Source organism: Pseudomonas sp. LTJR-52, assembly GCF_003691465.1.
GTDB lineage: Bacteria > Pseudomonadota > Gammaproteobacteria > Pseudomonadales > Pseudomonadaceae > Chryseomonas > Chryseomonas luteola.
In genome coordinates this window covers 2,850,453-2,908,123 of the sequence record NZ_CP033105.1, presented here as the reverse complement: position 1 = coordinate 2,908,123, position 57,671 = coordinate 2,850,453, and the positions used below count along the sequence as shown (strand labels likewise).

44 protein-coding genes and 1 pseudogene (1 of these 45 only partly in view) are annotated in these 57,671 nt (G+C 56.3%); 21 read left to right on the top strand and 24 right to left on the bottom strand.

Translation table 11 applies throughout. The features are described from left to right. Nucleotides 1-813, top strand: partial view of an aminopeptidase N gene (gene pepN / locus EAW52_RS13580; protein WP_122042850.1) — the end only. The gene continues 1,845 nt to the left of window position 1, outside the view; only the last 813 of its 2,658 coding nucleotides appear in the window; its start codon lies beyond the left edge, outside the window; the stop codon is at nt 811-813. Between the two features lie 454 nt (nt 814-1,267). Here pepN and EAW52_RS13575 read toward each other — a convergent pair whose 3' ends face one another. From EAW52_RS13575 to EAW52_RS13540, 8 genes are read right to left on the bottom strand one after another with little or no spacing between them, the layout of a single operon-like run. After that, nucleotides 1,268-4,933, bottom strand: a complete 3,666-nt coding sequence (locus EAW52_RS13575; RefSeq protein WP_122042848.1) for an AAA family ATPase — start codon at nt 4,931-4,933, stop codon at nt 1,268-1,270. After that, complete coding sequence (locus EAW52_RS13570) at nt 4,930-6,168, bottom strand: exonuclease SbcCD subunit D C-terminal domain-containing protein (RefSeq protein WP_122042846.1); 1,239 nt, start codon at nt 6,166-6,168, stop codon at nt 4,930-4,932. Before EAW52_RS13570 ends, EAW52_RS13575 begins: the two co-directional genes overlap by 4 nt. 45 nt (nt 6,169-6,213) lie before the next feature. After that, on the bottom strand, nt 6,214-7,854 hold the full coding sequence (locus tag EAW52_RS13565) for a BatD family protein (protein ID WP_122042844.1): 1,641 nt from the start codon (nt 7,852-7,854) through the stop codon (nt 6,214-6,216). Continuing rightward, nucleotides 7,851-9,581, bottom strand: coding sequence for a VWA domain-containing protein (locus EAW52_RS13560; protein ID WP_122044807.1), 1,731 nt, complete (start codon nt 9,579-9,581; stop codon nt 7,851-7,853). The genes EAW52_RS13565 and EAW52_RS13560 overlap by 4 nt, the downstream gene beginning before the upstream one ends. Continuing rightward, nucleotides 9,581-10,618 carry a VWA domain-containing protein gene (locus EAW52_RS13555; protein ID WP_122042842.1) on the bottom strand — a complete coding sequence of 346 codons (1,038 nt, stop codon included), beginning with the start codon at nt 10,616-10,618 and terminating at the stop codon, nt 9,581-9,583. The genes EAW52_RS13560 and EAW52_RS13555 overlap by 1 nt, the downstream gene beginning before the upstream one ends. Next, nucleotides 10,611-11,108, bottom strand: coding sequence for a DUF4381 domain-containing protein (locus EAW52_RS13550; RefSeq protein WP_122042840.1), 498 nt, complete (start codon nt 11,106-11,108; stop codon nt 10,611-10,613). The genes EAW52_RS13555 and EAW52_RS13550 overlap by 8 nt, the downstream gene beginning before the upstream one ends. Beyond that, nucleotides 11,105-12,043 carry a DUF58 domain-containing protein gene (locus EAW52_RS13545; RefSeq protein ID WP_122042839.1) on the bottom strand — a complete coding sequence of 313 codons (939 nt, stop codon included), beginning with the start codon at nt 12,041-12,043 and terminating at the stop codon, nt 11,105-11,107. The genes EAW52_RS13550 and EAW52_RS13545 overlap by 4 nt, the downstream gene beginning before the upstream one ends. Before the next feature lie 4 nt (nt 12,044-12,047). Then, nucleotides 12,048-13,007 (bottom strand): MoxR family ATPase, encoded by a 960-nt coding sequence (locus tag EAW52_RS13540; protein WP_122042837.1) that lies wholly within the window; start codon nt 13,005-13,007, stop codon nt 12,048-12,050. A 203-nt stretch (nt 13,008-13,210) separates the two neighbouring features. Between EAW52_RS13540 and EAW52_RS13535 the strand changes: the two genes are divergently transcribed. The 3 genes from EAW52_RS13535 to EAW52_RS13525 all read left to right on the top strand — a co-directional run bounded on the left by EAW52_RS13535 (nt 13,211) and on the right by EAW52_RS13525 (nt 21,317). Next, nucleotides 13,211-14,071, top strand: coding sequence for a hypothetical protein (locus tag EAW52_RS13535; protein WP_122042835.1), 861 nt, complete (start codon nt 13,211-13,213; stop codon nt 14,069-14,071). A 3-nt stretch (nt 14,072-14,074) separates the two neighbouring features. Then, nucleotides 14,075-16,183 (top strand): LTA synthase family protein, encoded by a 2,109-nt coding sequence (locus EAW52_RS13530; protein ID WP_122042834.1) that lies wholly within the window; start codon nt 14,075-14,077, stop codon nt 16,181-16,183. Between the two features lie 262 nt (nt 16,184-16,445). After that, the gene (locus EAW52_RS13525; RefSeq protein ID WP_122042832.1) at nt 16,446-21,317 is read left to right on the top strand and encodes an NAD-glutamate dehydrogenase; all 4,872 of its coding nucleotides are present in this window, start codon (nt 16,446-16,448) and stop codon (nt 21,315-21,317) included. 48 nt (nt 21,318-21,365) lie between these two features. Here EAW52_RS13525 and EAW52_RS13520 read toward each other — a convergent pair whose 3' ends face one another. Beyond that, nucleotides 21,366-22,370: an alpha/beta fold hydrolase gene (locus EAW52_RS13520; protein WP_122042830.1), complete on the bottom strand. Its 1,005-nt coding sequence runs from the start codon at nt 22,368-22,370 to the stop codon at nt 21,366-21,368. A 229-nt stretch (nt 22,371-22,599) separates the two neighbouring features. On the opposite strand from EAW52_RS13520, the gene EAW52_RS13515 reads away from it, so the two are divergent. The 4 genes from EAW52_RS13515 to EAW52_RS13500 all read left to right on the top strand — a co-directional run bounded on the left by EAW52_RS13515 (nt 22,600) and on the right by EAW52_RS13500 (nt 28,414). Then, nucleotides 22,600-24,858 (top strand): ATP-binding protein, encoded by a 2,259-nt coding sequence (locus EAW52_RS13515; RefSeq protein ID WP_122042828.1) that lies wholly within the window; start codon nt 22,600-22,602, stop codon nt 24,856-24,858. 10 nt (nt 24,859-24,868) lie between these two features. Further along, entirely contained in the window at nt 24,869-25,330 is a 462-nt protein-coding gene (locus tag EAW52_RS13510) for a response regulator (protein WP_122042827.1), read from the top strand. A gap of 88 nt (nt 25,331-25,418) precedes the next feature. Further along, nucleotides 25,419-27,836: a response regulator gene (locus EAW52_RS13505; protein WP_122042825.1), complete on the top strand. Its 2,418-nt coding sequence runs from the start codon at nt 25,419-25,421 to the stop codon at nt 27,834-27,836. Next, the gene (locus EAW52_RS13500) at nt 27,833-28,414 is read left to right on the top strand and encodes a biliverdin-producing heme oxygenase (RefSeq protein WP_122042823.1); all 582 of its coding nucleotides are present in this window, start codon (nt 27,833-27,835) and stop codon (nt 28,412-28,414) included. Before EAW52_RS13505 ends, EAW52_RS13500 begins: the two co-directional genes overlap by 4 nt. On the opposite strand, the gene EAW52_RS13495 is transcribed toward EAW52_RS13500, so the two are convergent. Then, nucleotides 28,400-29,335, bottom strand: coding sequence for a hypothetical protein (locus EAW52_RS13495; RefSeq protein WP_177411911.1), 936 nt, complete (start codon nt 29,333-29,335; stop codon nt 28,400-28,402). The two genes, EAW52_RS13500 and EAW52_RS13495, sit on opposite strands and share 15 nt — an antisense overlap. Before the next feature lie 395 nt (nt 29,336-29,730). Here EAW52_RS13495 and EAW52_RS13490 point away from each other — a divergent pair, with 395 nt between their 5' ends. Then, nucleotides 29,731-30,759, top strand: a complete 1,029-nt coding sequence (locus EAW52_RS13490) for a quinone-dependent dihydroorotate dehydrogenase (RefSeq protein ID WP_122042822.1) — start codon at nt 29,731-29,733, stop codon at nt 30,757-30,759. A gap of 94 nt (nt 30,760-30,853) precedes the next feature. On the opposite strand, the gene rmf is transcribed toward EAW52_RS13490, so the two are convergent. Next, nucleotides 30,854-31,069 carry a ribosome modulation factor gene (rmf, locus tag EAW52_RS13485; protein WP_010797981.1) on the bottom strand — a complete coding sequence of 72 codons (216 nt, stop codon included), beginning with the start codon at nt 31,067-31,069 and terminating at the stop codon, nt 30,854-30,856. Between the two features lie 312 nt (nt 31,070-31,381). Here rmf and rlmKL point away from each other — a divergent pair, with 312 nt between their 5' ends. Both rlmKL and EAW52_RS13475 read left to right on the top strand, forming a co-directional pair. Beyond that, the gene (gene rlmKL / locus EAW52_RS13480) at nt 31,382-33,574 is read left to right on the top strand and encodes a bifunctional 23S rRNA (guanine(2069)-N(7))-methyltransferase RlmK/23S rRNA (guanine(2445)-N(2))-methyltransferase RlmL (protein ID WP_122042820.1); all 2,193 of its coding nucleotides are present in this window, start codon (nt 31,382-31,384) and stop codon (nt 33,572-33,574) included. 211 nt (nt 33,575-33,785) lie between these two features. Beyond that, the gene (locus EAW52_RS13475; protein WP_010797983.1) at nt 33,786-34,826 is read left to right on the top strand and encodes an acyltransferase; all 1,041 of its coding nucleotides are present in this window, start codon (nt 33,786-33,788) and stop codon (nt 34,824-34,826) included. On the opposite strand, the gene EAW52_RS13470 is transcribed toward EAW52_RS13475, so the two are convergent. From EAW52_RS13470 to EAW52_RS13430, 9 genes are all read right to left on the bottom strand, one after another. Continuing rightward, a complete protein-coding gene (locus tag EAW52_RS13470) occupies nt 34,827-35,888 on the bottom strand; it encodes an oxidoreductase (protein WP_122042818.1) in 1,062 nt (353 codons plus the stop codon). A 110-nt stretch (nt 35,889-35,998) separates the two neighbouring features. Then, complete coding sequence (locus EAW52_RS13465) at nt 35,999-36,424, bottom strand: HPF/RaiA family ribosome-associated protein (RefSeq protein ID WP_010797985.1); 426 nt, start codon at nt 36,422-36,424, stop codon at nt 35,999-36,001. A 74-nt stretch (nt 36,425-36,498) separates the two neighbouring features. Further along, on the bottom strand, nt 36,499-38,004 hold the full coding sequence (xylB, locus tag EAW52_RS13460; protein ID WP_122042817.1) for a xylulokinase: 1,506 nt from the start codon (nt 38,002-38,004) through the stop codon (nt 36,499-36,501). 63 nt (nt 38,005-38,067) lie between these two features. Beyond that, nucleotides 38,068-39,549: a mannitol dehydrogenase family protein gene (locus EAW52_RS13455; protein ID WP_122042815.1), complete on the bottom strand. Its 1,482-nt coding sequence runs from the start codon at nt 39,547-39,549 to the stop codon at nt 38,068-38,070. Between the two features lie 48 nt (nt 39,550-39,597). Continuing rightward, entirely contained in the window at nt 39,598-40,695 is a 1,098-nt protein-coding gene (locus tag EAW52_RS13450) for an ABC transporter ATP-binding protein (RefSeq protein ID WP_122042813.1), read from the bottom strand. Nucleotides 40,696-40,712: 17 nt separating this feature from the next. Continuing rightward, nucleotides 40,713-41,546, bottom strand: coding sequence for a carbohydrate ABC transporter permease (locus tag EAW52_RS13445; RefSeq protein ID WP_122042811.1), 834 nt, complete (start codon nt 41,544-41,546; stop codon nt 40,713-40,715). A 10-nt stretch (nt 41,547-41,556) separates the two neighbouring features. Further along, entirely contained in the window at nt 41,557-42,492 is a 936-nt protein-coding gene (locus EAW52_RS13440; protein ID WP_019365100.1) for a carbohydrate ABC transporter permease, read from the bottom strand. A gap of 116 nt (nt 42,493-42,608) precedes the next feature. Beyond that, complete coding sequence (locus EAW52_RS13435; protein WP_122042810.1) at nt 42,609-43,916, bottom strand: sugar ABC transporter substrate-binding protein; 1,308 nt, start codon at nt 43,914-43,916, stop codon at nt 42,609-42,611. 290 nt (nt 43,917-44,206) lie between these two features. Further along, on the bottom strand, nt 44,207-45,109 hold the full coding sequence (locus EAW52_RS13430; protein ID WP_037030876.1) for an AraC family transcriptional regulator: 903 nt from the start codon (nt 45,107-45,109) through the stop codon (nt 44,207-44,209). A gap of 211 nt (nt 45,110-45,320) precedes the next feature. Between EAW52_RS13430 and EAW52_RS13425 the strand changes: the two genes are divergently transcribed. Together EAW52_RS13425 and EAW52_RS26655 are read left to right on the top strand one after the other, a co-directional pair. Further along, complete coding sequence (locus EAW52_RS13425; RefSeq protein WP_122042808.1) at nt 45,321-46,610, top strand: mechanosensitive ion channel family protein; 1,290 nt, start codon at nt 45,321-45,323, stop codon at nt 46,608-46,610. Nucleotides 46,611-46,664: 54 nt separating this feature from the next. After that, nucleotides 46,665-46,754: pseudogene (locus tag EAW52_RS26655) on the top strand (antibiotic acetyltransferase); the annotation flags it as partial. Between the two features lie 64 nt (nt 46,755-46,818). On the opposite strand, the gene EAW52_RS13415 reads toward EAW52_RS26655, so the two are convergent. Together EAW52_RS13415 and EAW52_RS13410 are read right to left on the bottom strand one after the other, a co-directional pair. Next, a complete protein-coding gene (locus EAW52_RS13415; protein ID WP_122042806.1) occupies nt 46,819-46,998 on the bottom strand; it encodes a hypothetical protein in 180 nt (59 codons plus the stop codon). A 102-nt stretch (nt 46,999-47,100) separates the two neighbouring features. Further along, complete coding sequence (locus EAW52_RS13410) at nt 47,101-48,219, bottom strand: GNAT family N-acetyltransferase/peptidase C39 family protein (protein WP_122042803.1); 1,119 nt, start codon at nt 48,217-48,219, stop codon at nt 47,101-47,103. 197 nt (nt 48,220-48,416) lie between these two features. Between EAW52_RS13410 and EAW52_RS13405 the strand changes: the two genes are divergently transcribed. After that, nucleotides 48,417-49,910 (top strand): RimK family protein, encoded by a 1,494-nt coding sequence (locus EAW52_RS13405; protein WP_122042801.1) that lies wholly within the window; start codon nt 48,417-48,419, stop codon nt 49,908-49,910. A 156-nt stretch (nt 49,911-50,066) separates the two neighbouring features. On the opposite strand, the gene EAW52_RS13400 is transcribed toward EAW52_RS13405, so the two are convergent. Together EAW52_RS13400 and EAW52_RS13395 are read right to left on the bottom strand one after the other, a co-directional pair. After that, nucleotides 50,067-50,873: a hypothetical protein gene (locus EAW52_RS13400; RefSeq protein WP_122042799.1), complete on the bottom strand. Its 807-nt coding sequence runs from the start codon at nt 50,871-50,873 to the stop codon at nt 50,067-50,069. 57 nt (nt 50,874-50,930) lie between these two features. Further along, a complete protein-coding gene (locus EAW52_RS13395) occupies nt 50,931-51,896 on the bottom strand; it encodes an alpha/beta hydrolase (protein WP_177411934.1) in 966 nt (321 codons plus the stop codon). A 175-nt stretch (nt 51,897-52,071) separates the two neighbouring features. Between EAW52_RS13395 and aroC the strand changes: the two genes are divergently transcribed. The 7 genes from aroC (at nt 52,072) to speE (ending at nt 57,550) form a co-directional block, all read left to right on the top strand. Further along, on the top strand, nt 52,072-53,163 hold the full coding sequence (gene aroC / locus EAW52_RS13390; RefSeq protein ID WP_122042795.1) for a chorismate synthase: 1,092 nt from the start codon (nt 52,072-52,074) through the stop codon (nt 53,161-53,163). A 127-nt stretch (nt 53,164-53,290) separates the two neighbouring features. Beyond that, complete coding sequence (locus EAW52_RS13385; RefSeq protein ID WP_122042793.1) at nt 53,291-54,472, top strand: MFS transporter; 1,182 nt, start codon at nt 53,291-53,293, stop codon at nt 54,470-54,472. Then, nucleotides 54,432-55,049 carry a methylthioribulose 1-phosphate dehydratase gene (locus EAW52_RS13380; RefSeq protein ID WP_010798002.1) on the top strand — a complete coding sequence of 206 codons (618 nt, stop codon included), beginning with the start codon at nt 54,432-54,434 and terminating at the stop codon, nt 55,047-55,049. The genes EAW52_RS13385 and EAW52_RS13380 overlap by 41 nt, the downstream gene beginning before the upstream one ends. After that, entirely contained in the window at nt 55,046-55,597 is a 552-nt protein-coding gene (locus EAW52_RS13375; RefSeq protein ID WP_122042791.1) for an acireductone dioxygenase, read from the top strand. The genes EAW52_RS13380 and EAW52_RS13375 overlap by 4 nt, the downstream gene beginning before the upstream one ends. Beyond that, nucleotides 55,594-56,277 (top strand): acireductone synthase, encoded by a 684-nt coding sequence (gene mtnC / locus EAW52_RS13370; RefSeq protein ID WP_122042790.1) that lies wholly within the window; start codon nt 55,594-55,596, stop codon nt 56,275-56,277. Before EAW52_RS13375 ends, mtnC begins: the two co-directional genes overlap by 4 nt. Nucleotides 56,278-56,371: 94 nt before the next feature. Continuing rightward, the gene (locus tag EAW52_RS13365; RefSeq protein ID WP_122042788.1) at nt 56,372-56,587 is read left to right on the top strand and encodes a PLD nuclease N-terminal domain-containing protein; all 216 of its coding nucleotides are present in this window, start codon (nt 56,372-56,374) and stop codon (nt 56,585-56,587) included. A gap of 102 nt (nt 56,588-56,689) precedes the next feature. Continuing rightward, the gene (gene speE, locus EAW52_RS13360) at nt 56,690-57,550 is read left to right on the top strand and encodes a polyamine aminopropyltransferase (RefSeq protein ID WP_122042786.1); all 861 of its coding nucleotides are present in this window, start codon (nt 56,690-56,692) and stop codon (nt 57,548-57,550) included. The last annotated feature ends 121 nt before the right edge of the window (nt 57,551-57,671 follow it).

Sequence of the window (57,671 nt, the reverse complement as noted above, 5' to 3'; positions counted from 1 at the left end):
GAGCGCCTGGATCAGGCTATGGTGGCAGAAATGCTGGCGCTTCCAACGGAGGCGTATCTGGTCGAGCTGTCTGAGGTCGCCGATATCGATGCTATCCATGCTGCCCGTGACTTCGCTCGTGATGAGTTGGTTAAGGCGTTGTATGAGCCGCTTTGGAAGCGCTATCAGGCGAACCGCGAAACCTCACGCAATACGCCGTATGTTGCCCAGGCGGATCATATTGCCCGCCGCAGTTTGCAGAACATCGCACTAGGCTATCTCATGCTGAGCCGCAAGCCGGAAGTGGTTGCAGCGGCTCTGGAGCAGTTCGACAACTGTGACAACATGACGGAACGCCTGGCGGCGCTGTCAGCCTTGGTAAACTCCGACTTCGAGGCAGAGAAGACCGAGGTTCTGGAGCGCTTTGCCGAGTGCTATAAGAATGATCCGCTGGTCATGGACTCCTGGTTCAGTGTGCAGGCGGCCAGTTACCGTCCGGGTGGTTTGGACCGTGTCAAGGCATTGATGGGGCATCCTGCCTTCACCTTGAAGAACCCCAACAAGGTTCGTGCACTTATCGGCGCCTTCGCCAACCAGAACCTGATTAATTTCCATCAAAAAGACGGCAGCGGTTATCGCTTCCTGGCTGATCAGATCATTACGCTCAATGCCTTGAATCCGCAGATTGCATCCCGCCTGCTAACGCCGTTGACCCGCTGGCGCAAGTACGATGAAACCCGCCAGCAACTCATGCGTGGGGAACTGGAGCGGATCATGGCAAGCGGTCAGCTCTCGAGTGATGTGTATGAAGTGGTAAGCAAGAGCTTGGCATAACGTAAATGCTTGGGTAGCAGGCCTGAAGGATGGGCCTGCTACTTCCGGCTGATGCCTATAGAGTGATGAGCAGGCGGGAGCTTGCCGTGACAGTTCAGGCGAGTTCGCTACCGCTTGCACGCTTCTGTCATGAGTGATGTTTGTTCTTTCCTGGCATTCTGGTCGCGCGGACTTTCCATGGTGTCGCTCCATAACGCTTGGGTATCGACATGAGATACCTTTGCGCCAATCGGCGTACAGCTGACCCGTCAGCGGGGCTGATTGCAATCTGTTCGAAACCGCAAAAACCTGTAGGACATACGTGTAAGAAACGCTTCCTAAAGGAATCGTGCTTCAGTCACTGCTCCCGGATGTGCGCCCAGCGGATAGCCAGACGTTTGAAAAAAATAAAATGATCACGAGTGGCGCTCGGTTCGTGTGAGCGCCACTGGACGGTAATGCCCGGCAGCATGGCTTAGTCAATAAAGCGAGGCGTCGGCCCCTGGATTTTTAACGTACTCAATCCGTTGCCCTGTTTGCATACCTGCACCTGGACAGGAATACGCTCATGCATTTCCTGGACATGGGAAATGACAGCAACCTTGCGGCCTTGAGCTTGAAGTCCGTCTAATGCGTCCATGGCAAGCTGTAGCGAATCAGGGTCAAGGCTGCCAAAGCCCTCATCAATAAACAGCGACTCGATCTTCAGGTTAGTCGACGCCATGGAGGCGAGACCCAGGGCCAGTGCCAGTGAAACGAGAAATGTTTCTCCACCGGACAGAGAATGTACCGAGCGCAGCTCATCGCCCATTTCGGTATCCATAACCAAGAGCCCTAGCGCACTGCCGCCTCGCTTGAGCCGATAGCGGCGGACCAGCTGCTGGAGTTGAGCATTGGCATGATGGATCAGCAGATCCAGATTGTAGCCTTGAGCAATCTTGCGGAAGGTATGACCATCGGCAGAGCCGATCAGCTCGTCCAGCCTGGCCCAGCGAAGATACTCCGCGCGGGCGCTCTCGATCGCGTTCAGCAACTCAGCGCTTTGTGTGCGCCGACGGTTGTCTTCAGCGATTTCAGCCCGTAGTTCGGCATGGCGTTCCTGAGAGGCCTGGTTGAGTTGGCTCAGCTCTGTCCAGCGCTGCTCCAGCGTCTCCGGCTCAGGAAGGTCGGCCCGCTCGGTCCGGTGGGCTGCCAGACGTTTTTCACGCTCTTGAACGACCACGTCAGCCTCATTGACAGCCCGTTCCAGGGTCTGCAACTGCTGGCGCAAGGCAGTGTGCTCACGGTCATCGATACCCAGCAGTCGAGTCAGCAGTGTCTCGTCAAGCGTACTGTGCTGGACCCGCCAGGCGTCAAGCTCGACGAGAAGTAGACGATGTGCGGAGTCCAGCTTTTGCGCTTCGCCTCGCTTGAGCTCAACAGTATGGCGTAATTGCTCATGGTTCAGATTGACCTCATTCCAGGCTTCCCTGGCTTGACTTTCTGCTTGGCGTGCCTGTTCAACGGATTGGTTCAATGCCTGTTGCCAGGCATGGGGGCTGGCATGTTCACCCAATGTTGTCTGAAGGCGCAGCTGACCGCTCGTCAATTGTTCTTCCAGTGTTGCCAGCAGACTGGAAAGCTTTTCGTGCTGCTGAAGTCTGGTCTGCTGTTGATAACGCTCACGCTCAAGGTCGAGCGTGCAGGTCGTCAACGTCTTTTCCAGCTCCTGTTTCCGTAGCAGGTGATGGTGTCGGGCTTCTATGAGCGCTTCCAAGCGCGTAAACGTAGGCTGGGGCTGCTGTTGCCAATGTTCCAGCCAGGGTGCAGGCAGTAGTGCAGTGAGCTCAGCCAGCTCCTGAGCGTGTCGAAGCTCATCCTGCTGGATGGCTTTCAGGTGTTCTTCCAACTCCCATGCGGCCTGCTGGCTACGCTCGCGGGCGGTTTGCCAGCGCTCCTGTAAGCCATCGATTTTTTGCTGGTGATTCAATAGGAACTGCAGGCGCGTTTCTTCGGTCTGGATGCGCTTGCTGAGTGCTGTCAATTGTTCGTTCAGCCAGAAAGAGCGATGCTCCTCAGGTTGGGCGAGAAGTGTCTTGCCTTCCGGGTGGCCTCGCAGCTGCTCATGTATTCCCAACTGCTGTGCGGTCAGCTGTTCTTCTTGCTGCTTGAGATCCTTGAGTCGTTCATTCAGACCGGCAACAGCGCTTCGTAGACCAATCAGGCGTTCGTACAGCTGTTGCACATGTAGTCGAGCCTGCTCTTCTTCCCGAGCTTCATGGGAGGCTATAGCCTTTGCCAGAACACTCTCCTGATGAAAAGGATGCTCCTGGCTGCCGCACACAGGGCAGGGCTCGCCTTCTACGAGTTGGGCACGCAGCTTTTCCACGCTTACGCTGCGCATCAGCCGTTGCCGCTCAAGTATGGCAAGGGTGACCTTGAGGTCGCGCTCGGCTTCGGCGTGCTCTGCAGCGGCGCGCTTACCCTCGGCTATGGTGTGGGCCCGCTCCTGCAAGAGCGCTGTCTGCTTTTCCTGATTACTGAGCCAATAGCCTTCGAGCTCTTCTCCTTGTTGCCAGAGATAGATGAGTCGTTCCAGTGAGCTGAGCAGGGGGCGGCTGGCCTGTTGCTGTTGCGTCAGCGCCTGGATTTGCTCGCTCAGGTTGCCTTCCGCGCCGGATTCCTGCTGGAGCGTCTGGATGGCTGTCTGATAAGTATCGGCCTCTTCCTGGGCTTTTTTTACAGCAGCCTGTAACTGGGGAATGCGCAGGCGGGACCCCGCCAAGCGCTCGCCGAGCTGCAGGTTCTGCTGAAGGCGAGGGCGGTAGGCTGACCAGGCATCACATAATGCTGACAGTGCCTCGCTTGCCTGAAGCTGTGTGGCTATCTGCTCCAGTGCCTGACGTTGCTCCACCTCGGTAGCCGCCAAGGCATTGATCCTTGCCAGGGACTCGCGTTGAAACGAGTCTTCTTGACGCCACGCCTCGCGGGTCTGCTGGACGTCGATCTTGAGGCGGCTGAGGTCGTTCTCTTCCTGAAAAGCCTGTTGCAGTGGATCGGCACTTTGATGCAGGGCTTCTTCCGCGGTTTGGCGACGGGTTTGAGCGTGCTGCTGGCGTTCTGTCAACTCGTCCAGGCGTTGTTCAAGCGCTTGTTTTTGCTGTTCAAGCTGTATGAGGTGGGCCGTCAGCTGGCCCATGTCATGCTCAAGCTGCGCCTTCTGCTGATAGCGATGACGCTGTGGTAGCAACTGATCTAGCCAATGAAGCGTCTGGCGCGCCTCTGTATGCTCATCGTGTTGCTGCTGCACTGTTGTACGCGTTGTCTGGGCCTGAGCAAGTTCCTGCTCCAATCGCTTCAAATCCCTTAACCAGCGCTGCTGCTGTTCCACCTCACCAAGCTCGACCTGAATGCGGGCCAAGGCTTCCAGCGTGCTCTGGCATTGGGTTTCGAGTGCTGTGCGGCCAGCGTCGTCCAGGGGGCGGACACCACCTGCTTGCTGTTCCAGTTGATCAAGGGATTGCCGAGCCTGTTTCGCCCGTTCGAAGGCGCGTCGGCCAAGCTGGCTATAGATCGCAGTATCGGTCAGTTTTTCCAAGAGTTCGCTGCGGCCGTTGTCGTCCGCTTTCAGAAAGGCGCTGAACTCGCTTTGCGCCAGTAGCACTGCGCGGGTGAACTGTTCAAAGGTAAGGCCCAGGCGCTGCTCAAGCTGGGTTTTGAATTCGGCTTTCTTGTCGGCTGCCAACAGCTGCTGCGTGTCCAGGTTCCGCAGGCTCTGGCGGCTGGGCTGAAGTTTTCCATCCGCTCTGTCTCGAGCGCGATTGGCTTCCCAGCGTGCACGGTAGCGATAACCGTCGATACCCAGGAAGTCCACTTCAGCATAGCCTGCACCGCTACCGCGGCGAAGAAGGGTACGTGGATCGCCTGTAGCAATTTCGTTGTCGCCGTCTGGCACCTTGGCTTCCTTGCGCACATTGCTAAGGCGTGGCACTTCACCAAACAGCCCTAGCGAAAGGGCATCCAGCAGTGTGCTCTTGCCTGAACCGGTTGGGCCGGTAATGGCAAACAGGCCGGTGCTGGCAAGGGGTTCAGCGGTGAAGTCCAGCTCATGCGGGCCGGCAAGAGAGGCGAGGTTTTTCAGGCGAACGGCCAGAATCTTCATGCCTGTTCTCCCAGTGCGATGTCTTCAAGCAACTGGGCAAAATCGTCCAGTGTGGACGATTCTGGCACTTGCCCATAGGTATCCTGCCAGGCACGGCTGAAAAGCTCTTGTGGCGTCAGTTGCTCCAGCGCCACCAGCTCCGGCGACTCGCTGGAAGTACTGACGGCTCCCGCGTATTGCACGCCGATCCGTACGAGGCGCAGCGATTTTCTTTCAAGAGCAGACTCCAGCCGCTGCCGTAGATCGGGTTGGGGTGCGTCGAGTATGACTCTGACTTCGAGCCAGGGAGCCAAGTGGCTTTCGGGGGTATTGAAGAGGTCGATTTCGGATTGGCTTTTGAGATGCTCAAGGATATCTGCCAGTGGTGCAGGGCCCAGGCGCACCATGTCCACGGCTCGCGGGATCCGAATGCTCTCGACAGTCTTGAGCGCTTCTCCTTCGAACTGAACATCAAGAATCTGGTGAGGATAGTCCACTTCCGCGAACGAGAGGGGAAGGGGAGATCCGCTGTACCGGATACGCTCCTGCTTGGCTACCTTTTGCGGCTTATGCAAATGACCCAATGCCACATAGGCAATGCTTGGGGGAAACAGAGAGGCAGGTTGAGCTTCGGCATTACCAACAATAATGTTGCGCTCTGAATCCTCCGATATCTGGCCTCCCGCCAGGTGTGCGTGGCTCATGGCGATAAGAGCCTGGCCTGGTGTGCGACGTGTTTCAGCGTGGGCAATCAGCTCTGCGTGTACCTTGGCGATACCCTCCATATAGGTACCGTCACTTCCCCCTGTTACTTCTGCCGGTCGTAAAAAAGGTAGGGCTAGGCACCAGGCTCTAATCGCGCCGTTTGCATCGGTAAGCGGAACCATTAGCCGCCTGGCATCCAGCGAGCCGTCATCCAGCCAAAGCACTCGGCCTAACGCATGGGTCCGCAGGCTGCGCATGAGCGGAGCGGGAAGTTCAATCCGGGCTCCGGAGTCATGGTTGCCTGCAATCATCACCACCGTTAGCGTAGGAAGCGCCAGGTGTGCCTGTACGATAAAGTCATAGAGGCGCTCCTGCGCCTTGACCGGCGGGTTGATCGTGTCGAAGACGTCGCCAGCGATGAGCAGGGCGTCGGGGCGGCGTGCCTTGAGTTGTGCCAACAGCCAATCGAGAAAACAGGCGTGTTCGAAGTCGCGATCCTGACCATGAAGGGTCTGGCCAAGATGCCAGTCGGAAGTATGAAGAATACGCATGGTGTTCCTGTTCAGGCGTGTGGTCGAGGCGTTGCGCCCGGACCATCAGCGCGGGTATAGCGGTGGCAGTGAGCCAGGCTCCTGTTGTACGGGCTGCGTAGAGGGTGGTAAAGCCTGGAACGCCTGCCACAGTGTCTCGCCTTGCCAATGCTGTCCACTTTCGCTGTAAAGCGCGCCGTTAAGGTCATCCAGAGCGACAGAAAGCGGATCGAAGCGGGCTGCCATTTCTGCCAGGGTTTCTGGCTGTTGTCGAGCCCAGGCATCGAGCGCCTGACGCGTGGCATGCGGATCGTTAGCCTGGCAGGCGCGTCGCAAATCATCGAGCAGCGTGCGTGGGCTCGGGCCGGCAGGAGCCATTTTAATAATGGCGGGCAGTTGGCGGGCTCGCCACCATAGCCCGAAACCCAACAGTGTGGTCAGAAGCAGAATAAAACTGGCCAGCTGCCATGGCCAGAGAGGTAGTCGCTTCCCGTTCACACTGGTAGAGGCCTGCCCTGGGGACGGTGGCATTAGGGCCGGGTCGGCAGCGACGGTAAGGGTATGGGTAGGTAGCTGTGTACGCTCAAGTTGGTCGGTCCGAGTATTCCACCAGACAACTTCCAGAGCAGGTAGAGTGATGTCGCCGCTCCGGTTGGGTACGAGCGCCTCCCGCTCCTCGCGACTGCCGACCAGGCTTTGATCCTGCATGTCGTTGGTCAGCTTGGCCTGGTCTGGATAGCGGCGAAGCCCGTCTACAATCGGCTGCGGCAGAGGCGGCAGCTGTGCACTGGACAGGCCTTCTGCCTTGAGAAGAAGGTGGCGTGTTAATACGGCGCCCTGGCGCGCTTCTTCCGGCTGGGGATTCCACGCTTCGCTCAGCTCGATATGACGTGCCGGTAGCCAGGGTGCGTCAGCAGGATAATCGGCAGGCTTGGCTTTGACCTGAATGGGAATCTCGCTGGTATCCACGCGTATTACCCGACCCGGCCTTGAGCTGAACGGAGACGACTGCTGACCACTGGTTGAGGTATCAACCGCCGTGGCACTGAACGACAGGCTGGGGATGCGTAATAGACCGCTTTGCTGCGGAAAAATGGCATAGCGAATCTCGATAACACCATGTCTCACGCCGCCAATGGTCTGCTCATACGTCCTGGGCTCTCCCAAAGGTTCGACGCGCGCTGATGGCATGCTCAGCGTACTGAGGTTACTGTCATCGTAAAGCGGTACGGAGTGGAGGATGCGTAGCGTCAGGACCAGCTGCGCCTGCACATAAACGGTTTCCTGATCTACCGTAGCATCGATAAAGACCGGCTCCAGGTTTTGGGCACTGGGGGTGAGTGTCGAAGTTTCGTTGACATGCAGCGTAATCGGCTGGCTTCGCACCCCACTAAGGATCAGCGGGGGAATCACTACGATTCCGCGCTGCCGCGGTTGAAGCGTTACGATCCAGCGGGTGATAGGCTCGCTTTGATCGGGACCCGTACTTAACTGGTTGATCTGGCGTGTGCCGAGAATATCGAACTGGGGCTCCAGAGGAGACAGATCCGGTTTGCCGAAAAGCGTCGGATCGCTTGATTCGAGGACAAGCTCGAAGGTCTCGCCAGGTACGAGTTGGGTATGGTCCACGCGAGCCGTAAAGTCTGCCCCCCAGCCAGGCAGACTGACCAACAGAAGCAGGGTGAGCGCAATACGGACTAGGCTCATGGTGTTCTATTTTCCTGTTTTTGTTGCTGATACCAGAACTTGCGGCGTAACAGCTCTGCGGGATCGTCTGGTATTTCCCTTAGCCATTGTTCCAGTGACTGCCTGCGTTCCTCGCTCAGTACGTTCGAGTGAGGCTGGGACAGAAGGTCGTCGTTCTCTTCCTCGGTCTCGACGGCCTCGCTATCGCTGGCTTCTCCTGGGGTTTGGCCAACGGGCTGCCCTGATTCGTCATGGTTCGACGCAGCCCTTGGCTCATCAGTGGCGTCACTGTTTTGCGGTGAGGGTTGGGCTTGGGTGTCGGACTGACTGTGCTGGTCGTCACTTCCTGCTTCATTGGGCGTGGCGTCCTGAGCGGTTGCCTGTTCCTGTTGCTGTTTGAGCAAGGCTTCTACCAGGGCTCTGTTATGGAGGGCCTCGGGAAAATTGCTTTGCAGCCTGAGTGCTTGGTCATAAGCGTCCAGCGCGCCAGTCAATTGACCGGCTTTGGCCAGGGCGTTAGCGCGGTTGTAGTGATCTACCGCACTGTTGCCCTGGGCAAAGGTTTTGGCAGCCTCTTCATATTGACCTGCTTCGTATTGGGCGACACCACGCCATTCACGATTCTCGAACCGTCGAGCGGCTTCGTCAGGACGTTGCGCTTCAAGCAAACGGGCGCCTTGCTGATCCTTGCGCAACCAGAGATCTTCGAACGCAAACGCGTGAGCGGGAGGTGGCATGACAAACAGCAAAAGCGGTATACACAAGAGCCAGCCTTTTCGCCCTGCGCATGCAGCCAGAATCAGCACGGGGATAAGCAGCCAGTAGCCTTGGTCGACCCAGGCATCGAGGCGTACCTGTTCCTGTCGCTCGGCTACGGTGTCCGGTGTGTCGAGCAGACCCAACGCGCGGAGGTCACGCTCATCAGGCTGTTGGCGCTGATACTGCGCACCCACCGATTGAGCGAAGCGGAGCAAGGTAGCCTCATCCAGGCGTGACAGCAGGATATTACCTTGATTGTCGGTCAGATAGCCGCCTTCTTCCCGCGCCATCGGCGCACCTTCAAGTGTCCCCATACCCAGCATAAGCAAGGGAACCCGATAGCTGGACAGCGCTTCACGTATGCCTTTCTGTTCCTGGGTGCTGAGCTGGCTGGTTATCAGTAAGACTCGTCCTCCTGTACCGCTGCCTTGCCGGAGTAGCTGCAGTGCCTGGCGTACCGCTAAATCCGCACGCTCGCCGGCTTCTGGCATGATCGCCGGACGCACGGCTTCCAGTAGGCTTTGTGCCGTATGCAGGTCGTTGGTCAGCGGGACCAGGACATGACTGCTGCCGGCATAGACGACAATGGCTGTTTCAGCATCCCGACGTGCCGCCAACAGGTCCAGAATGGTGTGCTGGGCCTGAATCAGGCGAGAAGGGGAAACGTCCGAAGCCAGCATGTCCGGCGTCATGTCGAGCACGATAACCAGCGGATCGGTACGTGTATAAGCCGGCTGCTCTGCGCGCTGCCAGCTGGGGCCGCTCAATGCCAGGATTGCCAGCGCAGCGCCAAGACCAAACAGTAACAACGGCAGGCGTTGGGTATCCCTGGACGGTGTGGTCAGCAGCCATTCGTGAAATGCCGTTGGCAAAAGCCGTTGCCAATGTCCTACGCGACGCGGACGATGCCACAGCTTCCAGAGTAGCCAGAGCAGCACAGGGAATGCCAGAAGCCAGAGAGGACGCGACAGGTGTGGAATCAGCGACATCATGTCTGTTTCCTCCCGCGCGCCTGTGCGTAGGCACGCAGCCGGGGAATACGCCGCCAGGGTTTCGGCCAGATATGCAAGGCAGCGGCGATCAGGCTGGTCAGAACGGCAAGACTCAGTGGCCAGTAAAAGAGCGCTTTGGCTGGACGTACACGGGTGGGCTGTTGTGCAATCGGCTCGAAGCTGTTGAGTTCATTCGAGATGGCAGACAGCTCTTCCTGCGAACGGGCACGGAAATAGCGGCCTCCGGTTTCCTTGGCAATGGCTTTGAGTGTGTCCTCATCCAGATCCAGGCTGCTGAAACCGAATAGGCTCGAGAGACTGGCCTGTTGTGGGTCGGCACCAATCCCGATGGCATAGATCCGTACATGCTCTTCGGCGGCCAGGCGAGCAGCGATCAGTGGATCGACGCGGCCACCGTTATTGGCGCCATCCGTAATCAAGACCATGACTCGACTATTTTCCGGACGCATCCTCAAATGCTTTACCGCCAAGCCAATGGCATCACCGATAGCGGTATTCTTGCCTGCAATACCTACCAGGGCCTCATCGAGCAGGGCATGGACCGTCCGGCGATCAAAGGTGAGCGGCGCCTGCACATAAGCTTGCGAACCAAAGAGGATAAGACCGATGCGATCACCCGTGCGGCCTTCGATAAAATCTCCGATCAGATGCTTTACCAGGGTGAGGCGGCTGATGTCTTCTCCCTTCCAGGTCATGTCGGGATAATCCATGGAGCCAGACACGTCAACGGCCAGCAAGATGTCTCGGCCACTGGTAGGAAGCGGAAGGGGTGAACCCACCCATTGAGGACGAGCTGTTGCTGCCAGAAGCAGCACCCAGATCAATATAAACGGCAACTGCCGCTTCAGGGCAGGCAGACGTGTATGGGCGCGGTGTCCTGCAAGGTGCTCAAGTTCTTTCAGAAAACTGACCTTGAGTGCTGACTCCTGGCTTTGCGCAGGCGGCAGTATCAGCCTGGCCACCCAGGGCAAGGGTGCCAGGAAAAATATCCACGGCCAGGCAAATTCAAACATGTTTGCGAATCCATATGCTGACCGCGGCGTAAAGGCCATCGATGGTCTTGTCGTCCAACCGGCAGTCCGGGCGATAAGCGCCTTCTACCAAGACCATCCAGCGTGTCAGGCCAGCTGCCGTACACCGGGTGTCGAGAAAGGCCAGCCAGGCGCGCCCGCTCAATGTCTGGCAGTGGCTGTCGGGATAGCGGGTCATGCACAGCCGTTTGAGCAGGGCATTGAGACTTTGCAGCCAGGGTCCGGCGGATTCGCCATAGGGACGGGGCATTTGTGCCAGCTCAAGCAGTGCCGCCCGGCGAGGCCCCTCCAGTTGCTCTTCTTCTGAAACAGGCTGCTCCACAGTCGTCTGGCGCCGATGCCGCCATACCATGAATGCTACAGCAGGTAACGCCACTAACATGACCAGCGCTATCCACCAGCCGGGTGCCAACGGCCAGAGCGAAACGGGCTCGGGCCTGACCAGAGGGGCCAATTGATCAAGCGGGTTCATTGCTGGTAGCCAGGCTGATGCTGGTGCAGATGCTTGCGCAGCTGCTCAATCAGGTCGTGGGAAGTAGAAAGCGGAAGCAGCGGGATACCCAGTCGCTGGCTTAGGCGTGTCCAGCGCTCCCGACGCTGCTTTGCCTGCTGCAGGTAGGCGTTCGACAGCGTGCCGTTCAGTGTGTCGATTTCAAGCTCGGTGTCGTGCTGGGCGAAGCGAAGAAATCCGGCTGCTGGCAAACGGTGGTCCAGCGGATCGGAGACCGGTAACAGAACCAGATCTGTATGGCGAGACGCCAGGGCCAGTTGCTGCTCCGCGGCCTCGCTCAGGCTACGCTCATCGCATAGGATCAATGCCATGCTGCCTGGACGCAGTACTTCACGTGCGCGCCGCAGCACCAATGAAAAGGCGTCGCTCGGAAGTTTGGGTTCGGTCTGGTCCATAAGACTGTGATTGGCCTTGATCAGATGATCGAACAACCTCAGCAGGTTTTGCTTGCTGCGCCGGGGACGCACGTCGTGAAAACCGTCATCACCAAAAACCATGCCGCCAATGCGGTCGCTGTGACCCAGTACGGACCAGCCAATTAGGGCAGCTGCCTGTGCCACCAATACCGATTTGAACACGCGCTCCGAGCCAAAGAACAAGCGCTGGCTCTGTTCAATCAGCAGATAGACAGGGCGCTCACGCTCCTCGTGAAACAGCTTGGTATGTGGCTCGCGGCTTCTGGCGGTCACACGCCAGTCGATGGTGCGGACGTCGTCGCCTGGTTGATAGACTCGTACCTGATCGAAGTCCACGCCGCGACCCCGCAGGCGTGAGTGGTGAACGCCAATGAGCGGGCTGCGTCGCCCGGCGGCCGCGAACAGTTTGACCTCTGGAACGCGGTGTCTCATGTCGATCAGCTCGGTCAGGCTGATACTGACGCTGCGCGGCGTGCCCATGGTGCTATGCAACGGCCACAACGTCGAGAATACGTTGCACTACGCGATCATGGTCGACGCCGGCCGCTTCGGCCTCGAAGGAGAGGATTATGCGGTGTCGCAGAACGTCAAACAGTACCGCCTGGATGTCTTCCGGACTGACGAAATCCCGTCCCGCAAGCCAGGCATGTGCGCGTGAGCAACGATCCAGCGCGATGGAGCCCCGCGGACTCGACCCATAGCTGAGCCACTGTGCCAGTTCGGTATCGAAGCGTGCCGGTGTCCGTGTCGCCATTATGAGCTGGACAAGATACTCCTCGACCGCGTCGGCCATATACAGCGAAACAACCTCCCGTCTGGCCGCAAAGATGGCCTCCTGCGTCACCTGATTAGGCGCCTTCGTTTCCCCATGTAATGCCTCGCCTCGTGCCTGCGCCAGGATCCGTCGTTCAACGCTGGCATCCGGGTAACCAATCTTGACATGCATGAGGAACCGGTCGAGCTGGGCCTCCGGCAGCGGGTAGGTTCCTTCCTGTTCGATAGGATTTTGTGTAGCCATGACCAGGAACAACGGCGGTAGGTCATAGGTGGTGCGGCCAATACTGACCTGGCGCTCCGCCATGGCTTCCAGCAGGGCGGACTGTACCTTGGCCGGTGCTCGGTTGATCTCGTCTGCCAACACGAGATGGTGAAAGATAGGGCCGCGCTGGAATTCGAAGTTACCGCTGTCGGCTCGATAGATCTCAGTACCGGTAATGTCGGCCGGTAATAGGTCCGGAGTGAATTGGATACGATGAAACTCGGCTTCCAGTCCGTCGGCGAGATCCTTGATTGCCTTGGTTTTCGCAAGTCCGGGAGCGCCTTCTACAAGAAGATGCCCGTCGGCGAGCAGTGCGATCAACAAACGCTCGATAAGCTTTTCCTGGCCCAGGATCTGGCTGGATAGGTAATTGCGTAGCAAGATCAGCGCTTCACGGTGTTCCATTAATACTTCCTGGAAAAATGGCAAGGATGAAAGCCTCGGCAGGGCGTTACTTTAATCCATTCCCATGCACTACACCTAACCTCTAGCGGCGTTTGGCTAGTACACGGAAGATCAATGGTCTTGCAAAGGCTGCAGGCGGTATTTTGACGAAATTTTGATTCCTGATCCGGCATTCTTACGCTTTTTGAACAGGCTGCGTATCAATGACGCTGAATAGGCGCGCCGGAAAGCTGGCTGCTATTGCAGGTATTGCGCTGATTGCAGCGGCCTGCGTTCCACTTTGGAAACACTTCTTCCCTGTCCAGGCCGCTAATGGCTGGGAGTACTCAATCTATCGCCAGGATATTCCTAACGTCAGTGCGCTGATCAGGGATGAGGCAGGCACTCTGTATGTAACGGAAGAGTTCCAGGATGGAAAGGGAAGAGTCATGACGCTTTCTCCCGATGGGACGCTAAATCCTTATGTCGAAGGTCTTTCCAAGCCTGATGGCCTGACGTTCTTTCAAGGGGGTGTGGTGTATAGCCAGGAGGCTGACCGACATCCCGTCATCTGGCAAAAGGGCGATCAAAGACGCGAGCTGTTCATGGGAAACGATGTCGAGGAAGTCTCAACCGACGGACACTACCTCTACGGTATCGAAGATTTGCATGGCAACGGGCGATTGCTGCGCTATGACCCAAGCACCCAGGCGGTGACCATTCTGCGGCAGGGCCTTGATCAGGCAGAAGCCGTCGCACCTTGCCCGGACGGTTCGCTGTTCTATCTCGAAAAGCAGAAGGGTGAAATCCACCAATGGCAAGCCGATGGCCAGGACCCTATAGTGCTCACCGGTTTGAATGCGCCTGGCTTCATGGTGTGTACCACAGAGGGTGTTTGGATTACGGAAGACGCTACGCACATGGCCCGGCTGCTGCTACTCGATCGGCAGGGCAGGGAGCATGTAATCCTGAGTCATCTTCGCTCTGCCCAGACCCTTCTGCCATCACCTGACGGCAGTTTTCTGCTATCCGAGCAGGGACGCAACCGCATCCTGAAACTCCAACGCACCAAAGAAGGCGCTTAGACAATGCAACAACCGGACGCCAAACGGCCCGCTAATCCAGGGCACAGGCCTATACAGCCATCCATTGCCAGTCATCTGGCCTTTACGCTGGGGAGTGCGCTGGCCTTGCTGGTCATGTTCGCCCTGCTGCGGCTGGCCTTGCTGGCTTACAATCATGAATCCATTGGCGATACGCCTGCTGGCGAGTTCATCGAGGCGTTTATTAACGGTGCTCGCTTCGACCTGCGCCTGATTGCATACATCTGTGTGCCGCTACTGCTTTCACTGCTCAGCGTGCGTGCCATGGCGGCTCGCCGACTGCACTGCGTCTGGCTCACGGTCGCTGCAAGCCTTTGCCTGTTCCTGGGTGTGGTGGAGCTGAACTTCTATCGGGAATTTCATCAGCGCCTGAACGGCTTGGTGTTCCAGTATATGCAGGAAGACCTCAAGACCGTATTTAGTATGATCTGGTACGGCTTTCCTGTTGTGCGCCTTCTACTGGCCTGGTTGGTAGCGGCGTTGCTGCTGGGATGGATGTTTCATCGTATCGAGCGGGCGACGCGGCCGAAGGTTGTCGCTTCGGACAGCACAGAAGCCCGCCCGGTTGCTTCACCTGCCTGGTATGCGCGGGGCGCGGTATTCGTGGTCTGTCTGCTGGTGGCGGTCATTGCCGTACGTGGCACGCTGCGCCATGGCCCACCGCTGCGTTGGGGGGATGCCTATACAACGGAGTCGATGTTTGCCAATCATCTAGGGCTCAATGGCACTCTGACGCTTATCAACGCGGCAGAGCACTCCTTCTCTGACCATCGGGACAACACCTGGAAAGCGACCCTGCCTGAGGATGAGGCGCTGAAGACCGTACGCAGCCTGTTGCTCACACCTCTTGATCAGCTGGTGGATGCCGATACCGCTGCCATTCGTCGCGTCTATACACCGGCGCCCGAAACCAGGCTGCCGGGTGTACGCAATGTTGTCGTCATACTGATGGAGAGCATGGCGGGCCGGTACATTGGTGCGCTGGGCAGTACGGATAACATCACGCCCAATTTCGATGCGCTAAGCAAGGACGGCCTGCTGTTTACCCGTTTCTTTTCCAACGGCACTCACACCCACCAGGGGATGTTTGCCACCATGGCCTGCTTCCCGAACCTGCCGGCTTTCGAATACCTCATGCGGATGCCAGAGGGCAGTAACAAGTTTTCAGGACTGCCGCAGATGCTCAGCCCGCGCGGCTATAATGATGTCTATGTCTACAACGGAAGTTTCGCCTGGGACAATCAGTCTGGCTTCTTTAGCAACCAGGGCATGACCTCTTTCGTAGGGCGTGACGACTTTGTCAATCCGGTCTTTATCGATCCAACCTGGGGTGTCTCTGACCAGGACATGTTTGCCCGCTCGGCTGAAGAACTCAGCAACCTCGAAAAGCAGGGCAAGCCGTTTTATGCCCTGCTGCAAACTCTTTCCAATCACACCCCTTATGCGTTGCCCAAAGACCTGCCGGTTGAACGTGTAACCGGACACGGTTCGCTGGATGAGCATCTGACAGCGATGCGCTACGCGGACTGGTCGCTGGGCCAGTTCTTTGCCGAGGCGCGCAAGCAGCCCTATTTCAAGGACACCCTGTTTGTCATTGTGGGCGACCACGGTTTCGGTGCACCGGAACAGTTGACGGAAATGGATCTTTTCCGCTTCAACGTACCGCTGCTGCTGATTGGGCCTGGCGTACAGGAAACCTTTGGCAGCCGCCGCGATACGGTCGGTAGCCAGATCGACATAGTGCCCACCATCCTCGGGCGTTTGGGCGAACCGGCCCGCCATCAATGCTGGGGTCGGGATTTGCTGGACCTGCCCGCAGGTGATCCTGGCGTTGCGGTTATCAAACCGTCAGGTGGCGAACAGACCGTAGCCATCGTGTCGGGTGACAACATTCTGGTGAAGCCCAAGGACCTGAACGCACGCCTGTACCGATACGAATTGGGTGCTACCCATCACGCGGAAGTGCTTAATGATTCAGACAAGGCCTCTGCCATGCAGCACAAGCTGGATGCCTTCCTGCAAACCGCAACCGACAGCCTTTTGAATAACACGACCGGTGTGACGCCGGCGACCCAGATTCCCTCCTCGAAATAATCGTTCTGGCGCAGCGGCAAACGCTGCGCCATTCCTTTCCCAAACCCCATCTGCAACAGGTATGAACGAAGATGTCGCGGCACCGAATGCAGCGGCGGCAGCTTCGTTTTAAGCTTTTACCCGGCTGAAGTCGCTGCTGCCAAAAATGTCAGGGGCTTCAGTTGCAATAAAGTTGAACTCGAGCTGAACACCCTGGGTCCTCGTCCTTGTATGTAGGCACCAGGCGTGCAAAAAACGAATAAAGCCCAGATGGAGTACAACCATGGCGTTTTTTACCGCTGCCAGCAAAGCGGACTTTCAACACCAGTTACACCTTGCTCTTGCTCAGCATGTGGACGAGCCGACGCTCTCCAGGCTGACACCCTTCGCTGACCAGTTCTTCGGAATTGTCGCGTTGGAAGAACTGACCCAGCGCCGTCTTTCGGACCTTGTTGGTTGTGTACTCTCGGCCTGGCGCTTGTTGGAGCGTTTCAATCCGGCTCAGCCGCAGGTCAATGTATTCAACCCTGAATACGAGCGGCATGGTTGGCAGTCTGCCCACACGGCGGTAGAGGTCCTGCATGCCGATATCCCGTTCCTGGTTGACTCGGTCCGCATGCAGATCAATCGATCCGGACACAGCGTACATACCCTGCAGAACAGTGTGCTGAGCGTACGCCGTGATGAGACAGGCCGTCTGCTGGAGGTACTGCCCAAAGGTACCCAGGGAGAGGGAGTTAGCCAGGAATCAGTCATTTTCCTTGAGATCGATCGCTGTGCTTCAGCCAGCGACATGAAGGTGCTTGAATCAGCCCTGCTTGAAGTGCTGGGCGAGGTACGCCTGGCCGTGAACGATTTCAACCCCATGAAACAGCGTGTAGCGCATCTGCTTGATCAGCTGGATACCATGGCGGGGCCAAATGTGGCAGCAGAAGAGCTGGACGAGGTGAAGACCTTCCTGGCCTGGCTCAACGATAACCACTTCACGTTCCTGGGATATGAAGAATTTACCGTCGAGAACGAGGGTGAAGGTGGTCGTATTTTCTATGACGAGTCCTCTCTGCTGGGGCTTTCGCGGCAGCTGCGCATAGGCCTTACTGCCGAAGACGCTCATATCCAGACCGAGTCGCTGCAGTATTTCCGCGAGCCTTTGCTGCTCTCGTTTGCCAAAGCTGCGTTGCCAAGCCGTGTACATCGTCCGGCCTATCCCGATTTTGTCTCTATCCGTCAGTGCGACGAACAGGGGCATGTCATTCGTGAACACCGGTTTATGGGGTTATATACCTCCAATGTCTATAACCAGAGCGTCGAAGCCATTCCCTTTATCCGGCGCAAGGCGGCGGAAGTCAGACGTCGGGCCGATTTCGGTGCCAGTGCGCACTTGGGCAAGGAACTGGCGCAGGTGCTTGAAGCACTGCCCCGTGATGATCTCTTCCAAACACCGGTAGATGATCTTTTCGCCACGGCGATGTCCATTGTGCAGATCCAGGAGCGCAACAAGGTTCGCGTCTTCCTGCGCCGCGATCCCTACGGACGCTTCTATTACTGCCTGGCCTATGTACCGCGCGACATCTATTCCACCGAGGTCCGTCAGCGTATGCAGCAGATCCTTATGGAGCGCTTGCATGGCACCGACTGCGAGTTCTGGACCTATTTCTCCGAATCCGTTCTGGCGCGTGTTCAGTTCATCCTGCGTATCGATCCGGGCCAGAAGCCGGAAATTGATCCTTCGCGTATCGAAAAGGAAATGGTGCAGGCGTGCCGGTCCTGGAAGGACGACTATGCGAGTCTGATCATCGATACCTTGGGCGAGGCGCAGGGTACAGCTGTACTGGCCGATTTCCCTCAGGGTTTCCCGGCCGGTTATCGTGAGCGTTTCGCGCCGCATCTGGCGGTGGTGGACATGCGGCATCTGCTGAACCTGTCGGAAAGCCGCCCACTGATCATGAGCTTCTATCAGCCGCTCGGTTACAGCGGCGGCGACAATGTCCTGCATTGCAAGCTCTATCATGCGGATACGCCGCTGGCCTTGTCGGATGTGCTGCCAATCCTTGAGAACCTTGGTCTGCGCGTATTGGGGGAGTTTCCTTATCACCTGCGCAAGAAAGATGGGCGCGAATACTGGATCCACGATTTTGCCTTTACCACGGTGGCAGGGTTGCATGTAGACCTGCAGCAGCTCAACGACACGTTCCAGGATGCGTTCATTCATATCGTCAATGGCAGCGCCGAGAATGACTCCTTTAACCGGCTGGTCCTGACGGCCGGGCTGCCCTGGCGTGATGTGGCCCTGCTGCGTGCCTACGCGCGTTACCTCAAGCAGATTCGCATTGGGTTCGACGTTGGCTACATTGCCAGTACGCTGAACAATCATGTGGACATTGCACGCGAGCTGACACGCCTGTTCCGTATGCGCTTCTATCTGGCGCGCCGCATGAGTCCGGAAGATCTGGAAGACAAGCAACAGCGTTTGGAGCAGGCAATCCTTGCAGCGCTGGATAACGTGGCAGTGCTCAACGAAGACCGTATCCTGCGTCGTTACCTGGATCTGATCAAGGCAACGCTGCGAACCAACTTCTACCAGCCAGACGAAAATGGCCAGCCCAAGGGCTATTTCAGCTTCAAGTTCAATCCGCGTGCAATTCCCGAACTGCCCAAGCCTGTACCGCGATTTGAGATTTTCGTTTACTCGCCACGTGTGGAAGGCGTCCACCTGCGAGGCGGCAAGGTTGCTCGTGGCGGTCTGCGTTGGTCGGATCGGGAAGAGGATTACCGTACAGAGGTGCTGGGCCTGGTAAAGGCGCAGCAGGTCAAGAACTCGGTAATCGTACCGGTAGGGGCAAAAGGTGGATTCGTACCGCGGCGTCTGCCTGTAGGCGGTAGCCGGGATGAGATCCTGGCCGAGGCAATTGCGTGCTACCGCATCTTCATTTCCGGTTTGCTGGATATCACGGACAACCTGAAAGAAGGCGAAGTCGTTCCGCCGGTGGGTGTTGTGCGTCAGGACGATGACGATCCCTATCTGGTCGTGGCAGCCGATAAAGGCACGGCGACCTTTTCGGACATTGCCAATGGTATCGCAGCTGAATACGGCTTCTGGCTGGGTGATGCGTTCGCTTCTGGCGGTTCGGCAGGTTATGACCACAAGAAAATGGGTATCACGTCGCGTGGTGCCTGGGTCAGCGTACAACGGCATTTCCGTGAGCGGGGCATTGACGTCCAGAAAGACCCGGTCACTGTACTAGGGATCGGCGACATGGCCGGCGATGTCTTTGGTAACGGCCTGCTGCGCTCGGAAAGCCTTGAGCTGGTAGCGGCATTCAACCATCTACATATTTTTATCGACCCAAACCCCGATGCTGCCCGCAGCTTCGCCGAGCGCCAGCGTCTGTTTGACCTGCCACGCTCCAGCTGGACGGACTATGACGCCAGCCTGATTTCCGAGGGTGGCGGCATTTTCTCGCGTAGTGCCAAGCGAATTGAAATTTCGCCGCAAATGAAGGAACGCTTCGATATCCAGGCCGATCAGCTGACGCCTAACGAGCTGATTCATGCACTGCTCAAGGCTCCGGTCGATCTTATCTGGAACGGCGGTATCGGTACTTACGTCAAGGCCAGCTTCGAATCCCATGCGGATATCGGAGACAAGGCCAACGATGCGCTACGGGTGAACGGCAACGAGCTTCGCGCCAAGGTGGTAGGTGAGGGCGGTAACCTGGGCATGAGCCAGCTGGCACGGGTCGAGTATGGTCTCAATGGTGGCGCGTGCAATACCGACTTCATTGATAATGCCGGCGGCGTGGACTGCTCTGACCATGAGGTCAACATCAAGATTCTCTTGGGCGATATGGTGTCCTCTGGCGACATGACCCTGAAGCAACGCAATCAGCTCATGGGCGAGATGACCGATGAGGTTGGTGAGCTGGTCGTCAACAACAATTACATGCAAACCCAAGCGCTGTCTCTGGCGGAGCGTCGTGCACGGACGCATCTCATGGAGTACAAGCGTCTCATCGTGGACCTGGAAGGCCGTGGCAAGCTTGACCGCGCATTGGAATTCCTGCCTTCTGATGATGTTCTGGCAGAGCGCGCGAGCCAGGGCATAGGCCTGACCCGTGCCGAGCTTTCGGTGCTGATCTCCTACAGCAAGATCGATTTAAAGGAGCAGTTGCTCAAGTCGAGCGTGCCGGACGATGAGTACCTTAGCCGCGACATGCATACTGCGTTCCCGCAGCGCCTGACTGAGGAATTTGGCGAGGCGATGCAGCGGCATCGTCTGAAGCGCGAGATCGTGAGTACTCAGATCGCCAACGATCTGATCAACCATATGGGTATCACTTTTATCCAGCGCCTCAAGGAATCTACTGCCATGAGCGCGGCGGATATCACGCGTGCCTATGTCGTGATGCGTGATGTCCTGCATCTACCTCATTGGTGGCGTCAGATCGAAGCGCTGGACTATAAGGTTCCGGCAGATGTTCAGTTGAGTCTGATGGATGAGTTGATGCGCTTGGGGCGTCGTGCGACGCGCTGGTTCCTGCGCAGCCGTCGCGGTGAGCTGGATGCTGCGCGTGATGTTGCTCACTTCGGGCCACGTGTTGCTGCGCTGGGCGTTCGTTTGAACGAACTGCTCGAGGGCGAGCCACGCAGCCAGTGGGAAGGGCGGTATCAGCATTACATCGATCAAGGTACGCCGGAGCTACTGGCGCGTGTGGTGGCGGGTACGACGCATATCTACACGCTATTGCCCATCATCCAGGCGGCTGACGTGACCGGCCATGACCCAATTCAGGTGGCCTCGACCTGGTTCGCTGTTGGCAATGCGCTCGACCTGACTTGGTATCAGCAGCAGCTCAACGAATTGCCGGTTAAAAACGCCTGGCAAGCACTGGCGCGTGAAGCGTTCAGGGACGAGTTGGATGCACAACAGCGTATCATCACGATTGCGGTTTTGCAGATGCCCGAGGCACCTGAAGATAGTGCTGCGCGACTGGCCCTGTGGATGGAACACAACCGTGCCATGGTGGAACGCTGGAGAGGCATGCTCAGTGATGTGCGTGCCGCCAGCGGAAAGGATTTCGCCATGTATGCGGTGGCAACCCGTGAACTGATGGATTTGGCTAGTCTGGGCTCTGCCACGAGTTCGACGATGTAAGTCGCACCATCGATAAAAAACCCCGCCTCGGCGGGGTTTTTTATAAGCTTATTTAATTTCAGCCAATCCTTTGAGCAGTGCCTTGTGAAAACGCTCAGGATCCTGGATTTGTGGCGCATGTCCCATGTCATCAAATTCGACTAGTGTGGCATGGGGAATTGTCTTGGCTGTCTGCTTGCCTAGGATCGTATAGTCACCCAGTGCCTTTTGTGCTTCTGGAGTGGCTGCGTCCTTGCCAATGGCGGTATTGTCCTTGGTGCCTATCATGAGCAGGGTTGGCATGCGCAGCTGATCGAATTCATAGACCACAGGCTGGGTATAGATCATGTCGTACAGCAGGGCCGAGTTCCAGGCTACGACCTGCTTGCCTTCACCACGATACAGCCCGGCCAGCATATCGACCCAGCGATCGTATTCAGGCTTCCACTGGCCGGCGTAATAGGTGTTCTGCTCGTACTTGCGGATACCTTCGGCGCTTGTTTTCAGCTCCCGCTCGTACCATTGGTCAACACTACGGTAAGGCACACCTTTGGTCTTCCAATCTTCAAGTCCAATGGGGTTAACCATGACCAGTTGCTCGACCTGGCTGGGGTAGAGCAGGGCATAGCGGGTAGCCAGCATGCCGCCGGTGGAATGACCTAAAACTGTGACCTTGTCTACACCCAGATGCTCGAGAAGCGCGTGAGTATTCACCGCCAGCTGCTGAAAGGTATATTGATAGTGTTCAGGTTTGGTGGATTTACAAAAACCGATCTGGTCCGGTGCTACGACCCGATAACCGGCCCCGCTCAGTTGGGCTATGGTCGTTTCCCAGGTTCCGGCACAAAAGTTCTTTCCATGCATCAACACCACGGTACGCCCGTTAGGTGTTGCGGTAGGCTTTACATCGATGTAAGCCATTTCCAGGCGTTGATTTTGGGATGTGAACTCAAACTCACTTACCGGGTAAGCGTATTCGAAACCTTCCAGGCGTGGACCATAGGCGGCATCGGCAGCCAATGCCGAATGTGTCAGGGTAGCTAGCAGCAAAGCAGGGGCGAGGCGCGCGAACATGGATAACTTGCTCCTTGGGATAATTCAGCCGTTTCGACTTACCCTAGGCAACTAATAGTTCCGCAGTCCACCAGCACTGTTTGACAAGACATGTACAACAGGAAAGCTCTAGCAGACGGATCACAGATTTTTAGCGATATCCCGATCAATCACACTTGTACAATAACGTACCTATGCAGGCACAATAGGCATAGACAAATTATCCATACGTAACGACAGGAGAGGATGCTTGGCCGTCGCCAACAATTCCAGTTCCTCGCTTCCAGCCAGCACGCTGACGGAATGTGCGAAAGAACCAATACACATTCCCGGTAGCATCCAGCCACATGGATTTCTGCTGGCCCTGAGCGAGCCGAGCCTGACGATTACTCAGGTTAGCCAAAACGTACAGGATTATCTGTGTGCCAGCCCTGCCGATCTGCTAGGGAAGTGCCTGAGTGATTTTCTGCCAGAAACGGATCTGTCCGAGCGGCTGAAAGAGCTGGTAGTCGAAGACCACAATCCCTTCTATCTAGGTGATGTGACCTTGCGGCTTGGCGACAACAGCTATCGTTTTGCCATGTTCGTGCATCGTTTCGATGATGTATTAATCGCCGAGTTCGAAGCGGCCGGTACGGCGGCAATGGCCTACACGACGATGTACCCGTTGGTGCGTACCTTTGTCGAGCAGCTGCAGCATGCCGAGTCCATTGAGGCGCTTTGCCTGCTGGCGGTGCGAGAGGTCAAGCGCATTACACAGTTCGGTCGCGTACTGGCATATCGCTTCGATCACGGCGGCCATGGCCAGGTAATTGCCGAAGAGGCAGACGAGGGCTACGATCGCTACCTTGGCCATGTTTTTCCCGAGTCTGATATTCCGGCTCAGGCGCGTCGGCTTTATCTTGAAAACCGGATTCGCGTCATTCAGGACGCCCACTACGAGCCCTCTATCATCGAGCCTTCCGTTAACCCGGAAACGGGGCGCCCGCTGGACCTGAGCTTTGCAATGCTACGCAGCGTATCGCCAGTGCATGTCCAATACATGCGTAACATGGGTACGCAGGCCTCGATGTCCATTTCCATTCTGGTGGATAACGAGCTCTGGGGGCTGATTTCCTGCCACGATGCCGAGCCAAAGTCAGTGAACTTCCAGAAGCGCACTGGCTGCGAACTCCTGGGACGTATGCTGTCCTTGCAGATCGAGGCTGGTGAATCTCACAAGTTATCCGATCGCCGCCTGTCGCTTCGGCAGATGATCGTGCAGTTGCTGGCCGCGATGGCTGACCGCGACAGTGTTATCGAGGGCATCGCTGAAGTACCCGATATTTTCCTCCGGTTCGCCAGTGCGTCGGGTGGTGCTATCGTATCCGCTGAGCGCTGCGACCTGATTGGTCAGACGCCCCCGCGTTCGGTCGTCGAGTCGTTGGTGATGTGGCTCTCGACACATGTTGAAGATGATTTCCATACCAACAATGTGACACGCGATATTCCCGAACTGGAATTGGGCGGCTATGTTGCCGGTTTGCTGGCGGTGCCGATTTCCGAGCTTCACTCCCATTACCTGATCTGGTTCAGGCCAGAGCAGGTTCAGGTCGTCAACTGGGCCGGGCCGCCGCATAAGGCGGTGCAGGACGACGGGATGCTCAATCCCCGCCTGAGCTTTAGCACGTGGCAGGAAACCGTCCGAGGCTTCTCGTTGCCGTGGGACCCGCTGGAGGTCGAGGGCAGCATCGAGCTGCGTAACGCCGTTCGCGGTATCGTCTTGCGCAAGGCTGAAGAGTTGGCCGAACTGGCAGAAGAGCTCAAGCGAACCAATAAGGAACTTGAAGCCTTTTCCTACAGCGTCTCACATGACTTGCGTGCACCTCTTCGGCACATTGCCGGTTATGCAGAATTACTCAATGACTTTGAGGGCGACAAGCTCTCTGATCGCGGCGCACGCTTCCTTGAGAACATCGGCGTTTCAGCACGTTTTGCCGGAACCCTGGTTGACAACCTGCTGAGCTTTTCCCAGATGGGAAGGGCTGCGATCCGCTATTCCGATGTCAATGTCGCAGCCTTGATCGAAGCGATTCGTCAGGAGATGGCGCCTGACTTTGCTGGGCGCAACATCGAGTGGAAGGTCGAGCCATTGCCAATGGTGATTGCAGATGCGGCTTTTATTCATCTAGCGCTCCGCAATCTGATTTCCAACGCAATCAAGTACACCCGCAACCGCGAGCAGGCTGTCATTGAGATTGGCGCAGAATCAACTGACAAGGAAGACATTTTCCATGTCAGGGATAATGGGGTCGGGTTCAACATGGATTACGTGGGCAAGCTGTTCGGCGTCTTTCAACGACTGCATCATATGGACGAGTTCGAAGGCATCGGTATCGGCCTCGCCACCGTCCGCCGTATCATAGAGCGCCATGATGGCAGGGTCTGGGCTAAGGGCGAGCCGGGCGCAGGTGCCACGCTCTATTTTGCTTTACCGAAACAACGCCCCCTTTCCACACAGAAACGTTGAGACTCCTTCTATGCTTAAGCCGATTCTTCTGATCGAGGATAATCCGCACGATCTCGAGCTGACGTTGGTTGCGCTTGAACGGAGCCAGTTGGCCAACGAGGTCATTGTTCTGCGCGACGGTGCCGAGGCGTTGGACTATCTCATGCGTCGGGGTGCTCATGCTGAGCGACTCGAGGGAAATCCGGCGGTAATGCTGCTGGACTTGAAATTACCCAAGGTCGATGGCCTTGAGGTGCTCAAAGAAGTGCGTGATACCCCGGCATTGCGCAGCATACCGGTTGTAATGCTGACTTCTTCTCGGGAGGAGCCTGATCTGGAGCGGGCCTATCAGCTCGGTGTCAATGCTTATGTGGTAAAACCTGTCGAGTTCCGTGATTTCGTAGCGGCCATCAGCGACCTAGGCATCTTTTGGGCTGTGCTCAACGAGCCGCCACCCGGTTCGTTCCGTCTAACCCGTCGCCCTGGCTCATAGAGAGGTCCTTATCAAATCCTATACTGCAGATGACCCGAACGGCCTGATTTCACGTTCCATGCTCGTGGAACCTGCTCGGCGAAGCAATATGTCCTTACCGAAACGCATCAAGATATTGTTGGTCGAGGATAGCAAGCTCGACGTCGAGCTGATCCTTATCGAACTGGAGCGCAACGGCTTTAGTCTTGAGCCGACGGTTGTGTATGACCGAGCGGGGCTTGACGCGGCACTGTGCGGCCAGCCGTTCGATCTTATCCTGTCGGATATCATCCTGCCTGGCTTCTCTGGAGCCGAGGCGCTCAAGGTGGCGCGCGTAGTGGCTCCCGATACGCCGTTCATCTTTGTTTCCGGTATTTTCGGTGAGGCACATGCCGTTGAGATGATGCGCCTGGGCGCGAATGACTACGTGCTCAAACAGAGTCTGGAGCTGCTTTCTACTTCTGTAGAGCGTGCATTGACTGTTGTGCATGAACGAAGGGAGCGCCGCAAGGCCGAGGAGGCTCTGCAAACGCTTGAAGTGCGCTCCCGGCTGGCAATCGATGCGGCGCGCCTGGGCATGTGGGAGCTTCAACCCGAGACCAACTGCCTGCTGTGGGACGAGCGCTGCAAGGCCATGTTCGACTTGCCTTCGGACGCACAGGTCGATTTGGAGTTGTTTGCTCGACTGGGGCATCCGGACGAAGTCCAGAAGATGTTTGACGCGGTCCGCCGTGCTACCGAGCACAGCAATGATCAGGAATATCATGCGGAATACCGGATTTCTCTCCCTACTGGAGGACAGCGCTGGATCGAGGCGAGAGGCAAGGCATTCTTCGAGGATGGCATCTGCACCCGCCTGCTCGGGGTAATGATGGATATCACCCAGCAGAAGCGGGCCACCGAAGCGCTGGAGCAACTCAATACCTTGCTGGGCGAACGTGTACAGGAACGTACACGCGAGCGCGACCGTACCTGGGATCTGTCACGAGACCTGTTGATCGTAACCGGATCACAAGGTCGTCTGTTGGCATTGAACCCGGCCTGGGCTGAGACCCTAGGATGGGATCGCCAGGCCTTGATCGACAAGCCGTTCATTGAGCTGGTGCATAGTGATGATCGCAGCATTACCCAAGCTGAGCTGAACAGTGTCAGTAACGGCCGGATAACCAACCGGTTCGTTAATCGTATTCAGCATCGAGACGGCAGCTATCGCTGGATTTCCTGGACGGCTGTGCCCGAAGATGGAAAGTTGTATGGCTCGGGGCGCGACATCACCGCCGAAGTGGATGCCATGGAAGAACTGGCGACAGCCAACCGGCAGTTGCGTGAGCAGATCAATGAGCGGGAGCGCGTAGAGGCGACGCTGCAGCAAATGCAGCGCCTGGAAGCCGTGGGTCAGCTTACGGCCGGTGTTGCGCATGACTTCAACAATCTATTGACTGTCATTCTCAGCAGTGCGGCGTTCATGGGGCGCGATCTGGAAAAGGGCACTTTAGAAAAATTGCCTTCGCGTTTGCAGAATGTTCGCGAGGCGGGAGAACGAGGCGCCAAGCTGATTGGTCAGTTATTGGCGTTTTCACGACGCCAGCGCCTTGCGCCAAAGCCTGTTGAATTGAACGAGACGGTCAATAGCATGCTGGCCTTGTTGCAAAGCACCATGGGCGGCAGCGTCTGGATTGAGACCTCCCTGGAGCCGGGGCTTTGGCATGCCTTGGTCGATCCGACCCAGATCGAGTTGATCATCCTGAATCTGGCAATTAATGCTCGGGATGCCATGAGCGTAGGCGGGTCGCTGCGTCTGACCACGGCCAACCAGACGATTACAGCCGCACCTTCGCGACCGGAAGAGCCGGAGCCGGGCGATTACGTCATGATGTCCGTGCGGGATTCTGGCACGGGTATGACAGACGAGGTGCTGGCCAAGGCATTCGAGCCGTTCTTCACTACCAAGGAAGTAGGCAAGGGGTCTGGCCTGGGGCTTGCTCAGGTGTTTGGTTTTGCCAAGCAATCCGGTGGTGGAGTGCGCATCGAAACCGAATTGGGTGTAGGCACCGAAGTCAAAGTATTTCTACCTCGCGCCGAGGTGGAGTTGGATGATGCGGCGTCGGATACCCAGGCAGCCTCCGAAAGTCGCATGGATGGACCCAGACGTACGATCCTGCTGGTTGATGATGACAGTGCCGTTCGGGAGGTTACCTCAACGCTGCTTCAGGAGCTGGGATATAGCGTCATCGAGGCGCAAAACGGTTTTGCTGCATTGGCGGTGATAGAGCGTACGGCCAAGATTGATCTGTTGCTGGCTGACTTTGCCATGCCGGGCATGAACGGCGCCGAGCTTGCCCGAACGTTGCGCCAACGCCAGCCCGATCTTCCGGTAGTCTTCATTACCGGATACGCCGAACTCGGCGAGTTGGACGAGCAGGAATATTTCATCGTACCCAAGCCCTTCCGAGAGAATGACCTGGCGAACAAGGTTCATTCAGCCCTGAAAGGCTCCAATCCCTTGAAAGTAGTACAGCAGACATGAGTACGTCCTCTATTCGTGAGCGTTTACGACAGGCCGGTGGCGAATTACATCAGCAGGTGGACGCCTTGTTTTCGTCCTATCGACTAACGGATCTGGATGGCTACCAGACGTTTCTGGTTGCCCATGCATGGGCCTTGTTTCCCATGGAGGAGATGCTTGAGTCCTCCGGCATCGAAGCGATGATGCCTGACTGGAAGCAGCGTCGGCGTCGGTTTGCGTTGGCCGAAGACTTGGCCGTGCTGGGTGTGTCTGTACCTGAATATAAGCCTTTGCAGGCCTGCAGTAATGAGGCCACCCTTTGGGGATATGCTTATGTGCTTGAAGGGTCACGGCTCGGCGGCAAGATGATTGCCCGTTATGTGGCTGGTAGTGATGAACCATTGGTTCGGGCTGCAACTCATTATCTGAGTCATGTTCCTGACTCCGGGCCGGCCGGATGGCCTGCTTTTCTGGCAGAGCTGGAGCATCGGGCGGTACATTGGAAAGAAGACGATCTCTTCACCGGTCAATCTCAAGCCTTTGGCTTGTTTTTACAGGCAGGGCAACGCTTTCAACCGGTCGCCTCAAGCATCGCCTGATTCTTCAGGCGGTAACGGCGCTGTGGGTGTCCTTTCATCAGGAATCGCTCCAATCTGGCGTAGGCGAACCAACAGATCGGGAGCGCCTGCCAATTTGAGTCCCTGACCTAGCGCATCGCTTAACGGTGACTGACGGGGCAGCAGAAGCCATTCTAGCTGCTCCGGGTGTCCGGGAAGAGTAAGTCGGGCATAGGGAATGGCGTTATCAATCAGTAGTTTTACAAACCCTCGCTCGTTCCAGCACTCCGAGGGTACGGCAAGTACATGGAAGGCTTCACCGAGTGTCTCTACCGCAGCCGGATCGAGCTGATAGGTCGTCAATTCTGCGGGCAGTAGATATTCAAGGCCTCTTAAGCGTGCATAGGCTACTGCGCCTGCAAAAGCGCAAACCTGCTGCTCATCGCCATACCAGAACAACCGTGAGCCGCGCCAGCTTGCTTCACGAAGCTGCAGTGAAAAGTGGTTTCCTGCCAGGGCCTGGCCCAGTGTGGCCTTAAAGTCGCGATAACTGATAATGCGTACATGGCGGCGACAGTAGGGTGTAGCGGCCAGCTCTTCAAAGCTGCTCGCCGAGACCATGCTGACGGCGGGATGGCGTGTATAGACGCCGTTGATCCAGCGCAGGTCGAAGCTGGAGTAGTTGATCTGCCGCGTCTTGATGAGCTGGCTGAGAAGCTCATAGGCAGGCGCCTTGTCTTCCTGAACCGGACCTGAAAGTGCTCCACGTGACAGGGAGATCAATTGATACAGGGGAAGCCCTTCATCCCACCAGATGCTTTCGACATCCTCTGGGAGTGGCTGAAAATCAAGATCCAGACGGCTGGCGCGATGCAGCACTCGACTGGCCGACTGGCCAAGTCTCAAGCGCTGGGTAAGCGCCATGAACCGAGCGCTGAGGCTTAACGCATTCCGCTGGCTCATTTTCCCTCCGTGGGGCAATTCACTGGCGCTCCATTTGTATCCAAAGACCCGCTGGCTAACGGTGGGCCATCGGACTCTGCCGATTGATAAAGATTCACTGATTGCACTAACAATTAACTATGGCATGCACAGAAAAGTCTGCGCGTTTTTCTTCCGAACGGTTGGGACTAACCCGAGGAAGTGGACCACAAGTTGAAAGGCACCAGATAAATACGAGCAGGTTTTGAAAAATACTCTTTTTATTCTGACATTTTATAACTTGTTCAGTTCGTTACTGATAACTGCTTTGCAATTACAAAAGAGCTGTGCGGTTTATTCCCGCTGCTGGCATGGCGAGACTCGTGACTTGTTGAACTGTATAATGGCGAGTCCTTCCATTCGAACAGCCCTTGCCCATGTACTCCACGGTTCGTAACCTACTGTTCAAGCTTTCTCCGGAAACGTCCCACGATCTGACCCTTGATCTGATTGGTGCTGGTGGCAGGCTGGGTCTCAATGGCCTGTTTCATCGCCAGCCTTCGTTCCCCGTCACGGTCATGGGGCTGGAGTTCGCCAACCCTGTAGGCCTGGCGGCTGGACTGGATAAAAACGGTGCTGCCATCGACGGTTTTTCACAGTTGGGGTTCGGTTTTGTCGAAGTGGGTACGGTAACGCCAAGGCCACAGCCGGGTAACCCTCGGCCACGACTGTTCCGTATTCCCCAGGCTGAGGCCATCATCAATCGCATGGGGTTCAACAACCTGGGCGTTGACCATCTGATTCAGCGGGTTCGGGCCTCCCGGTACAAAGGCATTCTTGGAATCAATATCGGCAAGAATTTCGATACGCCTGTCGAGCGTGCCGCTGACGATTATCTGCTATGCCTAGACAAGGTCTATGAGCATGCCAGCTACGTGACCGTCAACGTCAGCTCACCCAATACACCCGGACTGCGCAGCCTGCAATTTGGTGACTCGCTCAAAGCGCTTTTGGAAGCGCTTCGGCTTCGTCAGGAGGATCTGGCGGTGCGTTACGGCAAGCGAGTGCCGATTGCCATCAAGATCGCGCCGGACATGACGGATGAAGAGACTGTACTGGTAGCCCATGCCATTCATCAGGCAGGCATGGATGCGATCATCGCGACGAACACGACTCTGAGTCGGGACGGCGTGGAGAATCTTCCCTATGCTGCCGAGGCGGGCGGTCTTTCCGGTGCGCCGGTGCGTGATAAGAGTACGCATACGGTACGTGTGCTGGCGTCGGAGCTAAAGGGCAAACTGCCCATTATTGCGGCAGGCGGCATTACCGAGGGTATCCACGCAGAGCAGAAGATAGCGGCGGGTGCAAGCCTGGTTCAAATCTATACCGGCTTCATTTACAAGGGACCGGCACTCATTCGCGAGTCAGTAGATGCTATCGCTTCGACAATCAAAAGGGCTCCTTAAGGAGCCCTGTGCCTCGTTGGAGGCGTATCTGGTGTTCACCAGTGCGATCTGTTTGAGGGCGTTAAGTCACCCGTCCAAAACGAATTAGGTTGTATCAGCCTGCTACGTTGAGTTGATTTAAGCGATGAATACCTGCTGTGCCGATGAAGCCATCCCAGTGGTCGCCGCGGCCTTCGCGCCAGCCGTTCATCCAGGCCTGGCGGATTTTTTGATGGTTAAAGGGGCAAAGATCGCGGGATTTTCCGCTAACGCCGTGCTGATAACCACGTTGAAAAGCTCGTTCCATCGGATCACGCTTAAGTCTTCTCATAGGGTGTTGCCCTCGTTTGTTGACTGTTTTTCCAATGGCCCTTGGGCCTCGTGGAAGCGTTGCCGGCGTGACGCTTCTCATCCCGCTCATTGCGAATCGGGATTGGTTAAGTTCTAACCAATGGTTACAGCTATGTGAATGATCGTTTTGGCATAACCATAGTGTTTTTATCAAATCTAACCATAACGACCGGCTAAGAAAGACCTTTACCAAGCCGGTCCTAACAGTCAAAGCCTTATGTAATAGGGCTTTTTATGGTTTTCAGTTTTCTGGCCGGTCAGTAAACCTGCCATCAATGAGTAATGACGATTCATGACCAATCAATACGAATTGTTTCTGACGTGCCCTAAAGGGCTGGACGGGCTGCTACTGGACGAGGCACAAGCGCTTGGTCTGGAGCAGGCACGCGCTCAGGTCTCTGCCATACGTGGACAGGGCACGCTGGAAACAGCCTATCGGCTTTGCCTCTGGTCACGTTTGGCAAACCGGGTGCTGTTGGTACTGTCGCGCTTTACAGTAACCAATGCCGATACCCTTTACGATGGGGTGGCGGCTATTGATTGGAGCGAACACCTTGAGCCCAACGGGACATTGGCCGTTGAGTTTTCCGGAAAGGGTTCGGGGATTGATAACACACATTTCGGCGCGCTCAAGGTCAAGGACGCTATTGTCGATGGGCTGCGCAGGGTATCGGGGCAGCGTCCGTCGATTGACAAGGTGCGGCCGGACGTTCGCATTCACGTTCATTTGGATCGAGGTGAAGCGACGGTCTCGCTGGATTTGTCCGGACACAGCCTGCACCAGCGAGGTTACCGTCTGCAGCAGGGTGCTGCACCGCTCAAGGAAAACCTGGCGGCAGCCATTCTGATTCGTGCGGGCTGGCCGCAACTGGCTGCGCAGGGCGGCGCGCTGGCTGACCCGATGTGCGGGGTAGGGACGTTCCTTGTAGAGGCGGGGCTGATGGCTGCGGACATCGCGCCCAATCTGAAGCGGGAACATTGGGGGTTCTCGAACTGGTTGGGGCATATTCCGGCGGTGTGGAATCGCTTGATTGACGAGGCCGAGGATCGAGCTGTCGCCGGGCTTGCGCGTCCACCGCTATGGATTCGCGGGTATGAAGCCGACCCTCGGCTTATTCAACCCGCCCGTAATAATATCGAACGGGCAGGGCTGGGCGACTGGATCAAGGTCTATCAGGGAGAGGTGGCGAATTTTGAACCGCGACCAGATAAGAGCCAGACTGGTCTGGTCATCTGCAACCCACCCTATGGCGAGCGCCTGGGGGATGAGGCAAGTCTGCTGTATCTCTATCAGAACCTGGGTGAGCGTCTGCGCATGAGTTGCCTGAACTGGCGTGCCGGTGTGTTTACGGGAGCACCGGAACTGGGCAAGCGCATGGGTATCCGCAGCCACAAGCAATATGCATTCTGGAACGGTGCACTGCCTTGCAAGCTGCTCATGTTCGAGATCGAACCACGGCAATTTGTGACTGGTGAACGTTCTTCCACATCGTCAAAATCCCGTGATGAGGCGCAGGTAGCAGCGGAACCTGCCAAGCTGAGCGAAGGCGGGCAGATGTTTGCCAATCGCCTGCAAAAGAACCTGAAGCAACTTTCCAAATGGGCGCGTAAGGAAGAGATCGAGTGTTATCGCGTGTATGACGCGGACATGCCCGAGTACGCTGTTGCCGTCGATCTGTACCGTGACTGGGTTCATGTGCAGGAATACGCACCGCCGAAGACTATCGACCCGGAAAAGGCGCAGTCGCGGTTGTTGGACGCATTGGCAGCCATTCCGCACGCGCTGAATATTGATCCTGCTCGTGTGGTCGTGAAGCGTCGCGAACGCCAGACCGGTAAGAAACAGTACGAGCGTCAGGCTGCGCAGGGTCGCTTTATGGAGGTGATCGAAGGGGGTGTGAAGCTTCTGGTCAACCTGACCGACTATCTGGACACCGGCCTGTTCCTGGATCATCGACCCTTGCGCTTGCGTATCCAGCAGGAGTCCGCTGGCAAGCGTTTCCTGAACCTGTTCTGTTACACCGCGACGGCGACTGTACATGCAGCGGTTGGCGGTGCCCGCAGCACCACCAGCGTAGACATGTCACGGACCTATCTGGACTGGGGACGTCGCAATCTGGCGCTCAATGGCTTCTCTGACAAGCATCGTCTGGAACAAGCCAATGTCATGGAGTGGCTCGATGAGAACCGGGGAGAGTACGATCTGATCTTTATCGATCCGCCAACCTTCTCCAACTCCAAGCGTATGGAGGGCGTGTTCGATGTCCAGCGTGATCACGTTTCACTGATCGATATGGCCATGGCTCGGCTTGCCCGGGGAGGCCTCCTTTATTTTTCGAACAACTTCCGAAAGTTCGAGCTGGATGCTTCGCTCGCAGCACGCTACCAGGTAGAAGAGATTACGCACGAGACACTTGATCCGGATTTTGCACGGAACAGCAAGATTCACAGAGCGTGGCGGATTTCGGCTAAGCCAATAGCTTAATGATGCGCTTGCTTGTGACTTCTGTCATGAAGCGGGCCAAAACTTGAAACCCTGAGGGTCGATGAAAGTCGACCCTGGGCGGATATAGCCTCTAAGGTTTGTCTGAACAGGTCAGCGTTGCCTAATCAGTACCGAAAATGTGCTGTCAGAGCGGCTGATGCTGCAGCAGTCCTATCCGCATCAATGGGCTTCAAGGAGGCAAACGCTTTCAATGTTGGTTTCGCTTCAAGCGCTAAGGGCTCTGGCAGCCTGGCTCGTGGTGTTTCATCACTTCATGCAGGTCTTCTTTGATTTCCGGTCCGACACCCTGGTCGGCCATCTGCTCTCAACGCGAGGGCAAGTGGGAGTCGATATCTTTTTTGTGCTCAGTGGGTTCGTGATCTATATCTCGACAGCAGGTCGAGCCATGCCCACGTTCCGGTTCATGGTGAATAGGATCGCGCGAATAGTGCCCGCCTATTGGCTTTATACCGGTATTACCGCTGCCATCATTTATTTTGCGGCGGATGTGATGCCTGTTTATGGAGTGGCAAGCAAGGAGCTATTGCTATCGCTGTTTTTCATTCCGAGCCAGAATCCCGGAGGATTCGGTTTGTATCCCACGCTGCCGGTAGGATGGACGTTAAATTATGAAATGCTGTTCTATCTGTTGTTTGCACTGTCATTCAAAGTGCCGGAACGCTGGCGACTCTGGGTTGTATCGCTTCTGGTAGTTGGGGTCAGCGTTGCGTCAGCAGAGCAGCCTTTTATCAGCCATTTCTACCATAATCCCATCATGTATGAGTTCTTGTTGGGCATGGGTATCGGTGTGCTGTACCGAAAGGGGTTCATACCGCAAAGTCTGAAGGTAGCGCCACTGGTTGCAGGATTTTCGATAGCCACGATTCTGCATTTTGATGCCGGTAATGACTGGCGTTTGCTGACTTGGGGTGTTTCCAGCGCCTTGCTTGTAGCCAGCTGCATCGCAATGGAGCCACTGTTTGCGGGTAATCGGGTTCTCAAGGCGTTGGGTGATTGGTCTTACTCGGTCTATCTCATCCACGTTATTGTCCTATGGCTGGGCGACTACTGGCTACATCATCAGGTGGGGTTGAATCCCTATGAAACCCTGCTGCTGTGCTTGCCGATCATTCTCGTGTTGTCATGGCTCAGTTTTGAATTCATCGAGCGTCGAATGACCCGCAAGGTTAAGACGGCATTGGAAGCGGTCCCGGCGCGTATTGCCGAGACCCTGGAGGCGCGGGCTCGCTGATCAGCGCCAAGCGTTGCGCTCGGCTTCGCTAAAGTCGGGCACAACGCTGATCCCTTCTTTTGCAGAACGCTGGACAGCTTCGATGACAGCCATGAGTGAGCACGCCTGGGCTGGCGTAACCGGGTTTTCTGCCTCACCCCGTAACGCACTGATCACGCCTTGGTAATAACGACGATGATCCCCTGTGGGCACCGCTACAAGCTCTTGAGTGCCATCGGCATGGAACAGCTGTGCGGCATCCTCATCCAGGCCCCAATGTTCTCCGCCCGGCAAAATACCCTGACGTAATGCGTCCTCTTGACGATCAGCGCCACGCTTCAGCCAGCTGGCCTGTGTACCCTGGATCATGAAGCGGGGCGACCCTCCAGCGCTCAACATTCCGGCCTGCAGGATCGCCTGAGTACGTCCATAGTCGAGTACAACGTGAAACCAGTCATCCACCAGTGCGCCTTGCCGCTGCTTTACAAGCTGGGCAGTTACACGGTGCGGTACACCAAACAGGCAGAGTGCCTGATCCGCCAAATGCGGCCCCAGGTCGTACCACAGGCCGCTGCCCGGTCCATCACTTTCACGCCAACGTTGCCTAACCTCGGGCCGGAAGCGCTCGATACGCGATTCATACACGGCGATTTCACCCAGACGATTGCTGTTTATCAGCTTCTGAGCGCCCAGGAAGTCACTGTCCCAGCGGCGATTCTGAAAAACGGACAGAAATCTATTTTCTGCCTGAGCAATGTCTGCAAGCTGGCGCGCTTCACGAAGCGTCAGTGTAAAAGGCTTGTCCACCACGACATGCTTACCCGCTCGCAAGGCCGCTTCAGCCAGTGTTGCATGGGTATCGTTGGGCGTGGCCAGGACCACCAGATCGACCTCAGGATGCGTTACTGCAGCGTGATAATCACTGATGACATTGATATGAGGGCGTTGGGAGCGAATCTTATCGAGCTGGCGAGAGGCAATATGGGTCAGAAGAAGGTCATCGACGCTTTCGATGAGAGGGGCATGAAAGATTTCCCCTACAAAGCCATAACCGATGAGAGCAACTCGAACCTGCGTATCCATGATGAACTAATACACTGACTGAAATGAAGTCGCAGTATAGCCAGGCTGGACACTATCGATAAGAAAGCCGCGAGAGGAAACAATTCTCTCGCGGCAAGGTGGGAGATACGTTATTCCTTACCTAGCGCTGCTTGCTTGGCCAAGAAGTCGTCTTGCAGAAGCGAGTCGGTAAATTCCTGTGAATCTTCCAGATTAATCGGGTCGTCGATGTGGCCGGTAGACGTAACCTTTGCATCAAGTTTTCCGGTGAGGTGTTCAAGGGCGTGTCGCATTTTTTCTGCAGCGCCATCTACGGCAAGGTCTAGCGCTTCGGCTTTATGAGTCACTGAGATCGAGCGGTACCCCTTGGGGCGGGCTTCGATCTGACAACGCTTATCTTCCGCTCCGGATTTTTGAGCATTCTCATCGCTCAAGTGAATTTCAACGCGGGTCAAGAGATCTTCGAAACGCTCCAGGCGATCGACAACAGCAGAACCTACCCATTCTTGCAGCTCGGCACTGCCTTCGATCTGATTGGTGTTCACTTGGACTTGCATACCACATCCTCATGTTTTTTGACGTGCCTATTTAATAGGACGGGCTCGGCAGTAGGAGGTTCATCTTTTAAAGACTAATGGATGCCAAGTACTTCGCCATGCAAGGCATGGAGCTGGTGCCGATAACGCTGGTAGACAGTTTCATAGGCACGCGCACGGTCGGGATCAGGAGAGACGTGCGATGCTTCGTCCAGCTGCACGCAGCGTTTGCTCAGCGATTCAAGGGTGTCTGCCGAGTCATGCTGAGAAGACCAGCACCATGCTGCCTGTATGGCACCGCCAAGGGCCGCCGCTTCGGTGTGAAGGGTGCTGATGACCGGCGTATCCATGATATCTGCCACCAGCTGCCGCCAGACAGGGCTTTTGGCTCCTCCGCCAATCAGGCGAATGGTCTGGCTGTGCATGCCGGTGTCGCGCAGCAAGTCCAGCCCATAGCGCAGGCCAAAGGTTACGCCTTCGATCATCGCACGGCACAGGTTGGCACGGGTAAGGTTGGAGGCGGTCAGGCCCAGCAGGCTCGCCGTAGCAGTAGGCAGGGATGGGACGCGCTCGCCGTTCAGGAAAGGTAGAACCGTAATGCCCTCAGCTCCAATGGGTGCCTGTTCGACAAGGCGGTTGAAGGTGTGCAGGTCGATGTCTAAAAGCTCGCGCAGCGCGCCGCTTGCGTTTGTCAGGTTCATGGTGCAGATCAGCGGCAGCCAGCCGCCAGTCGAAGAGCAAAACGTTGCGACAGATGCATGCGGGCTAACGCGGGGGCTAGCAGAGTAGGCGTATACCGTTCCGGAAGTGCCTAGGCTCATGGTAATAAGGCCTTCCTGACTGTTTCCGGTGCCGATTGCTCCCATCATGTTATCCCCACCGCCACTGGACACGATGACGTGCTCATTCAGACCCAGCCGCTTGGCAACCGGTGGAAGCAGCGTGCCGACAGGCTGATGGGCCTCGATGAGTTCGGGCAGAGCCTTCATCAAGCGTCCAGTCGGATCAAGATGCAGAAGCAGGTTGTTATCCCACTGTCGGGACCGCACATTGAAGTAGCCTGTCCCTGACGCATCGCCAAACTCGGTACAGCAACGGCCGGTGAGCCAGTAATTCAAGTAGTCATGGGGAAGCAGAATATGAGCGATGCGGGCGAAAAGGTCGGGAAAGTGTTTTTGTGTCCATCGAAGCTTGGATACGGTATAGCCCGGCGCAATGGCTATACCAAGACGTTCCAGCGAACCGGCAGGTCCGCCCAGGTAATCGAGCAGCTCCTCGTTCTCTAGTGTTGACTCGGTGTCGCACCACAGCTTGGCAGGGCGGAGCACTTGGCCTTCACTGTCAAGTAATACCAGCCCATGTTGTTGACCTGATATTCCGATACCCCGGAGAGCGTTTCCTGGCAGGCCAGCATGAGCGAGTGCTTGCTGTGTAGCCGTTTCAAATGCCTGGACCCACTGTTCAGGCAACTGCTCACGACGACCGTTGGGCCCGCTGATCATGTCGTGGGCCGCGGAGCCTTCCCCCAGGATCTGGCCCGTAGCTGAGTCGAGAATGACGGCCTTGGTGCCTTGTGTACCGCAATCAATACCAAGAAACATGTGTAGTCTCGCTGTTATTCGCACTGAAAGGCTCCAGACGCGTTTGTCTCTAGAGCCTATGGATCACCTGTCTGACTTCAGAAGATTTTCCAGGGTTTTCTCTACGCCTAAGGTTTTCAGGCTAGCGAGGTTACGTTCGAAGGAGGCAATAAAAGCGGCGGACTTTGGAATAGAGGTTCCAAAGATTTCTTCAACCCCCAGCAGCTGCTCGGTTAGGCGCTGATCGTTTCTGACCAGGGACTGGCAGAAGTCGGCGCGGGGATCAGGAATACGATAGGTTTCGCCGCGCTCGTCTACGCCTTTGAGATAAAGCGCCCAGGCGGCCACGACGAGGGAGGCGCGATCCAGATTCTGTTTGTTGGCAATCAGGCGATTAATGGTGGGAATGGTGAACTTGGGAAACTTGGACGATCCATCCGAGCAGACGCGCTCCAGCTGATCGGCAATCGCCTGGTTGGAAAAGCGCTCGATCAGCTTGTCCTTGTAGGCTTCCAGATCAATACCGGGAACAGGGGCGAGCTGCGGGGTAACATCCTTGTTCATGTAATCACGAATGTACTGAACGAATAGCGGGTCATTCATGGTCTCGTGAACAAAACGATATCCCTTGAGAAAACCCAGGTAGGTAAGGGCAAGATGGCTGCCATTGAGCAGCTTGATTTTCATCTCCTCATACGGCGTAACGTCGTCAGTGAACTGAACACCTACCTTTTCCCAAGCCGGTCGGCCATTGACGAATTTGTCTTCCAGTACCCATTGCATGAAGGGCTCACACGCAACCGGCCAGGCATCTTCGATGCCGTAGCTGTCCTTTAGCTTTTGCTTGTGCGCGGTGCTGGTCATAGGGGTGATACGGTCGACCATCGCGTTAGGAAAGGAGACGTTTTTGGCGATCCAGTCCGCCAGCTCCTTGTCTACCAGTTTGGTAAAGGACAGCAGCATTCGCCGGGTGACGTCGCCATTATGAGGAATGTTGTCGCAGGACATGATGGTGAAAGGGGGTATGCCTTCGCAACGGCGTTTGCACAAGGCCGCCAGCAGAAATCCGAAAACCGTTTTAGGATCTTCCGGGTGGGCGATGTCATGCTGGACCAGCGGAAGTTCATCGTTGAACTCGCCGGTGCTATCGTCCATGCAGTAGCCGCCCTCGGTGATGGTTAGCGAAACGATGCGAATATGGTGATGGGCCAGTTTATTGATCAGTGCCTGGGCACTGTCTTCTGCCAGCAGCATCTCGCTGATGGCTCCTACGACACGGACCTCAAGGTCTGGCGTGTCGCCCAACTCGAAAAGCGTATAGAGGTAATCCTGCTCGGCCAGGGTGTCGCGCATGGCGCGGTCTTCACTGCGCAATCCCACCCCACAGATGGACCAGTCCAGCGCCTCGCCCTGATTGAGGAGTGCTTCGGTATAGATGGCCTGATGGGCTCGATGAAAGCCACCAACGCCGATGTGAGCAATGCCATGCCGGGTCTGACATGGCACGTAGCTCGGCGTGCGGACCGGGTCTGTCAGCTGTGCAAGATTCTGGCGATTGAGTTTCATGCAAGTGTCTCCAGGCATGGCCCTGTTGAGCCACGCGAATTCAGTTGATCAGGCGGCTTGTTGAAGGGCACGGCTTACGGCCTGCCCATGCTCATCGAAGAGATGACAGTGGCTCACATCAACGGCCAGCTTGAGCCGCTCGCCATAGGCACCCGAAAAGTCTCCCGGTACGCGTACGGTGAGGGGTTCGTCAGACGGCGTGGTCATATGGCAGTACGTATCGCTGCCCAGGCGCTCGGTTACGTCCGTGACCACGGGCAGCTGACCTTGAGGGTCTATGACGAGATGCTCAGGGCGAATGCCCAGGGTGACTTCGTGGCCGCCTGCCAATGCTCTGCCGTCACGTGGCAGACGTAGTCGAGGTCCGCTGGCCAGCTCGATTTCCGTTACCTGAGCGCTGGTATGGATGACCTTGGCTTTCAGGAAGCCCATCTTGGGTGTGCCCAGAAAACCTGCGACGAAGAGATTGGCAGGGTGATGGTAGAGGTCCAGCGGCGAGCCGACCTGTTCGATACGGCCGCCGTTGAGCACTACCACTTTGGTTGCCAGTGTCATGGCTTCGACCTGATCGTGGGTGACATAGATCATGGTCGCCTTGAGTTCCTGGTGCAGCCTGGCCAGTTCCAGGCGCATCTGGACACGCAAGGCAGCGTCCAGGTTGGACAGGGGCTCGTCGAAGAGAAAAACCTTCGGATTGCGTACGATGGCGCGGCCAATAGCGACACGCTGGCGTTGGCCGCCGGAGAGCTGACGGGGCTTGCGTTCAAGCAAATGACCCAATTCGAGAATACGTGCCGCCTCGTCAACTTTCTTCTCTATTTCGCTTTTGGCAATTCCCGCCAGATCCAGCGCGAACGACATGTTCTTGCGCACCGTCATATGGGGGTAAAGCGCATAGGTCTGGAATACCATGGCCAGATCCCGTTTGGCGGGGCTGACTTCGGTAATGTCACGGCCGTCCAGCTCGATGGTGCCGCTGGTGACATCTTCAAGGCCGGCAATCAGGCGCAGCAGCGTGGACTTGCCGCAACCGGAAGGACCGACAAACACCACGAATTCACGGTCGTTGATATCCAGGTCGACACCCTTGATGATCTCGATGGAGTCAAAGCCTTTACGCAGGTTACGAATCTTTAACGTAGCCATGGAAAATCCTCTTGTTCTTATTTGACGGCGCCGAAGGACAGGCCGCGTACGAGTTGCTTCTGACTGATCCAGCCGAAAATCAGGATAGGTGCGCAGGCCAGTGTCGAGACGGCAGACAGCTTGGCCCAGAACAAGCCTTCCGGACTTGAATAGGACGCGATCAGGGCAGTCAGTGGCGCGGCGTTGGACGAGGTGAGGTTGAGTGACCAGAACGCTTCGTTCCAGCACAGGATCAGCGACAGCAGGACCGTCGACGCCAAGCCCCCTTTGCTGATGGGCAGAAGAACCCTGACGATTTCCTGAAAGGTGGTGGCGCCATCCAGGCGAGCGGCTTCCAGGATGTCCTTGGGAATATCCTTAAAGTAGGTGTAGACCATCCAGACCATGATGGGCAGGTTGATCAGCGTATAGATGATGATCAGCGAAAGCTTGGTATCGAGCAGGCCCAGGCTCTTGGTCATCAGGTAGATCGGCATGAGAACGCCTACGGCCGGTAACATCTTGGTCGAAAGCATCCAGAGCAATGTCTGCTTGGTCAGGCGCGTCTCATGGAAGGCCATGGAGTACGCCGCTGGAACCGCCAGCAGTAAGCCCAGCACTGTAGAGCCAAAGGAGATGGCGACGGAGTTCCAAGCAAAATGAAAGTAATCGCTGCGCTCCTGAATGTGCAGGTAATTCTCCAGCGTGGGCATAAAGATGAACTGCGGAGGGGTTGCAAAGGCATCGATTTCAGTCTTGAAGCTGGTCAGGATCATCCAGAAGATTGGAAAGAACAGCACCAGCGCAATGATCCAAGCCAGCGTGCCGAGAATGGCACTGTGCAGGCGACGAGATTGCTTGAGCGTCATCATGGTCGCATCCTCACTGTTGGGTCAGGTTCTTGCCAAGCATCCGAACCAGGATGATGGCGGCAATGTTGGCGATCACGACGGCAATCAATCCGCCTGCCGAGGCCATGCCTACATCGAATTGCAGAAGCGCCTGGTTATAGATCAGATACGCAAGGTTGGTAGACGCGAAGCCAGGGCCGCCACTGGTGGTGGTAAAGATTTCAGCGAAGACCGAAAGCAGAAAGATCGTTTCGATCATCACCACGACGGCAATGGGACGCGCCAGATGGGGCAGGGTGAGGTGCCAAAAAATGGCAAGCGGGCCGGCACCGTCCAGCCGTGCTGCTTCTTTCTGCTCCTGATCAAGCGACTGCATGGCGGTCATCAGGATCAGTATGGCGAAGGGCAGCCATTGCCAAGACACGATCAAGATGATTGACAGCAATGGGTAATTTGCCAGCCAGTCGATTGGCTGTGCGCCAAAAAACTTCCAGACGGCGGCGAGAATGCCTGAAACCGGATGGAAGATGAGGTTCTTCCAGATCAGTGCGCTGACGGTAGGCATGATGAAGAAGGGGGAAATCAGCAAGACCCGTACAATCCCACGCCCCCAGAACTCGGTGGCTTCCAGAAGCGCTGAAATCAGTACGCCCAGTACCACACTGATCAACAAGACACTGCCCACTAGTAGCAGGGTGTTGGTCATGCCCGGCATGAAGCCGGTGTCGGTGATAAAGTATTCGAAATTCTCCAGACCGACGAAGTCATTCTCACCGGGGTAGAGCAGGTTATAGCGAATTAGCGAGAAGTAGATGGTCATGCCCAGCGGCACGATCATCCAGAGCAGAAGTAGCAGGACCGACGGGCTGACCAGAAACCAGCCGGGGCTGGTCCGGCGCTTGCGGGCGGTGTGCTCACGAGCTCGTGCCTGGGTAGAGACGGGGCTTTTCAACGTGGTTGTACTCATGACAGTCGCTCCGAACCGTTGCAGCGAGAGGTCTACAGGGCGGCCATCCAGGGGGCTGTCAGGCCAGGCTTGTCCTGAAGCGGCGCAGCCATTACGGCTACGCCGAACCGGTTAAGCTATTTGGGATAACCCGCGCGTTTCATTTCGCGAGAGGTCGACTGCTGGGCAGCCTGCAACGCCTGCTGCACGGGCATCTGTCCGGTCAGTGCCGCCGAGAACAACTTGCCCACCGAGGTGCCGATAGCCTGGAACTCAGGAATGGTTACGTACTGAATACCCACATAAGGAACAGGCTTGGCAGCGGGATGCGCCGGGTCGGCCTTTTCCAGCATGGACAGGGATACCTTGGCGAAGGGTGCGGCCTGCATATAGGCCTCGCTGTATGTAGACTTGCGCGTACCTGGCGGGACGTTGGCAATACCTTCCTTGTCAGCTACCAAGGTGGCGTATTGCTTGGACGTCGCCCATGTCACAAAGGACTGTGCAGCTTCCTTGTTTTTGGAGCTGGAAGGAATCGCCAGGGACCAAGCATAAAGCCAAGACGAACCTTTATCGGTTACCTGCGTTGGGGAGGCGGCAAAGCCCACCTGGTCAGCCACCTTGCTTTGCGATTTGTCGGTCGTAAAAGACCCGGCCACGCTGGCATCCACCCATAGGGCACACTTGCCGCTGTTGAACAGCGCCAGGTTTTCGTTGAAGCCGTTGCTGGACGCACCGGGAGGGCCGTACTTCTTCATCGTATCGACATAAAAGTTGGCAGCCTTAGTCCATTCCGGGCCAGTGAATTCCGGCTGCCACTTTTCATCGAACCAACGTGCACCGAACGCATTGGCCATGGTGCCGATCAGCGCCATGTTTTCACCCCAGCCAGCTTTGCCACGCAGGCAAATGCCATACTGATCCTTGTCGGGATGGTGAAGTTTGGCGGCAAATTCACCGAGCTGTTCCCAGGTTGGCTGCTCGGGCATGGTCAGCCCGGCGTCCTTGAAGAGGTCCTTACGGTAGTAGGTAATTGAGCTTTCCGCATAGAACGGCAAGGCATACAGCGTGCCCTTGACGGACAAACCTTCTCGTACCGAAGGAAACAGATCGTTCACATCATAGTCGGCTGGCAGGTCTTTCATGGGTTCCAGCCAGCCTTTGGCGCCCCAGAGACCGGTTTCGTACATGCCAATGGTCAGCACATCGAATTGACCACCCTGCGTGGCAATGTCAGTCGTCAGGCGTTGGCGAAGTACGTTTTCTTCAAGGACTACCCAATTAAGTTTGATATCCGGATGCTGCTCTTCAAAGGTTTTGGAGAGCCGTTGCATCCGAATCATATCGCTGTTGTTAACGGTGGCGATGGTGACCGTGGCGGCCTGAGCATAGGTGACGGCACAAATTCCGGCTGTAGCGAAAAGCGCTTTCAATAGCATGTTCATGTCGCACTCCCTTCTGCGCCGTAGCGACAGAAGCTCTTATTGTTGTTTTAACCCCCAGACTACGAAACAGGAGGAGCGTGTTCGAGTGATTACACCCCTTAAGTTAAGCGGTAGACAAATGCGAAAACACACTTAGACTGATACTTTTTTGCACTTATTAGCGAGTGATCTTTACGTGTGAAATGGCAACAGAACGCTCTGCAGTAGGGCTTGGCGCGTTTTTGGCGTTGAGCCTGCGTGACAGAAATTGCAAGGTATTGGCAGGCAATGAGCAGTCGCCCGGACCTGGTTTATACGTTCTGCTCGGTCAAGCGTTTTACCGTGAGGCGCCGATAATGCGTAGGCGTCATGCCTTTCATTTGTTGGAAGCGGCGATTGAAATTGGAAATGTTATTGAAGCCTGACTCGAAACAGACGTCTGTCACGGCCTTTTCGCTTTGCGATAACAGCTCGCAGGATTTGCTGATACGCAGGCTGTTCACGAATTCAATAAAGCACCGCCCGGTAGCCTTGCGAAAGAAGCGGGAAAAATAGGTAGGCGTCATGCCCAGGTGCTCTGCTGCCTCTTCAAGCGTGAGCTCACTGGTGTAGCGTTCGAAGATAAAGTTAAGCGCCTTGTTGGTACGGTCCAGCGTATGTTCGTCGTCTTCCGAACGAATCGGCGCGCCGCTCAGCAAGTGATAATCCTCACAGGTCGCCAGCAGTTCCATCAATACGAAAAAGTGACCCAGACGGCTGGCACCCCGCGTCTCGGCAATACGCTGCAGAAGATCTGCCGATTCGTTGATGGTGCGCGAACAGTGGAACTGAATGCCGAAACGGGCGCGCTCAAGCAGCGGGTTCAGTGCATTGAGTTCAGGAAAGACTGTCGCCGCGTTTTCAAGCGTCTCATCGGTAAAGTTAACCAGCATGTCGCGCTTGTCGACGACCTCACCTTCCGCTACTTGGCTGATCCAGTTATGGGGCAGGTTAGGACCGGTCAAGAACAAGCTGTAAGGATAGAAGCTGCCGATATAGTCGCCAATGAAGGCTGTGCCCGAGCTGGCTATGATCAGATGCAGCTCGTATTCCTTGTGAAAATGCCAGCGAACCAGAGGGCAGGGGAAACCGTGCTCGCGGTAGATCACCGAATGGCCGCTAAGATCGTCCATCAGTTCATACGACGGATCGCGTTTGCGCAAAGGTCGAGTCATGGCCGGGTCCGTGGTGTTGTGGTTATACGGAAAAGGCCACCGCAGCATAGTCTGCTTCCCCTGAAATGTCTTTAGCGGCTCAACGATACGGCCATGCCGGGTCAGGTAACGCCGGTTTGTCGCCGGTCATACAGAAGCCGGTTGCATTTTGCTACCGTAACGCCTCCCCGCCGTCCGGATCAGGATGGTGCGACTCTAAAAAGCAAAGATTATGACTACTTATTTAGATGCCTCGTTAAACTGGCTCAGGAACTATCCCGAGCTCTACACGCTGTTCTGCGTGACCTTGCTGCTGCTGGCTGCCTGGTTATGTAACTGGATTGTGAAGCGTATTCTAGTGAAGGGTGTTTACCGGCTATTAAGCAGTGCTTCGCTGGGTCTTAAAAGCGAGGTCACCAATACCCCGATGATCGCGCGCCTGGCTAATGTCGTGCCAGCCTTGATCCTTTCGACGGGTATACTCGCAGTGCCCGGCCTGCCGGAGGCGTTGGTCACAGTAGTTGGGAACGTGTGTAGCGCGTTCATTATCCTTACTATCGTGTTGGCGATCAGTAATCTGCTCGATATTGTCAATGCGGTTTACCAGCGCCGTCCCGATGCGCGATTCCGGCCGATCAAGGGGTACATCCAAGTCCTCAAGATCGGCATATTCTGCCTGGCATCCATTCTGATCATCGCCACGCTGATTGATCGCTCGCCATTGATTCTCCTGTCCGGACTGGGCGCGATGGCCGCTGTGCTGCTATTGATCTTCCAGGATACGCTCCTGTCACTGGTGGCCAGCGTGCAGATCTCATCCGGGGACATCGTGCGCATCGGTGACTGGATAGAGATGCCCCAGCTCAACGCCAGTGGGGATGTCATCGATATCGCTTTGCACACGGTCAAAGTGCAGAACTTCGACAAGACGATCACCACGATTCCTACCAAGCGATTCATCTCCGACGCGTTCAAGAACTACCGCGGTATGCAGGAATCTGGAGGTCGCCGCATCAAGCGCAGCCTGTTCCTGGATCAGCAGAGCGTGCATTTCATCGATGGTGATGAGTATCGACATCTGCATCGTTTCAGCTTGCTGGCGGACTACCTGGACAACAAGCAGAAGGAGCTGAAGGAGTGGAATGATAAGCTGGCTGAGCGCGGTCAGGAGCCTGTCAACACGCGTCGCATTACCAACCTGGGTACATTTCGGGTATATGTGGAGCGTTACCTGCGTAGTCATCCCGGGCTTCGGCAGGACATGACCCTACTGGTTCGCCAGCTCGATCCTACTTCCAGCGGTTTACCCCTGGAGGTGTACTGCTTTACCAATACGGTGATCTGGGCGCAGTACGAAAATATCCAGAGCGATATTTTCGATCATTTGCTGGCGATCCTGCCGGAATTCGGGCTTCGTATCTATCAACAACCCAGCGGGGCGGACATGCGTGCCTTTCTGACGTCGGATCGACCCATCAACGCGGTAACGTCGCTGGATGACAAGCATCTGACCATACGATAGGCCGGGACGCTTTTTACCCTGACAGTGCAACCTGGGTAATACTAGTTGGCGAAGGAGCGTTTCGTGCAGCATGTGCCCGGCAGCGCACCGCCAGCAGCATACAAAACGGTGGAAATTACCCGAAAAGGGTGTCGAGTGTGCTGACTCATTTGCCAGAACTCGTCTGACAGGCGTCCTAGCTGCTTTTGGGCTATGTCAGAGTGGCCGGTTACTTGAGAACGCAGGACGCACTGATGGAGGGATTCATTTTTATCAGCTGGGTCCGCGCATCCATGCAGGTTTTCTGAGAATTGAACTCCTGCATGGCGACCATGGGCGAGCTGCCCTTATCGGTATGAGGACTGGTTGTATTCAAAAGGGTCACCACAAGAAGAACCCAAGTGCTCATAGGAGCTCCGTTTTAGAAACAGCGTCAATGTTGTTACCAAGCGTCTTTTTCTACCTTAAAATTGAAGCCGGCTTATGGCGCTGAAGCGGTACGCTACTGCCCTTACGCTACCGGTTTTTTCACTGGGGCTGGAGGATACAGGATCACTGCAGCCCGCAGCTTGCTCTTGCCGAAGCGGCTGAGTTTGTCGAACTCGGCATGACTGACCGGAATGTGTTGGCAGTCCAGCTCCCGACGATGTTGGCTATGGTCTACGTCTGGGTCGTGGAAGTAAATGAAGTCTTCGTCGCAACCGGTTACAGCGATCCAGTGAGGGCCTTTGGTCTGGATAAGGCGAAAGCTGCTGATCAACACCAATGGCAGACCACCATCGGCAATGATTTGCGGGATATCCAGCTTTGTTCGAATCAGGCGTTCAATATCAGTCTGTTTGAGTTCCCGGCTGAAGTCCTCATGCACCAGCCGCATCACGTCACGTTTTTCTTCGCTGCGTACGCCTTCCAGGAAAAGAGGGCCGCGGGTGTTAACCTGTAACTTCACACGAAAGCCGCGGCGTCGGGCGGCCAGGGCCAAGCCGTGTGGCCCGCAGCCACCGTGGCCGGCGGTCATGTAAATGGTGGTAGCCTCACGCCAGAGACGTAACTCTTCCCAACGCTCCAGCGGGCGTCCAGGCTCCAGCGCGCCCATGGCCATCAGAAGCGAGGCCGGGCCGCAGGTGAAATCCGTGGTCTGTCTATAGAAGGGTACCTTGCGTAGCCGACCTTCACCGGGCTGCCGGATACGTTTCTCGAAGCGCAGCGCCTGACTGTGATCTTCGTAGTAGTCATCGACGGTTGCAAAAGGGAGATAGCCATTGCGTTCATACAGGGCAATGGCTGCAGTATTGTCCGGGCGCACCTCCAGACGCATGTACGCACAGTCCCGCTCAATGGCACAGGCCTCCGCCGCCTCGAGTAGGCGCTGCCCAAGCTTGTGCCCTCGAGCTGCCGGGTCGATGGCAATGGAATACAGCCGCGCCAGGGAGGTGTTTTGGTGAAACAGAACCAAGGCGTACCCCAGGGTATTTCCAGTCTCTTCCACCAGCGTGAGAGAGGCATTGGCTCGAGTCAGCATCCATTGGAAATTGCGCCGCGAAAGGCGGTCGTATTCAAAGCACCGTTTCTCCAGCTCAACCAGTGCGTTGAGGTCCTCGTGAACAGCAGGGCGTAGCGTGAAATTCATTTGTGTGAATCCCTAGCCAGGTCAAGCGCCTCAGAGACAGTCGCTCGGTCCTCAGCAGTGCGGTTAAGCCGCGGTTAATGGAGGCTGTGTTACGTAGTTTTCGTCTGTCCATCAATTGGTACAGACCGAACCTGAGTCGTTTGACAGGAAGGTTGGTAATAGGCTCCCAAGGCGATTATCTGCACCGAGGAGGTGTCGTGAGCAAGCTGTATATCATCGTCGAGCGCAAGGAGGATTGGTCATCCTATTATCCGAGCGAAGACGTTATCACTGCCCAGGAATACCTTGAGCAGTCAAATGAGCAAGATAACGGCAAGCGCGTGCAGGTCATCAACCTGTGCCGTAACCAGAAGTACCTGGGGCATGGGTATTACTGCTCATTACTGGCAGAGGCTCGTGGCCACAAGGTAATTCCCTCCGTTCGCACCATCAGTGAACTCTCCCGTAAATCCATCTATAACCTGGCTCTGGAAGATCTCGACAGGTTGTTGAGCAAGGCCTTGAAGGGCCATCCCTACGCCAGTGCTGATGGGTTCACGTTGACCCTGTACTTTGGGCGAACCGATATCGAAGCCTTGCAGGATCTGGCCCGCCAGCTGTTTGAAGCTTTCCCCAGTCCACTGCTGCTCGTGGATTTTCGCCGCAATCGTGAGGGCTGGCATATTGGAGGCGTCAAGCTGGGAGCCATACACAAGCTGCACGAAGCTCAGGAAGACCTTTTTGCCAATGCCCTGGATGGTTTTAGTCGGCAGGTCTGGCTCAAGCCGCGCGTACGGGAAAAATATCGCTTCGAAATGGCTATCTTGCATGACCCGAAAGAAGCGTTTCCGCCTTCTGATGCCAAGGCTCTGAAAAGCTTTATCCGGATTGGCAAACGTCTGGGAATTGATGTCGAGTTGATCGAGAAAAAGGATTACTCACGCCTTTCGGAGTTCGATGCGCTGTTTATCCGTGAGACAACTGCCATTGATCACCACACGTATCGTTTCGCCAAAAAAGCGGAAAGCGAGGGGCTGGTGGTAATGGATGATCCCCGCTCGATCCTGCGATGCACCAATAAAGTCTATCTGGCGGATTTGCTTAAAGCACACAAGCTGGACATGCCCAAGACGGAAATTCTGTACAAGGACAATGCCGCCCAGTTGGCAACGGTAGGGGAGCGGTTGGGCTTTCCGCTGGTGCTAAAGATTCCGGATGGCTCGTTCTCGCGTGGCGTTATGAAGGTCTCCAATCAGGAGGAGTTGAACAAGGCGAGCGCCGAGTTGTTCGAGCGCTCCGTACTGCTCCTGGCCCAGGAGTTCTTTTATACCGACTATGACTGGCGCATAGGGGTGCTCAACCAAGAGCCTATCTTTGCCTGTCAGTACTTCATGTCGAAAGGGCATTGGCAGATCTATGATCACAGCGCCGGTGCGGTCGAGAGCAGTGGCGACTTTCGTACCGTACCCATTCAGGAGGCGCCTCATGAAGTGGTCGAGCTGGCAGTTCGTACTGCCAACCTTATCGGCGACGGCCTGTACGGAGTTGACCTCAAGCAGGCGGGCGAGCGAATGGCGGTCATCGAGGTCAACGACAATCCCAATATCGACTCAGGAATCGAGGATGCCGTCCTGAAGGATGATCTGTATGCGTTGGTTCTGGAGGAGTTCATCCGCCGGTTGGAGTTGCAGCGCAACGGTCAGCGTTGGTGATCGCTGATGTTCTTAAAAACATTTGGACGCTAAAGTGTCCCGCAGAGCGGTTGGAGCCCTAGAGGGAGGGTTCTCAATCCCAAGTAAGCACGTGCCAAAAGAGTGCCGATAAAGCATCGGCTTCAGGCGTAGCTGTAACGCCTGAAGCCTTTTGACTCAATGAAACACCATCCAGATCAGCAGCCCGGCCTCGAAGAGGCAGAACGCCATCAGGCATGCCATGGTGAACTTCAGGCCCGCATCGTCACGACGGTAGGCGGCAATCTGCTCCTGCAGCTTGAACACGCTGAGGTCACGCTCATGCAGGTTCTTGTCCGCCTGTTCCAGCATGCTGCCTACATCCAGCAGGGAAAGCACCTGCACCTTATCCATATTCCATTCGCTTTTCAGCTCGCTGGCCTTGGGCGCGCTACAGATGGCCTTGAGGGTTTGCCCCTCAAGATAGGTAAGGGTAAAACCCTGAGCTTCCAGTGCATGGTCGCGGCGCTTGCGCATCTCCTCGACAAATCCATCACGGGCTGGCAGATCAAGGTTGGCCACCTTGTAGTGGCCCCACTTGGTCTTGGCCCATGCAATGCCCTGAGCCAACAGAAAGCGTCCCACGCCACGATTGGATGGTTCGACTTGCAGCAGTCCGCCTTCAAGTACACCCGGTTCAGCAGTAAAGCGGATTTCCTTGTTCTCGTGATCTGCCCAGATATTCAGGAGGTTCTGATCACGGTGTACACGCTGTCCGGGTAGTTGAATGCTCAACGATAAAACGCTCAGGTCGTCTCCATGCCGTTCGGCCTTGCCAAACTGCACGAAGCGCAGCGGGCGTGGCCCGGTAATACGGTCCGTAGGTAACGGTGCCAGACGCAGCAGGTAAAAGTGTTCCGGTCCGAGCTCGGCCCAGGGATGCGTCTGCTTCTCGGGGGCGGTTTCCTCGGCGGTAATGGGTTCTTCAATATCGGTTTCAGTCATGGCCGCGATCCTTTTCTACCTCCGCATGGGGTAATTCAAATCGCTATATCGGCCAAATTAGCGTGGACTAGAGACTTTTTCCTGAATGAAGACGGTCATTCGTTCCACCAATTCACCCGCTAATGGAAGATTGGGGTTGTTGTAGGTGGAAAGCTGAGCTTCGACATTGGCTGGCGTGATTCTGAGCATATGATTCATACCGGGAATCAGTGCCAGCTCGGCCTCGGGCCTTGCCCGTTTAAGCGCCTCGGCATCCTTGATATCTACCTGAATGTCATGCTCGCCCTGGATGATCAATGCCGGAGCCTTGACCTGAGCGAAGGCCTGGGCGGGATTCTCTCGGAAGAGGGTGATCAGGTAAGGCTGAACGCTGGGGCGGAACAGTACCATCAGGGGCTCCGGTACCTGAAGCTGCATCTGGCCTTTATCCAGCTGATCCATGATCCATTGTGCGCTGGCCAGCAGCGCAGGGGACAGCTTGGTTGCCAATTGCTCGCGCAACACGTCGTCGATGGGGCGGCCACTTCCCGACAAGGTGATCAGGGCATCGGCACCTGCATCGTTGGCAGCGAGGCTGGCCATGAGGGCGCCTTCGCTATGGCCGATCAGGATCAGTTTTGTAAAACGTGGGTCTGAGTGGAGCTTTTTCGACCACGCGACGATATCTGCAACATAGCGTGGGACGCTCAAGTCTTCTTCTCGTGGCGCAGCAGGCGTACTTTGCGCAACGCCACGCTTGTCATAGCGAACGCTGGCAATACCGTTCTCAGCCAGGGCCTCGGCCAGGCGTTTCAAGGCAAAGTTACGCGCCATGGGGTTATTGCCGTCACGGTCTGTAGGCCCGGAACCTGCAATGATAAGAGCTACCGGCTGTGGCTTGTGACTTTCCGGCATGACCAGGCTGCCATACAGCGTTCCGTTGGCCGTCTCAAGGTTGATAGGGTGATACAGGATCGGCCCCCTGGCCGCGAATGCGGGTAGCGTCAGAAGGCAACACAGCAGAACAAGCAGACGGGACATCACAGCACTCATGACCATGAACAAAGGGCACCGGACGGTTCCGGTAACCCGTAATTGGACGCAGCGTAACGATTAGGGTTCTAAAGATGAACTCGGGAAAGCCAGAAGGTATACTCGTTCGCTTTCTGTGCCGGCGCTGGATAGGCTCCGGTCCATCGATTCTGCGGAGCTTTGCGACATGTCCGGCAATACCTTTGGCACATTGTTCACTGTTACCACGGCTGGCGAGAGCCATGGGCCCGGGCTGGTCGCGATTGTAGACGGATGCCCACCGGGGCTGCCGTTGGCGTTGGCTGACCTTCAACATGATCTGGACCGTCGCAAGCCGGGCACCAGTCGGCATACTACCCAGCGCCAGGAGCCGGATGAGGTCGAGATCTTGTCTGGCGTGTTCGAAGGCGTCACCACGGGTACGCCTATCGCCTTACTGATTCGCAACACCGACCAGAAGTCAAAGGACTACTCTGCCATCAAGGACCTGTTCCGCCCAGCTCACGCGGACTATACCTATCACCATAAGTACGGGGTGCGTGACTACCGTGGCGGTGGCCGCAGCTCTGCTCGTGAAACATCCATGCGGGTTGCGGCTGGCGCCATTGCCAAGAAGTTTCTGGCGACCAAGGGCATCCGTGTCCGGGGCTACATGAGCCAGCTCGGTCCTATCGAAATTCCGTTCAAGACTTGGGATAGCGTGGAGAAGAATGCGTTCTTCTGTCCTGATCCAGACAAGGTGCCGGAGCTGGAAGCTTACATGGATCAGCTGCGTCGCGATCAGGACTCGGTAGGTGCCCGGGTCACGGTCGTGGCCGACGGCGTTCCGCCGGGCCTGGGTGAGCCGATTTTCGATCGCCTGGATGCCGAGCTGGCTTATGCACTCATGAGCGTCAACGCCGTGAAAGGCGTTGAGATTGGTGCCGGATTTGCCAGTGTAGCGCAGCGGGGCACCGAGCACCGCGATGAGCTGACCCCCGAAGGCTTTCTCAGCAACAACGCCGGCGGTGTACTGGGAGGCATTTCCTCCGGGCAGCCGATCGTAGCGCATCTGGCGCTCAAGCCTACCTCAAGCATTACCACGTCTGGCCGCTCCATTGATGTAAATGGCCAGCCCGTTGATGTGATAACCAAGGGCCGCCACGATCCTTGCGTTGGTATTCGGGCCACCCCAATTGCCGAGGCGATGATGGCGCTCGTCCTGATGGATCACTACCTGCGACATCGTGCCCAGAATGCGGATGTACACGTAGGAACGCCTGTCCTGGGTCAGCTCTGATTGCGGGCTTATCGGCCTATAGACAGGTTCAACTGCAGCCTGCCCGTGGAGGGCAGCTGCATGAATAGGTACGCCGCTAATCAGCTATACCGGCCTACGCGGGCACTGCATGAATACACGTGAGTCAATGCCGATTCCTTATTGGCGTCTGTCCAGCTTCTATTTCTTCTACTTCGCCTTGCTGGGCGCAACGGCGCCGTTTCTGTCGCTCTACTTTCATCATCTGGGGTTTTCCAGCGAGCATATCGGTCAACTGGTCGCTATTCCCATGCTGATGCGCTGCCTAGCGCCCAATCTCTGGGGGTGGCTGGGCGACCGTACCGGTAAGCGGTTGACCATTGTTCGTTTCGGCGCCTGCTGCACGCTCATCTGCTTTGCGGGAATCTACCTCAGTCATAGCTACGCCTGGCTCGCCCTGGTCATGGCGGCCCATGCGTTCTTCTGGCACGCGGTGCTGCCACAGTTTGAAGCCATTACCCTGGCACACCTGCGTGAACAGGCTTCTCTGTATAGCCGCATTCGCCTCTGGGGATCCGTCGGGTTTATTGCAGCAGTGGTAGGGCTGGGCAAGCTGTTCGAGCATTTCAGTCTTGATCTGTACCCAGCCGGCCTGCTGGTCATCATGGCCGGTATTGTCATAGGCAGTATCTGGGTTCCGTCGCCTCTTGCGGTAAAACTGGAAAACAGCGGAAGCGAAGGCGGACTCATGGGTTGTCTGCGTCAGCCGGGCGTCATGGCTTTTTATTTGGGGGCCTGCCTCATGCAGCTCTCCCATGGGCCTTATTACACCTTTCTAACGATACACCTGGAAAACCTGGGTTATGCTCGCGGCACGATCGGTCTCTTGTGGGCAGTAGGGGTTGTGGCGGAGGTGCTGATCTTTTTGGTCATGCCTCGTTTGTTGACCCTGTTCAGCCTGAGACAGGTACTTGCGGCCAGCTTTCTGCTTGCAGCGCTGCGCTGGCTGCTGTTGGGTCATCTTGCCAATCACCTGGGGGTTCTGCTCTTTGCCCAGGTCATTCATGCGGCTACATTTGGTTGTTTTCATGCATCGGCGATCCATTTTATCCAGCGCCGTTTCGGAAACAGACATCAAGGGCAGGGGCAGGCACTGTATGCTGCACTGTCGGGAACCGGAGGCGCCTTGGGGGCGTTTTACTCCGGTTATAGCTGGCAGGTGTTGGGTCCTGCCTGGACATTCGGCTTCGCCAGCCTGGCAGCGCTGGTGGGGGCATGCATGATCATTACGCGTTTGGAAGATCGACATCATGATGAATCATCGGGAGCTGCTGGCGCAGCAAATCATTGAGGCGGGTCAGTTTCTCTACAGTCGGGGATGGTCTCCAGCAACCAGTAGCAATTACTCTGCCCGGCTGTCCGAGACCCGCGCGTTGCTTACAGTCTCAGGCAAGCACAAGGGACAGTTGGGCCTGGATGATGTGCTCGTAACGGACCTGGAAGGTAATAGCCTGGAGCCTGGCAAGAAGCCGTCGGCCGAAACGCTGCTGCATACCCAGCTGTATCGATGGAAGCCGGAGATTGGCGCGGTGCTGCATACGCATTCGGTTAATGCCACGGTTCTGTCCCGGATGGTTGCCGACGAGGCGCTGGTACTGCATGACTATGAGCTGCAGAAGGCCTTTAGTGGTATCACGACCCACGAGGGCAGGGTACTGGTGCCGATCTTTGAAAACGATCAGGACATCGCCCGGCTTGCCACGCATGTTCAGACATGGCTCGACACGCATCCAGACTGCGTGGGGTATTTGATTCGTGGTCATGGTCTCTATACTTGGGGGGCTCGTATGAGCGATGCCTTGCGCCAGATCGAGGCGTTCGAGTTTCTTTTCGAATGTGAACTTAAAATATTGAGTATCCGGACATGAGCCGCCTGACTGTCTACCATGAGTCCCATCCCGAGCAGCCCAACAAGGTCCTGACCCAGAGCGACCATATCGCGGCAACGCTGGCCGAAGTAGGCGTTCGATTCGAACGCTGGCAGGCCACGGCGCCTGTAGCGCCGGGGGCGAGCCAGGAAGAAGTGATTGCCGCATATCGTCCCGAGATCGATCGTCTTATCCATGAGCGCGGCTATCAGACCGTGGATGTGATCAGCATGAAGGCTGATCATCCTCAGAAAGCCGAGCTGCGCGCCAAATTTCTAGACGAGCATCGTCATGCAGAGGATGAGGTCCGCTTTTTCGTGGCCGGGCGTGGCCTCTTTACCTTGCATATCGGCGAATATATCTATGCCGTACTGTGCGAGAAGAATGACCTGATTTCAGTGCCCGCCGGTACACCGCACTGGTTCGATATGAGCGAAGAGCCCAACTTCGTTGCGATCCGGCTGTTCAATAATCCTGAGGGATGGATCGCCCAGTTCACTGGGGAAGACATTGCTTCCCGTTTTCCACGCCTGGAGGCAGATGCATGACCATTCGCGCTATCCTGACCGATATCGAGGGCACGACCAGCGCGGTCAGCTTTGTCTTTGATGTCCTGTTTCCTTTTGCGGCCAAGCATCTGCCGGGCTATGTGCGTGAGCATGCTCAGGAGGTGGCAGTGGCAGAGCAGCTGGATGCGGTGCGCGCCGAGGCCGGGGAGCTGACTGCCGATACCGAGCGCGTCATCGAGATTCTGCTGGGCTGGATCGCTGAGGATCGCAAGGCTACACCGCTCAAGGCCTTGCAGGGCATGATCTGGGCACAGGGCTACAAGACCGGCGAGCTGAAAGGGCACGTCTATCCGGATGCCGTCGAAGCCCTTCGGCGCTGGCATGCGCTGGGGATTGCGCTTTACGTCTATTCTTCCGGCTCTGTGCAGGCGCAAAAGCTTATCTTCGGTTGTTCCGAGGCTGGAGACCTGACGCCGCTGTTTTCCGGCTACTTCGATACGATGACCGGAGGCAAGCGTGAAGCCGCTTCCTATAGCCGTATCGCCAGCGCAACTACGCATCAGGCAGATGAAATTCTCTTCTTATCGGATGTTGTCGAGGAGCTGGATGCTGCCCGGTCTGCGGGTATGAAAACCTGTGGCCTGGTTCGCGAAGGCGGCGAGCTGGCCGGTCACCCTTGCGTGAAAAGCTTTGCTGAAATCGACCCTCTGACGCTCTGACAAAAGGGATATCAGCGACATTCGGTCGTTTAAGGCGAACTACCGCCTCGGGTGCGCAGTCCCAATTTTACCGGAACTGAATTGGAGAGCACCCATGATTAACTCAACTATAGGCGGTGTCATCGGTTTCATCGTCTTCTTGCTGGATATCTGGGCTATCGTCAGCGTCATTCGCAGCGACAGCACCAGTAACAAGAAGATCTTCTGGGCACTGCTTATCATCATTCTGCCAGTCGTGGGGCTGATTGCCTGGGGGCTTGCGGGTCCTCGCGGAAGTACGTCCGTATCGGCGCCAACGCATAAAGGGTAGTAGAACGCGTCTGGAGACCGTCACGTATTGCCCTTACAATGCCCGCCTTTTCCAGGGCGGGCGTTTTCCGTTCCGCCCATCCGAGGAACGGGAGACCTCTCAATGAAAGATTATCTAGAAACCTTGTATGACGGCTATGGCCAACGCTTTCGCATGGACGAGCTGCTTCATGAGGTTCGTACCGAGCATCAGCAACTCGTTATTTTCAAGAATGCCCGCATGGGACGCGTCATGGCGCTGGACGGCGTAATCCAGACGACCGAAGCCGATGAGTTCATTTACCACGAGATGCTTACCCATGTGCCGTTGTTTGCCCATGGTCAGGCCAAGCGTGTCCTGATCATCGGTGGCGGTGACGGCGGCATCCTGCGTGAAGTGGCCAAGCACAAGAGTGTCGAGCACATCACCATGGTGGAAATTGATGCGGCCGTGGTCGACATGTGCAAAACCTATCTGCCCAATCACTCCAATGGCGCATTTGACGACTCGCGTCTCAACCTTGTCATCGATGACGGTATGCGCTTCGTAGCAAATACCACTGACCGTTTCGACGTGATCATTTCCGATTCGACCGATCCCATCGGCCCGGGTGAAGTACTGTTCTCGGAAAACTTTTATCAGGCCTGCCATCGCTGCCTGAGTGAAGGTGGAATCCTGGTCACGCAGAACGGCACGCCCTTCATGCAGCTTGACGAAGTGAAGACCACAGCAAGCCGGGTCAACGGGCTCTTTGCAGACTGGCATTTCTATCAGGCTGCCGTACCGACCTACATTGGCGGCGCGATGACCTTTGCTTGGGGCAGCCGAGACGCTGGCAAACGCTTCGTGCCGGTAGATACCCTACGCGAACGGTTCGCAGTCTCCGGCATTGTTACGAGCTATTACAATGCCGACATCCATATTGGTGCCTTTGCGCTGCCTCAATATGTACTAGGCGCCATTGGCAAGACTTCCAACGCCTGATACCTTCGGAAGGTGCCCTGTGATCATTTGCAGGGCACGCACCACTCGTCGCTATCCAAGGAACCGGTGCCGCCTCAAAGCTCTCTTTTAGTTGTGTGCAATGCTATACGTCAGGCGGTTG

What these genes read in the sequence shown, in the direction of transcription:
- EAW52_RS13380 (WP_010798002.1), top strand. Translation starts at nt 54,432, where the DNA reads ATGATGAATCATCGGGAGCTGCTGGCGCAGCAAATCATTGAGGCGGGT.
- EAW52_RS13500 (WP_122042823.1), top strand. Translation starts at nt 27,833, where the DNA reads ATGAGTACGTCCTCTATTCGTGAGCGTTTACGACAGGCCGGTGGCGAA.
- EAW52_RS13470 (WP_122042818.1), bottom strand. Translation starts at nt 35,888, where the DNA reads ATGGATACGCAGGTTCGAGTTGCTCTCATCGGTTATGGCTTTGTAGGG.
- aroC (WP_122042795.1), top strand. Translation starts at nt 52,072, where the DNA reads ATGTCCGGCAATACCTTTGGCACATTGTTCACTGTTACCACGGCTGGC.
- EAW52_RS13535 (WP_122042835.1), top strand. Translation starts at nt 13,211, where the DNA reads ATGACGCTGAATAGGCGCGCCGGAAAGCTGGCTGCTATTGCAGGTATT.
- EAW52_RS13520 (WP_122042830.1), bottom strand. Translation starts at nt 22,370, where the DNA reads ATGTTCGCGCGCCTCGCCCCTGCTTTGCTGCTAGCTACCCTGACACAT.
- EAW52_RS13525 (WP_122042832.1), top strand. Translation starts at nt 16,446, where the DNA reads ATGGCGTTTTTTACCGCTGCCAGCAAAGCGGACTTTCAACACCAGTTA.
- rlmKL (WP_122042820.1), top strand. Translation starts at nt 31,382, where the DNA reads ATGACCAATCAATACGAATTGTTTCTGACGTGCCCTAAAGGGCTGGAC.
- EAW52_RS13440 (WP_019365100.1), bottom strand. Translation starts at nt 42,492, where the DNA reads ATGAGTACAACCACGTTGAAAAGCCCCGTCTCTACCCAGGCACGAGCT.
- speE (WP_122042786.1), top strand. Translation starts at nt 56,690, where the DNA reads ATGAAAGATTATCTAGAAACCTTGTATGACGGCTATGGCCAACGCTTT.
- EAW52_RS13445 (WP_122042811.1), bottom strand. Translation starts at nt 41,546, where the DNA reads ATGATGACGCTCAAGCAATCTCGTCGCCTGCACAGTGCCATTCTCGGC.
- EAW52_RS13435 (WP_122042810.1), bottom strand. Translation starts at nt 43,916, where the DNA reads ATGAACATGCTATTGAAAGCGCTTTTCGCTACAGCCGGAATTTGTGCC.
- EAW52_RS13465 (WP_010797985.1), bottom strand. Translation starts at nt 36,424, where the DNA reads ATGCAAGTCCAAGTGAACACCAATCAGATCGAAGGCAGTGCCGAGCTG.
- EAW52_RS13550 (WP_122042840.1), bottom strand. Translation starts at nt 11,108, where the DNA reads ATGAACCCGCTTGATCAATTGGCCCCTCTGGTCAGGCCCGAGCCCGTT.
- EAW52_RS13430 (WP_037030876.1), bottom strand. Translation starts at nt 45,109, where the DNA reads ATGACTCGACCTTTGCGCAAACGCGATCCGTCGTATGAACTGATGGAC.
- EAW52_RS13450 (WP_122042813.1), bottom strand. Translation starts at nt 40,695, where the DNA reads ATGGCTACGTTAAAGATTCGTAACCTGCGTAAAGGCTTTGACTCCATC.
- rmf (WP_010797981.1), bottom strand. Translation starts at nt 31,069, where the DNA reads ATGAGAAGACTTAAGCGTGATCCGATGGAACGAGCTTTTCAACGTGGT.
- EAW52_RS13510 (WP_122042827.1), top strand. Translation starts at nt 24,869, where the DNA reads ATGCTTAAGCCGATTCTTCTGATCGAGGATAATCCGCACGATCTCGAG.
- EAW52_RS13495 (WP_177411911.1), bottom strand. Translation starts at nt 29,335, where the DNA reads ATGAGCCAGCGGAATGCGTTAAGCCTCAGCGCTCGGTTCATGGCGCTT.
- xylB (WP_122042817.1), bottom strand. Translation starts at nt 38,004, where the DNA reads ATGTTTCTTGGTATTGATTGCGGTACACAAGGCACCAAGGCCGTCATT.
- EAW52_RS13560 (WP_122044807.1), bottom strand. Translation starts at nt 9,581, where the DNA reads ATGTCGCTGATTCCACACCTGTCGCGTCCTCTCTGGCTTCTGGCATTC.
- EAW52_RS13400 (WP_122042799.1), bottom strand. Translation starts at nt 50,873, where the DNA reads ATGACTGAAACCGATATTGAAGAACCCATTACCGCCGAGGAAACCGCC.
- EAW52_RS13505 (WP_122042825.1), top strand. Translation starts at nt 25,419, where the DNA reads ATGTCCTTACCGAAACGCATCAAGATATTGTTGGTCGAGGATAGCAAG.
- EAW52_RS13570 (WP_122042846.1), bottom strand. Translation starts at nt 6,168, where the DNA reads ATGCGTATTCTTCATACTTCCGACTGGCATCTTGGCCAGACCCTTCAT.
- EAW52_RS13565 (WP_122042844.1), bottom strand. Translation starts at nt 7,854, where the DNA reads ATGAGCCTAGTCCGTATTGCGCTCACCCTGCTTCTGTTGGTCAGTCTG.
- EAW52_RS13455 (WP_122042815.1), bottom strand. Translation starts at nt 39,549, where the DNA reads ATGAAACTCAATCGCCAGAATCTTGCACAGCTGACAGACCCGGTCCGC.
- EAW52_RS13540 (WP_122042837.1), bottom strand. Translation starts at nt 13,007, where the DNA reads ATGGAACACCGTGAAGCGCTGATCTTGCTACGCAATTACCTATCCAGC.
- EAW52_RS13575 (WP_122042848.1), bottom strand. Translation starts at nt 4,933, where the DNA reads ATGAAGATTCTGGCCGTTCGCCTGAAAAACCTCGCCTCTCTTGCCGGC.
- EAW52_RS13375 (WP_122042791.1), top strand. Translation starts at nt 55,046, where the DNA reads ATGAGCCGCCTGACTGTCTACCATGAGTCCCATCCCGAGCAGCCCAAC.
- mtnC (WP_122042790.1), top strand. Translation starts at nt 55,594, where the DNA reads ATGACCATTCGCGCTATCCTGACCGATATCGAGGGCACGACCAGCGCG.
- EAW52_RS13490 (WP_122042822.1), top strand. Translation starts at nt 29,731, where the DNA reads ATGTACTCCACGGTTCGTAACCTACTGTTCAAGCTTTCTCCGGAAACG.
- EAW52_RS13475 (WP_010797983.1), top strand. Translation starts at nt 33,786, where the DNA reads ATGTTGGTTTCGCTTCAAGCGCTAAGGGCTCTGGCAGCCTGGCTCGTG.
- EAW52_RS13410 (WP_122042803.1), bottom strand. Translation starts at nt 48,219, where the DNA reads ATGAATTTCACGCTACGCCCTGCTGTTCACGAGGACCTCAACGCACTG.
- EAW52_RS13425 (WP_122042808.1), top strand. Translation starts at nt 45,321, where the DNA reads ATGACTACTTATTTAGATGCCTCGTTAAACTGGCTCAGGAACTATCCC.
- EAW52_RS13365 (WP_122042788.1), top strand. Translation starts at nt 56,372, where the DNA reads ATGATTAACTCAACTATAGGCGGTGTCATCGGTTTCATCGTCTTCTTG.
- EAW52_RS13385 (WP_122042793.1), top strand. Translation starts at nt 53,291, where the DNA reads ATGCCGATTCCTTATTGGCGTCTGTCCAGCTTCTATTTCTTCTACTTC.
- EAW52_RS13545 (WP_122042839.1), bottom strand. Translation starts at nt 12,043, where the DNA reads ATGGGCACGCCGCGCAGCGTCAGTATCAGCCTGACCGAGCTGATCGAC.
- EAW52_RS13555 (WP_122042842.1), bottom strand. Translation starts at nt 10,618, where the DNA reads ATGTTTGAATTTGCCTGGCCGTGGATATTTTTCCTGGCACCCTTGCCC.
- EAW52_RS13415 (WP_122042806.1), bottom strand. Translation starts at nt 46,998, where the DNA reads ATGAGCACTTGGGTTCTTCTTGTGGTGACCCTTTTGAATACAACCAGT.
- EAW52_RS13530 (WP_122042834.1), top strand. Translation starts at nt 14,075, where the DNA reads ATGCAACAACCGGACGCCAAACGGCCCGCTAATCCAGGGCACAGGCCT.